Source organism: Streptomyces roseolus, from assembly GCF_014649855.1.
Taxonomy (GTDB): Bacteria; Actinomycetota; Actinomycetes; order Streptomycetales; family Streptomycetaceae; genus Streptomyces; species Streptomyces roseolus.
In genome coordinates, this window is sequence record NZ_BMTV01000001.1 from 225,454 (window position 1) to 282,259 (window position 56,806).

The following is a 56,806-nucleotide window of genomic DNA, read 5'->3' on the forward strand; positions in this document are numbered from 1 at the left end:
CTCCTCGGGCTCCTCGGCGAGCCGGCCGGTGGCGGTGAGGGCGCCGGTGAAGCTGAGTCCGGTGCCTTCGGCCGCCGGGGTGAGGACGACGGTCAGGGAGACCTCCGCGGCGCCCTTGCCGCGGGCCTCGGTGCCCTCGCCCTCGTAGGTGATGGCACCGTCCCGCTCGACGATCCGCAGCCCGCCGCGGTAGGTGATGGTGTGCCCGCCGACCCGGAGCCGGAGCCTCCCGACGATGTCCCGCGCCGCCGGGGAGGCGTCCTCCGGGTCCGCGGAGGCGTCGCGCTGGAGGCCCGGCACACAGCGCGCCACCCGCGCCGGGTCGGTGAGGACGGCCCGCAGGGCCTCGGCCGGGACCGGGACGAACACCTCATGCTCCATGGGGCCCGAGCCTACTCAGCGGGGCGCCCGGCGTCGCCCGTTCCGCGGCGGAACCCGCCCACCGGGTCCTCCGCTCAGTTGCCGTACCGGGGGTGCACCAGCGTCGAGGGGGCGAGGCCGGTGAGCCGGGTGCGCTCGGCGCGGCGGGCGGCGGCGGGCAGGTCGCGGGGGGCGAGGGAGCGCAGCGGGGGCCCGTCGGAGGCGAGCCCGAGGACGGGCGGCCGGTCGCCGCGGACGGCCAGCAGGAAGCCCCAGTCGCCGGGCCCTTCGCGTCCCGTGCCCGCCCGTCCGGCCCGGTCGGGTCCGGCGGCGAAACCGGAGGCGCGGCCCTCGGTGCTGTACGGCCGGGTGGCGTAGCCGGCGGCACGCAGGGTGGCGTCGGCGGTCCAGTAGGTGCGGGGCCGGTCGGTGGCGGCCCCGGCGTGCACGACGAGCCGTCCGCCGTCGGCGAGGACGCCCGCGGCGAGGCCGTAGAACTCCTGGGAGTAGAGCTTGGTGCTGGGGGTGATCCCGGGGTCGGGCAGATCGGAGATCACCACGTCGTACCGTTCCTGCACGTGCCCGGCGGCGCCCCTCAGCCAGTGGAAGGCGTCGGCGTGGACTACCTCGACGCGGGGGTCGCGGAAGGCGTGCCCGTTGAGCGCGGCGAGGGCGGGGTCGGTGCGGGCGAGCCGGACGACACCGGGGTCGAGCTCGACGACGGTGACGGAGCGGACGCCGGGGTGGCGGAGCACCTCGCGGGCCGCGAGGCCGTCGCCGCCGCCGACGATGAGCACGCGCGCGTGCGGCCCGTTCATCGCGGGGTGGACGAGCGCCTCGTGGTAGCGGTACTCGTCCTCGCCGGCGATCCGCAGCCGGCCGTCGAGGTAGAGGTCGAGCGGGCCCTCGGGACCGCCGGTGACCACCACCTCCTGGATCTCGGTGTGGACGGCGACCCGCACCCGCTCCCCGTACACGGCCCGGCGGGCGGCCTGTTCGAAGTCGTCGACGAGGACGGTCGCGGTGGCGAGCACGCCGAGGACGGCGAGGTTGACGCCGATGACGAGGGCCCGGCCGCGGGTCGTGAGGTCGCGGCGGAAGAACCAGAGCACGAGGGCGGCGCCCGCGACCGCGTTGACCGCGCCGGTGACGAGCGCCCCGGTGAGCTGGCCGAGCCAGGGCAGCAGCAGGAAGGGGAAGGCGAGGCCGCCGACGAGCGCGCCCACGTAGTCGGCGGCGAACAGGTCGGCGACCGTGCCGGCCGGGTCGTCGGGGTCGCCGGCCCGGGCGGCGCGCCCCGCCCGGCGCGGCCGGCCGGTGGCGACGGACCGTTCCGGCGCCCGCTGTATGAGGGACATGAGCAGCGGGATCTCGGCGCCGATGAGGATCCCGATGGTGAGCGAGAAGGCCACCAGGACGCCGCGCGAGGCGCCGACCCAGGCGAAGCAGGCGTACAGCACCAGCGCCGAGGTGCCGCCGACGAGCGCGAGGGCGCCCTCGACGAGGCCGAAGCCGACGGCGGCGCGGCAGCGCAGCCGCTTCGCGAGCAGCGAGCCGAGGCCCATCGCGAAGACCATCACGGACAGCACGACGGACGCCTGGGTGACCGAGTCTCCGATCAAGTACGAGGCGAGGGCGACGAGTTCGAGCTCGTAGACGAGGCCACAGGCGGCGCAGACGAAGACGACCGCGAGGACCGGCCACCGCACCGTGGTGCGCGGCCGCGGCGGCGGTCGGCGCACCCTCGTGGGTGGCAGGGTCGCGGTCGGCTCGATCATGCCGTAACGCTACGTCACGACCTCCTCGCCCCTTGTCACCCACACGAGTGCACCTGAGGCGCCGGAGAGGCGCATCAGAGTGTGGCGGGCATACGGGCGCCGATCCTGGTACGGGTGACCACGAGCTGGCCCTCCTGCGGGTAGGCGTGCCAGGTCCGCCAGCGCACCTGACCCTCGTGACGCTGTGCCAGCATCGCGGTGAAGGCGTGCGGCGAGCCGGGGAAGGTGCCGGCCAGGCCGTGCGGATGGTCGGCGACCAGCGCGAGCAACTCCTGCGCCCGGCCCGCGAAGGAGCCCTGCGTGAGCGTCTCGACGCGCGCCGCGAATTCGTACTCCCATTCACCGACGCGCTTGGAGACGCCGAGCGGCAGCGGGGTGCTGCTGCCCGGCATGCAGGCGACGGTCTCGGAGCAGTGGCGGCCCTCCTCTTCGAGCAGGACCTGATGGGAGGCGCCGAGCAGTCTCAACTGCAGTTTCGCGCCGGAGAGTTCGAGATCGAGCACGGCGAGCGCGGGCAGCGGCTCGCGGCCCAGCGCCCAGGCCAGGTCGGCCGCGCGCGTGTCGGTGTAGGAGGTCTTCAAGGTGGTGAGCATGGGTCGGCTCCGCAAACACGGTTTGACGGGTGGGCCGGGGGCGCCCCGGAGAGGGTTCGACGGGAGTGGGGGGAGGCACCGGCTCGGGTCCACACACGGTCCGAGGGCTGTCTCTGACACGAGCGAGAGAACCACGTACTCCGGGCGACTCGCAGCGTTTTTACCCAACTTGCCTTGGTTTCCATCCCCTTCGGGGACCCAACAGTTCAATTGTTCAAACAGAATCGATCGCTGAGCGACCGACAGCGGTGCTCATGACGCCAATCCCGCCCTGCCCCGCACCCGTTGAACTCCTAGGAACCGCCGCCGCAACCGCCTCCCCCGCAACTCGAGCCGCACGAGCTCGACGCGCCGCAGCCGCTCCCGCCCCCGTCCCCGCCGCCGGACCAGCCGCGGCGCCGCTTCCTCCCCCTGCTCCTGCCGTCCGCGGACACCGCGATGCCGACGACCGCCACGATCACGAACGTGATGACCAGGAACGTCATCCTCATCACCCCCCGTACGGCGGCGCCCTGCCGCCTCTGCCCGGGGGTTTCCCACCCCGTCCCGCGCCCAAAGCCCACTTGAGCAAGTCCAGAGCTTCGGCCCAGGATGACCGCCATGACACGACCGCTGCTCAACCGCCGGCTCGCGGAGTTCGGGACCACGATCTTCGCCGAGATGTCCGCGCTCGCCGCCAGGACCGGATCGATCAACCTCGGTCAGGGCTTCCCCGACACCGACGGCCCCGAGGAGATCCGCGAGGCGGCGGTGCGCGCCCTGCGCGACGGCCGCGGCAACCAGTACCCGCCCGGCCCCGGCGTCCCCGAGCTGCGCACCGCGATCGCCGACCACCAGCACGCCCGCTACGGCCTGGAGTACGACCCCGACACCGAGGTCCTCGTCACCGCCGGCGCCACCGAGGCCATCGCGGCGGCCCTCCTCGCCCTGGTCGGCCCCGGCGACGAGGTCGTCGCCCTGGAGCCGTACTACGACTCGTACGCGGCCTGCGTCGCCATGGCGGGCGGCACCCGGGTCCCGGTCACCCTCCGCCCGCGCGAGGGCCGCTACGTCCTCGACCTCGACGAGCTGCGGGCCGCGGTCACCCCGCGCACCCGGCTCCTCCTCCTCAACACCCCTCACAACCCCACCGGCACCGTCCTGACCCGCGCCGAGCTCACCGCCGTCGCCGAGCTCGCCGTCGAGCGGGACCTGCTCGTCGTCACCGACGAGGTCTACGAGCACCTGCTCTTCGACGGCGCCGAGCACGTCCCGATCGCCACCCTCCCCGACATGCGGGAGCGCACGGTGACCATCGGCTCGGCCGGCAAGACGTACTCCTTCACCGGCTGGAAGGTCGGCTGGGGCAAGGCTTGCTGACCTACCTGTTACGGATGCGGGTCGCGTTGGACGTCCAAGCCCCAGCTCCCGCTTCATCAAGAAACCCAAATGGCGTGCACTCCTCCATAGGGGCTTGAATCTTGGACGCGCGCCTAAGAAAATCCCAAACGACGTGCTCGCTGCGGCGTACGGCCTGCCTCTCCTACTGTCCTTCCTGCAGCCAGGGATCACGCGGCTGGCAGACCCATCGACCTCGGGAAGGAACCGAACGTGCAGCTGAAATTGATGTACGTGATGATCGCGCTCCTTGGAGCCCTCGTAGCCGCCCTTGCGGGCAGCCTCGTAGCCGTCATGGAAGGAGGGCGGGGAACCGAGGCCGTCAAGTCGGGCGCCAAGACCTTCGCCGTCGCTCTGCCGCTCCTCATCGTCGTCCTGACCGCCTTGGGTGTGGTGGGCGCATGAGCGACATGACGGCCCGAGGGCGCGCAGCGCGGACCGGGCGCCCCTCCCCATCCGATCAGACGCTTGAGCAGATGTCCCAACAGCTCGCGCAGCTCTCCCGGTTCATGCACTCGGCCGAGGCTGCCCGGCTCGTCCTCGGCCTGCTGTACCTGAGCCGGATTCCGCGGGACGCCACCAGGCCCGGGGTTCCGACATGGGCGTGGTTGGTGAATCGCGCTACGGAAAATCCTTCGGAAGTCCGCAGGGCCGTGATCGAGTGCCTGGCCCACTGGCTCCCTTCCATCGAGGACCCGGACGCGGGAGCGATGCGTCTTGTGCCCGAACTCCCCGCCAGCTCCACCAGGCATCTGCCTGCTCTCATCCATGCCATCGGCTCCACCGAGCAGGTTTCCCCTCTGCTCGACAAGTGTCTGCGAGACCTCTCAGCGGCCCAGGCCGACGGCAGCAACTACTTCACACCCGGCGACCTGGCGCGCCTCATGGTCGGCGCGGCGGTACCGCAGGACGGGAACAGCGTGCTGGACCCGGTCTGCGGCTCAGGTGGTCTGTTGGTCGAGAGCCATCGCTACGTCCACGAGCGTGTCGGACTCAACCCGACCATGTTCCTGCAGGGTAAGGAACAGCACGCCCCTTCTTCTCAGGTGGCCCATATGAACCTCGCGGTTCGGGGCATCAGGGGTCGCATCTTCCCGCCCGGGAACAGCCTCGCGCATCCCGAACCCGAGCGCCACGACATCGTTCTGGCAAACCTCCCCTTCAACCAATCCGCCTGGGCGCCCGAGGGCGACGCCGAACCGGGCGACGGCCGGCCACTGCGCTCCGTCACCGCCGCCGATCCGCGGTGGCCGGAGGAACCTCCGCCCCGGGGCTCCGCCAACGCCGCCTGGATCCAGCACATCGCGCATGCACTGGCGCCGGCGGGACGAGCCGTCTTCCTGATGGCCGACAGCATGGCCACCAGCCGACAGTCCGCACCCCGAAGACTCCGCGAACGTCTACTGCATGCCGACCTCGTCGAGTGCGTGATCGCGCTACCGCCTCGCGTGTTCGGCCCCTCCAAGGCCACAGCCTGTCTGTGGGTGCTCAACAAGGACAAGCGCGCACGACCCGGCTGGGGTTCCTCGGACCGTCGCGGCCAGGTGCTGTTCATCAACGCGCGGCGCGCCTACGAACGGGTCCCGGACTCAAGGTCACGGCGGCTGGGCGAGGAGAACACTGCCCGAATCCTGAGCACTCTCGCAGCCTGGCGGGGCCTCTCCGAGAGCGGTGCCGCAGCGTTGCCGTACAGCGACGTCCCCGGCTGGTCCCAAAGCTGCTCCACCAAGGAGATCACGAGCCACGAGTACAGCCTCATGCCGACTTCGTACGCCGTGGAACCGCCGAGCCCGGAGCGGGACACGCGGAGCCACATCGAGCGGCTCAAGTTCGAGCTGACCGATCACCTGGCCCACATGCACGATCTTGAACTGCGACTGCTGGACGCCTTGGAGGAGATCTGATGGGAGCCGGTACGCCTCAGGCCGACACGGGTACGTCGGCATGGCCGACGGTCTCTCTCCGCGGGCTCGAACGACTCGGCCACAACATCCACACAGCCTGTGGCTTCCTCGACGACAAGACCGCAGAGAGCACCCCAGGAGTGGTCAGCTCGACCTTCGTCCGGGACGGCAAGATCCTCTCTCCCCGGACCAACGAGTGGGTTTCGGGTGTACCTCCACGTACCCGAGCCAGCCTCAGGGAGGGTGACCTGGCGGTCGTGCTCGTCAGACGCGCGGGGGATTCCGCGCTGGTCACCTCCGAGCACGCGGGGTGGCCCGCAGCCCGGTCGATCGGCATCATCCGCGCGGAGCCGCGCCTTGTGCGGTGGCTGCACATCTGGTTGCAGACGCCCACCGCGAAGGCCCGGATCGATGAGGACGTGACGGCCCACGTCGAGCCGACCGTAAGCCTCGACACCCTCCGTCGCATGCTGTTCCCACTGCCGCCGCCCGACGTCATCACTCACTACCACCGGGCCTTCACCCTCATCGAGGAGACGGCCGCCGTCTACCAGCTAACCGCGCGCAAGACAATGGAACTGGCCGACGCACTCCACAACACGGTGGCGGCTTCAGGTCCGCCCTGGGGCTCACGACCGCTGGCAAAGGTCGCCCGTCTGAAGTCGGGTACCGGTTCCGAAAGCTCACTCCCACCGGCACCTGCGGATCCGACCATCGACGTGATCGCACCCAGGGACCTCTACGACCTTCCCGTGCCCCACGTCCACCGGTTCCGCCTGACCGGGCCGGCGCGCGACGGCGCGGTACACCCTCCGGGCACCTTCATGCTCAGCACCCGCTCCGACGGCGCGCACATCGCCGTGTCCAGCCGGGCGGCGACCCCCCTCAGAAGCGTCGTCGCCGTGCGGCCCCTGGACGACGAGGACGCGTGGTGGCTTCTCCACGAGCTCAGAAGCCGGAGCAAGGCGATCGCGGAACTCGCGCAGGGCCAGAACCGCCGCGAGATCTCCGCCCTCCGCCTGAAATCCCTGGCTCTCACTTGGCCGGATCACTTCACGCGCGCCGACTTCCACCGGGTCGTCGAGCCTCTGCATGCTACGGCACGACTCCTCGTCTCCAAGATCGCGACGTTGCACGCACTGCGGGACACTCTCCTGCGCGACATCACGGCGAAGGCCGGTGTGCTCCGAGAGCCGGAGGAACAGGGCCTCAGCCTCCCGGCACCACGTGGGATGGAGAGCCTCGATGAGTCAGGATGGGGCCTGCAAACTCAACGGGTACCCGAGTGAGAACGGTGGAGCGATGAATACCAGGCCACTGCTGAACCGCAGGCTGGACGGGCTCGGGACGACGATCTTCGCGGAGATGTCGGCCCTGGCGACAGCGACGGGCGCGATCAACCTGGGCCAGGGCTTCCCGGACACCGACGGCCCGGAGTCCGTACGTGAGGCCGCCGTACGAGCGCTGCGCGACGGCCGCGGCAACCAGTACCCGCCGGGCCCCGGCGTCCCGGAGCTCCGCCAGGCGATCGCCGACCACCAGCACCGCTTCTACGGCCTGAGCCTCGACCCCGACACGGAAGTACTGGTCACCGCTGGCGCGACGGAGGCGATCGCGGCGACCATGCTCGCGCTGCTGGAGCCCGGTGACGAGGTGATCGCCTTCGAGCCCTTCTACGACTCCTACGCGGCCTGCGTCGCCATGGCCGGCGCGAAGCGCGTCCCGCTCACCCTGCGCGCCCCGTCCTTCCGCCCGGACCTGGACGAACTGCGATCCAAGATCACCCCGCGCACTCGCCTCCTGCTCCTCAACACCCCGCACAACCCGACCGGGATGGTCCTCACCCCCGACGAGCAGAGCACCATCGCCGCGCTCGCCGTCGAGCACGACCTGCTCGTGGCCACCGACGAGGTGTACGAGCACCTGGTCTTCGACGGCGCCGCCCACGTCCCGATCGCGAGCCTCCCCGGCATGCGCGAGCGCACCGTCTCCATCTCCTCCGCCGGCAAGACCTTCTCCTTCACCGGATGGAAGGTTGGCTGGACCACCGCGAGCCCGGAGCTGACCTCGGCGGTCCGCTCGGCGAAGCAGTACCTCACCTACGTCTCCTCCGGCCCCTTCCAGTACGCGGTCGCCGAGGCCCTGCGCCTCCCGGAGGCGTACTACGACGGCCTGCGCGCCGACCTCCAGGCCAAGCGGGACCTGCTGAGCGAGGGCCTCGAGGAGGCCGGCTTCGGGGTCTACCGCCCGCGCGGAACGTACTTCGTCACCACCGACATCCGCCCCCTCGGCGCCGACGACGGCTTCGCCTTCTGCCGCTCGCTGCCGGAGCGGGCCGGTGTCGTCGCCATCCCGAACGCGGTCTTCTACGACCACCGCGAGGCGGGCGCCCCCTTCGTCCGCTTCGCGTTCTGCAAGCGGACCGACGTCCTGGAGGAGGCGGTCTCCCGGCTGAAGCGGCTGGGGTGAGAACGCCGGAAGCCGGGCCCCCGTGCGGGGACCCGGCTTCCGGCGCGCGGGGGACGGGGCTCAGGCCTCGTCGCCCTCGGTCTTCTCCTCCGGGGAGGCCAGACCGAACTGCTCGACGATCCACTTGTCGAACTCGATGGAGGCGCGGACCCAGCTCACCGTGGAGGAGACGAAGTGCTCCAGGGCGACGCCGGTGCCGATCAGCATCTGCGCCTCACCGATGAGGCGGAGGGTGGCGGAGCCGTCCTCCTCCTCGTGCAGGTGGGTGTAGACCTTCGGCCACAGGGTGCGGCGGTTCCAGTCGTCGATCGCGTCGAGGATCTTGACGCGGTCGTCGGCGGAGTGCGGACGGTCGTAGAACGTGCGCACCGAGAACACCTGCTGCTCGTTCTCGCCGCGGAACATGAAGTACGTGCGGAATTCCTCCCACGGCGCCGCGAGGTCGCCCTCGTCGTCGACGACGTACTTGAGCTCCATCTGCTCCAGGAGCTGCTTCACCAGGTCCTGGTCGGGGACGACGGGGCCCGCCGGTCCTGCCTGGGGCTGGGGCTGTCCCCCGAAATTCGGAATCGAGGACGGGTCGATGCTCACCGTGAATTTCCCTTCGTACGGATGTCGCCATCCTCCCCCATCCCGGCCGGTCCGTGGCAAGCCCCGCCGGTGCGGATCCGCTGCGGGCTGACAGGATCCGCACCCACGGCCCTACCCGGCCCGGCCGACGATCAGCCCGTCCTCGAAGCGGTCCACGCGGACGGTGTCGCCGTCGCGGACCTCGCCGGCCAGGATCTCCTTGGCGAGCCGGTCGCCGATGGCCGTCTGGATGAGGCGGCGCAGCGGGCGGGCGCCGTACGCGGGGTCGTTGCCCTCCTCGGCCAGCCACTCCAGGGCCTCCGGGGTGACGTCCAGGGTGAGCCGGCGGTCGGCGAGCCGCCGGGCGAGCCGGTCGATCTGGAGGCGGGCGATGCGGCCCAGCTCGGCGCGGTCGAGCGCCGAGAAGACCACCAGGTCGTCGAGGCGGTTCAGGAATTCCGGCTTGAAGCTGGCCCGGACGACCTCCAGGACCTGCTGCTTCTTCTCCTCGTCGCCGGTCAGGGGGTCGACCAGGTACTGGCTGCCCAGGTTGGAGGTGAGGATCAGGAGGGTGTTGCGGAAGTCGACCGTGCGGCCCTGGCCGTCGGTGAGCCGGCCGTCGTCGAGGACCTGGAGCAGGATGTCGAAGACCTCCGGGTGCGCCTTCTCCACCTCGTCGAGGAGGACGACGCTGTACGGGCGGCGGCGGACGGCCTCGGTGAGCTGGCCGCCCTCCTCGTAGCCGACGTAGCCGGGGGGCGCGCCGACCAGACGGGCGACGGAGTGCTTCTCGGAGTACTCCGACATGTCGATGCGGACCATGGCCCGCTCGTCGTCGAAGAGGAAGTCGGCGAGCGCCTTCGCCAGCTCGGTCTTGCCGACGCCGGTGGGGCCGAGGAAGAGGAAGGAGCCGGTGGGCCGGTCGGGGTCGGCGATCCCGGCGCGGGTGCGGCGCACCGCGTCGGAGACGGCCCGGACGGCCTCGGTCTGGCCGATGAGCCGGCGGCCCAGCTCGTCCTCCATGCGGAGCAGCTTCTGCGTCTCGCCCTCCAGGAGGCGGCCGGCGGGGATGCCGGTCCAGGCGCCGACGACGTCGGCGATGTCGTCGGGGCCGACCTCCTCCTTGACCATGGTGTCCTTCTGGACCTCGCGCTCGGCCTCGGTGGCCTCGGCGAGCTCGCGCTCCAGGGTGGGGATCTCGCCGTAGAGCAGCTTGGAGGCGGTGTCGAAGTCGCCGTCGCGCTGGGCGCGCTCGGCCCGGCCGCGGGTCTCGTCGAGCTTCTCCTTCAGCTCGCCGACGCGGTTGAGGGACTGCTTCTCCTTCTCCCAGCGGGCGGTGAGGCCGCGCAGCTCCTCCTCGCGGTCGGCGAGGTCGCGGCGGAGCTTCTCCAGGCGCTGGACGCTGGCCGGGTCGGTCTCCTTGGCGAGGGCCAGCTCCTCCATGCGGAGCCGGTCGACGGAGCGCTGGAGCTCGTCGATCTCGACCGGGGAGGAGTCGATCTCCATGCGGAGCCGGGAGGCGGCCTCGTCGACGAGGTCGATGGCCTTGTCGGGGAGGAAGCGGGAGGTGATGTACCGGTCGGAGAGGGTCGCGGCGGCCACCAGGGCGGAGTCGTTGATCTGCACCTTGTGGTGGGCCTCGTACCGGCCCTTGAGGCCGCGGAGGATGGCGACGGTGTCCTCGACGGACGGCTCGGCGACCAGGACCTGCTGGAAGCGGCGCTCCAGGGCGGGGTCCTTCTCGATCCGCTCGCGGTACTCGTCCAGGGTGGTGGCGCCGACCATGCGGAGCTCGCCGCGGGCCAGCATCGGCTTCAGCATGTTGCCGGCGTCCATGGCGGAGTCGCCGCCGGCGCCCGCGCCGACGACGGTGTGCAGCTCGTCGATGAAGGTGATGATCTGGCCGTCGCTCTCCTTGATCTCGGAGAGGACGGTCTTGAGCCGTTCCTCGAACTCGCCGCGGTACTTCGCGCCGGCGACCATCGCGCCGAGGTCCAGGGAGACCAGCCGCTTGTTCCGCAGCGACTCGGGGACGTCGCCCTTCACGATCCGCTGGGCGAGGCCCTCCACGACGGCGGTCTTGCCGACGCCGGGCTCGCCGATGAGGACCGGGTTGTTCTTGGTGCGCCGGGAGAGGACCTGGACGACCCGCCGGATCTCGTGGTCGCGGCCGATCACCGGGTCGAGCTTGCCCTCGCGGGCGGCGGCGGTGAAGTCGGTGCCGAACTTCTCCAGGGCCTTGTACGAGCCCTCCGGGTCGGCGGTGGTCACGCGGCGGCCTCCCCGGGCCTTCTCGAAGGCGTCCTGGAGCCGGCGGGCGGTCGCGCCCTGCCGGTCCAGGACCTGGCCGGCCTGCCCGCCCTTGGCGGCGAGGCCGATGAGCAGGTGCTCCGTGGACAGGAACTCGTCACCGAGCTTCTTGGCGCGCTCGGCGGCGTCGGCGATGACGGCGAGCAGCTCGCGGTTCGGTTGCGGTGGCGCGACGGTGGAGCCGGTCACGCTGGGCAGGGCGGCGAGCAGCCGCTCGGCCCCGGTGCGGACGGCGGCCTGGTCGGCCTCGACGGCGGCGAGCAGATCGGTGATGTTCTCGTTGTCCTGACCGGCCAGCAGCGCCAGAAGAAGATGTGCGGGGGTCAGGTCGGCGTGCCCCTGGGACACGGCGCGGCTGCTCGCCGCGTTCAGCGCGTCCCGGCTCCTGTTGGTCAGTTCTGCGTCCACGTGCGGGGTCTCCTCCTGGGTGTGGTCCTCCGGGTCCGGCGGTGGACCCTTCTCGTTCTCTGACTCATACAGCGTACATAAAGTTGAGTCTATTCCGCTCAAGGTGTCGGAGGGGCGAACGTCCGGGGTAGTTTCCGGGCATGGCGACCGACCCGAGGAACCCCACGGACTCGTACCTCAGCTTCTGGCGCGAGTACCACATGTGCACGCTGACCACCCCGCGTCCGGACGGCACCCCGCACGTGGTGGCCGTCGGCGTCACGTACGACCCCGAGCGCGGCCTGGCGCGGGTCATCACCAACAAGAACAGCAGGAAGGTCGCCCACGTCCTGGCGGCGGGCGCGGAGGGCGCGCGGGTCGCGGTCTGCCAGGTCGACAAGGGGCGCTGGGCCACCCTGGAGGGCGTCGCCCGGATCCGCACGGAGGAGGCGGAGGTCGCCGACGCGGTGGCGCGCTACGCCGAGCGCTACGGCCGCACCCCGACGCCCAACCCCGACCGGGTGGTCATCGAGATCGCGCTCACCCGGGCGATGGGCCGCGCCTGACCCTCCCTCCGGGAACGGTCCCGGATCCGCCGGGGACGGCCCCGGAAAAGCACAACGGCGCCATCGCGGTTCAGGTCCGCGATGGCGCCGTTGTGTGGGGGAAGCACCTGAGCGATCTACAACGACGGGGGAATCGCTCAGGCACTGCGGGGGGTGGCGGAGATGGTCTCGGAGGCGAACCGCGCCTCGACCGGCTGGTGGTCGCGCTGGTCCAAGTTGACGAAGATCATGCCGTACCGGATGGCACAGCGGACGGGCTGGGGGGCGCCGCGGGGACGGCGCAGGCACCGGTAGGCACGGATGTCCTCGTCGTCCCCGCGGACGACGACGATCGGCTCACCGAAGAGGGTGACCTTCAACGACTCGCCACGGCGCGGCACCGCGGTGACGAGGTCGATGAAGTGCCACCCCGACCGGTAGGCACTCGCCATCTCGCGTCGGAAACGAGGGTCCTCGGGAACCGTCATGCCCTGACGGACCCCCAACCGGGGTCGGCGACCGGCGCCACGCCCCATCCGGGATCGGCGACCGCCGGCTGCAGCAGACCCCAGCCCGGGTCGGCCCTGACGACCTGCGTCTGGGAACCCCACCCCGGATCCTGGGCCATCGAGACAGCGCCCACAGCTGCAGCAGCCATCAGCGCGGCACCGACTACGGTGCGTATGAGCTTCTTGGACATGACCGAGCAACCTCACTCGAAGGTGTGTAACTACCTGCTCCCCCGCAAGTCACGACGATCGCTCACTCCTCCCGTTTCCACCACTCGCCCAATGCATCATGTTCCTGTAATGCAAGAGCCTGGGGGTGTACGTATGCGGATAGAACCTGACCAAAAGGTGCATTCTCACACGCACGCAGACCTGTGCGAACCGGGCAGTCGGCTCTACTCGGAGGCCCTCAGGGAAGGCCGGATCGCCCGTTCCGAGATCTCGCCCGCACCCTGCCTGATGGACCTGGACCTGCTGCGCCCCGACCCCGACGACGCCGAGTGGCTCCGCCCCGTGGCACCGACGGCCGCCCTCGCCCGCCTCCTCGACCCGCTCGAGAAGGAGATACAGGAGCGCCGGCGCATGACCGTCACCCTCGCCGACGCCTTCGAACCCTTCATGGCCCTCGGCGCCCGCGACCCCTCGATGACCCACGCCATCACCGTCCTCGAAGGACTGGAGCGGATCAACGACAGCCTGGACCGCGCCGTCGCCGCATGCACCTCGGAACTGCTCACCGTACAGCCGGGGAAGGGCCGCAGCGCGCAGACCTTCGGAGAAGCCCTGCGCCGGGTGCGGCCGCTGCTCGGCCGGGGCATCCGGATGCGCACGCTGTACCAGCACACCGCGCGCCACCAGCCCATCACCCTGGCGTACCTGGAACGCATCGGCTCCGAGGTCGAGGTCCGGACGCTGGAGGAGATCATCGACCGCCTCATCATCGTCGACCGCAAGGTCGCCTTCGTCCCGGCCAGCCGTGACCGCACCATCGCCCTCGAACTGCGCCACCAGGGGCTCGTGGAGTACCTCGGCGGCGTCTTCGACCAGTTCTGGCTCCAGGCGACGCCCCTGGACTCCCCGGTCACCTACCAGCCGCAGCTCAGCGGCATCAGCGGCGTCCAGCGCTCCATCGCCCGGCTCCTCGTCGAGGGCCACGTCGACGAGGCCATCGCCCGCCGGCTCGGGATGAACGTCCGCACCTGCCGGGCGCACATAGCCAAGCTCGCGGCCACCCTCGGCAGCGGCAGCCGCGCCCAGCTCGGCTACCTCATCGCCCGCTCCGGCCTCCTCGAACGGGAGATCTGACCGCCGGACGCGCGGAAGGCCCCTCCCGGGCGGGGAGGGGCCTTCCGCGGTCCATGGCGCGTGCGGCTACTCGCCGCGCTTCGGTGCCGGGCGCCACACCACCAGGGCGCCGGTCTGCTGCACGTCGGTGTACGGCACCAGGTCGCGCCGGTACGAGGCGTGCACCTGGGCCTCGCGCTGGCGCATCGCGGCGGCCGCGCCCTCGACGGCCGCCGAGAGCTCGGCGACCCGGGCCTGGAGCGCCGCGACCTGGTTCTCCAGCTCGATGATGCGCTTGATGCCGGCGAGGTTGATGCCCTCGTCCTGCGACAACTGCTGCACCTGGCGGAGCAGTTCGATGTCGCGGGCCGAGTAGCGCCGGCCCCGGCCGGCCGTGCGGTCCGGGGAGACCAGACCCAGGCGGTCGTACTGGCGCAGGGTCTGCGGATGCAGCCCCGACAGCTGGGCCGCCACCGAGATGACGTACACCGGGGTCTCGTCGGTCAGTTCGTACGGGTTGCGTCTGCGTCCGTCCACCGCGTCAGGCTCCCTTCGCCGCCTCGAACAGCTCCGCCCTGGGGTCCGTCGAGGCGGTCGCCTCGCGGTAGGTCTCCAGGGCCTCGCGGGCCTTGTCGTCCAGTTCCCTGGGCACCGCGACCTCCACCGTCACCAGCAGGTCGCCGCGCGTACCGTCCTTGCGGACCGCGCCCTTGCCGCGGGCGCGCATGGTCCGGCCGTTCGGGGTGCCCGCGGGCAGCTTGAGCGTGACCGCGGGCCCGCCGAGGGTCGGGACCTTGACCTCGCCGCCGAGCGCCGCCTCCACGAAGGAGACCGGCACCGTGACGGTGAGGTTGTCGTCCTTGCGCCCGAAGACCGGGTGGGCGTCGACGTGCACCACGACGAACAGGTCGCCGTGGGGCCCGCCGCGCTCGCCCGGGGCGCCCTTGCCGCGCAGCCGGATCTTCTGCCCGTCGGAGACGCCCGCCGGGATCCGGACCTGCATGGTCCGCGAGGACTTGGCCCGGCCGGAGCCCTTGCAGACCTCGCAGGGGTTCTCCGCGATCAGGCCGCGGCCCTTGCAGTCGACGCACGGGTCGGTCAGCGAGAAGCCGCCGCCGCTGCCCCGCGAGACCTGGCCGGTGCCGACGCAGGTCGGGCACACCCGGGGCGTGCCGTTCTTGTCGCCGGTGCCCGAACAGGCCGTGCAGGGCTGCTGGCTGGACATCCGCAGGGGCACGGTCGCGCCCTCGATCGCCTCGGTGAAGCTGAGCGTCACCTCGGACTCGATGTCCTGGCCGCGCCGGGGCTGGGTGCGGGCACCCGCGCCGCCGCCGCGGTTGAACAGACCGCCGAAGACGTCCCCGATGCCACCGCCGCCGCCGAAGCCGCCGGCCCCGCCCTGGGCGCCCCCGAAGAGGTCGCCCAGGTCGAAGTTGAACGAACCGCCCGCACCCGGGCCGCCGGCCCGGAAGCCGCCGTTCCCGAAGAGCGCGCGCGCCTCGTCGTACTCCTTGCGCTTCTTGGGGTCGCCGAGGACGTCGTTCGCCTCGGAGATCTCCTTGAAGCGCTCCTCGGCCTTGGTGTCGCCCTTGTTGGCGTCCGGGTGGTTCTCGCGTGCGAGCTTCCGGTACGCCTTCTTGATCTCGGCCTCGGTGGCGTCCTTGGGGACGCCGAGGACCTTGTAGTAGTCCTTCTCGACGAAGTCCTTCGTGCTCATCGACGTCCCTCCTCCCGCGTGCGGGTGTGGCTGCTTACTCGCTGTCCTTCTCGGAGTCGTCCGACTCCTCGGCCTTCGCCGCACCGCCGGGCTGCGCGCCCGGCTGGGGCTCGGCGACGGCCACCCGGGCGGGCCGGACGGTCCGCTCGCCGATCCGGTACCCCGGCTGCAGGATCGCGACGCAGGTCGTCTCGGTGACGTCCGGCGCGTAACTGTGCATCAGGGCCTCGTGGATCGTCGGGTCGAAGGGCTCGCCCTCCTTGCCGAACTGCTGGAGACCCATCTTGGCGACGACGGTCTCCAGCGACTCGGCGACCGACTTGAAGCCGCCCACGAGCTCGCCGTGGTCCCGGGCCCGGCCGATGTCGTCGAGGACCGGGAGCAGGTCGGACAGGAGGCTCGCGACCGCGATCTCCTTGACCGTGACCCGGTCCCGCTCGACCCGGCGCCGGTAGTTCTGGTACTCCGCCTGGAGCCGCTGGAGGTCCGCCGTCCGCTCGGAGAGCGCCGTGCGGGCCTGGTCCAGCTGCGCCAGGAGAGCCGTGTCCGTCACGTCCCCGGCCGGGGCCGCCGCGTCCTCGGTGGACTCGGCGGCCTCGTCGGCGTCGCCGGAGGGGACGTCGGGCTCCTCCTCGAAGCCCGCGGTCTCCTCGCTCACGCCTGGCCGTCCTTCTTGGGCTCGTCGTCGACGATCTCGGCGTCCACCACGTCGTCGTCGGCCTTGGCCTCGCCGGCCGGGGCGCCGGCCTGGGCGGCCTGGGCGTCGGCGTAGAGGGCCTGGCCGAGCTTCTGGGAGACGGCCGCGACCTTCTCGGTGGCGGTGCGGATCTCGGCGGTGTCCTCGCCCTTGAGCTTCTCCTTCAGCTCGGCGAGGGCGGCCTCGACCTCGGTCTTCACGTCGCCCGGGACCTTGTCCTCGTTGTCCTTGAGGAACTTCTCGGTCTGGTAGACGAGCGCCTCGCCCTGGTTGCGGGACTCGGCGGCCTCGCGGCGGCGGTGGTCCTCGTCCGCGTACTGCTCGGCCTCCTGGCGCATCCGGTCGACCTCGTCCTTCGGCAGCGAGGAGCCGCCGGTGACGGTCATCTTCTGCTCCTTGCCCGTGCCCAGGTCCTTCGCGGTCACGTGCATGATGCCGTTGGCGTCGATGTCGAAGGCGACCTCGATCTGCGGGACGCCGCGCGGGGCCGGCGGGAGGCCGGTCAGCTCGAACATGCCGAGCTTCTTGTTGTACGCCGCGATCTCGCGCTCGCCCTGGTAGACCTGGATCTGCACGGACGGCTGGTTGTCCTCGGCCGTCGTGAAGATCTCGGACCGCTTGGTCGGGATCGTGGTGTTGCGCTCGATGAGCTTGGTCATGATGCCGCCCTTGGTCTCGATGCCGAGGGACAGCGGGGTGACGTCGAGGAGCAGGACGTCCTTGACCTCGCCCTTGAGGACACCGGCCTGGAGGACGGCGCCGATGGCGACGACCTCGTCCGGGTTCACGCCCTTGTTGGCCTCGTTGCCGCCGGTCAGCTCCTTGACGAGCTCGGCGACGGCCGGCATGCGGGTCGAGCCGCCGACCAGGACCACGTGGTCGATCTCGGAGAGGGCGATGCCCGCGTCCTTGATGACGTTGTGGAACGGGACCTTGCAGCGCTCCAGGAGGTCCGAGGTGAGCTGCTGGAACTGGGCGCGGGTGAGCTTCTCGTCCAGGTGCAGCGGGCCCTCGGCGGAGGCCGTGATGTACGGGAGGTTGATGGAGGTCTCGGTCGAGGAGGAGAGCTCGATCTTCGCCTTCTCGGCCGCCTCGCGCAGACGCTGGAGCGCCATCTTGTCGGCGGACAGGTCGACGCCGTGACCGTTCTTGAACTGGGTCACCAGGTAGTCGACGACGCGCTGGTCCCAGTCGTCGCCACCGAGGTGGTTGTCGCCGTTGGTGGCCTTCACCTCGACGACGCCGTCGCCGATCTCCAGGAGGGACACGTCGAAGGTGCCGCCACCGAGGTCGAAGACGAGGATCGTCTGGTCGTCCTTGTCGAGGCCGTAGGCCAGGGCGGCCGCGGTCGGCTCGTTGACGATGCGCAGGACGTTGAGGCCCGCGATCTCACCGGCCTCCTTGGTGGCCTGGCGCTCGGAGTCGTTGAAGTACGCCGGCACGGTGATGACCGCGTCGGTGACCTTCTCGCCCAGGTAGGCCTCGGCGTCGCGCTTCAGCTTCTGGAGGATGAAGGCGGAGATCTGCTGCGGGTTGAAGTTCTTCCCGTCGAGCTCGATCTTCCAGTCGGTGCCCATGTGGCGCTTCACGGACCGGATGGTCCGGTCGACGTTGGTGACGGCCTGGCGCTTGGCCACCTCGCCGACGAGCACCTCGCCGTTCTTGGCGAAGGCGACGACGGACGGCGTGGTCCTGGCGCCCTCCGCGTTCGTGATGACGGTGGGCTCGCCGCCTTCCAGAACGCTGACGACGGAGTTAGTCGTGCCCAGGTCGATGCCGACCGCACGTGCCATTTCGATTCCTCCAGCTGACTGACTTGAGTGGAACTGACTCAAGGATGCATCACGGGACAGCCGACGTCAACAGAGCTGAGTCGAGTCGACTCAACTCTTCGTCGGCCCGACCGCTCAAAGAGACGCGAGAAGCGCGTCGCTCCCTGACGCGCGGCGCGAGAAGTGGGAGAGTCCCGGTGCCCCGCGTCGGGCAAAGCGGGCATATTCCACGAACATCCCATCATCTCAGCCGGAGGGGTCCGGGGCATGACGGCGAACCGTACGCAGCACAGGCACCGCACCTTCGACCTCAAGCGCGCCCTCGACCTGTTCGGCGGTACGACCCTGCTCGTCCTGCTCGCACCCCTACTCGGCGCGGTCGCGCTCTCGCTCTCCCTCACCCGGGAGGGGCCCGTGCTGCGCCGCCACACGAGGGCGGGGCTGCGCGGCCGGCCGTTCACCATGCTGACCCTGCGCACCCGGAGCCCGCTGGCCGCGCTCCCGCTGCTGCTGCACGTCGTACGGGGCGAGATGTCGCTCGTCGGACCCTGCCCGCTCTCCCCCGGCCACCCCGAGTGCGCGGGCGCGGCGCGGCGCCGGCTCTCCGTCCGCCCGGGGCTGACCGGCCCCTGGCAGATCAGCGACCGTTCCGACCTGCCCTGGGAGGAGCGCGAGCTGCTCGACCTCCACTATGTGGACCACCACTGGCTCGGCATGGATCTGGCCGTGCTGGCGCGTACGCTTCCAGCAGTCCGTCGACGTCGCCTCCGGCGCGCCTCCGCCCGTCCGGCAAGGCTTGCCTGAGCGACACAGATCACCGCAGGGGCCGCTACAGCGCGGCGCCGGGAACCGGTAATCTCAGCACGGACTAATTAAGTTACCGCTTAGTAGGCTCAGGGCGAGAGTGAGGGCGAGGCGAGCACAGGCCGCCCCCGCCGCGCCCCAGGCCCGCCCGAGGAGCCCGTCATGCAACTCGCCGCGATCATCGTGTCGCTGACGCTGACCGTGGTCGGCGTTGCCCTGCTCGCTCGCGCCATCGGCCAGTTCGTCCGTTACTTCAAGCTCGGCCAGCCGGTCCCGGCCGGCACCCGCACGGACAACCCCTACCAGCGCAGCGTCACCCTGGTCCGGGAGTTCCTGGGCCACACCCGGATGAACCGCTGGGGCATCGTCGGCTTCGCCCACTGGTTCGTCGCGGTCGGCTTCCTGACCCTACCGCCGACCCTCGCGCAGGCCTTCGGCCAGCTCTTCCAGGCCGACTGGACCCTGCCGGTCATCGGCGGCTTCCTGCCCTTCGAGCTCTACATCGAGTTCATCGGCGTCATGACGATCCTGGGCATCGCCGCCCTGATCGTCATCCGCCTGCTGTCGCTGCCCTCCCGGGCCGGCCGCAAGTCCCGCTTCGCCGGCTCCAAGGCCGGCCAGGCGTACTTCGTCGAGTACGTGATCCTCACCATCGGCCTCGCGATCTACGTGCTGCGCGGCCTGGAGGGCGCGATCCACCACGTCGAGCACTACGAGGCCGCGTACTTCGCCTCGTACCCGCTCGTCCTGGCCTTCAAGGGCCTGTCGCTCTCCACCCTCCAGACGCTCATCTACTTCACCGCCATGGTGAAGATCAGCACCTCGTTCATCTGGATGATCGTGGTCTCGCTGAACACCAACATGGGCGTCGCCTGGCACCGCTTCCTCGGCTTCCCGAACATCTGGTTCAAGCGCAACGCCACCGGCGAGACCGCGCTGGGCGCGCTCCAGCCGATGACGACCGGCGGCAAGCCGATCGACTTCGAGGACCCGGGCGAGGACGACGTCTACGGCGTCTCCCAGGTCGAGCAGTTCTCCTGGAAGGGCCTCCTCGACTTCTCCACCTGCACCGAGTGCGGCCGCTGCCAGTCGCAGTGCCCCGCCTGGAACACCGGCAAGCCGCTCTCCCCCAAGCTCCTCATCATGTCGCTGCGCGACCACGCGCACGCCAAGGCGCCGTACCTGCTCGCGGGCGGCGGCAAGGACATGGAGGGCAACGAGAAGGCCACGGCCGAGCAGCTGAAGGACGTGCCCGCGGCCGCCCTGGCCGAGGCCGAGCGCCCGCTGATCGGCACCGTCGAGGAGAACGGCGTCATCGACCCGGACGTCCTGTGGTCCTGCACCACCTGCGGCGCCTGCGTCGAGCAGTGCCCGGTCGACATCGAGCACATCGACCACATCGTCGACATGCGCCGCTACCAGGTCATGATCGAGTCCGCCTTCCCGTCGGAGGCCGGCACGATGCTGAAGAACCTGGAGAAGAAGGGCAACCCCTGGGGCCTGGCCAAGAAGCAGCGCGTCGAGTGGACCAAGGAGGTCGACTTCGAGGTCCCTATCGTCGGCAAGGACGTCGAGGACCTGTCCGAGGTCGACTACCTCTACTGGGTCGGCTGCGCCGGCGCCCTGGAGGACCGCGCCAAGAAGACCACCAAGGCCTTCGCCGAGCTGCTGCACATCGCGGGCGTCAAGTTCGCGATCATGGGCGGCGAGGAGAAGTGCACGGGTGACTCCCCGCGCCGCCTGGGCAACGAGCCGCTCTTCCAGCAGCTCGGCCAGGAGAACGTCGCGATGCTGAACATGGCGTTCGGCGAGGACGACGACGACCCGGAGACGAAGAAGCCGAAGTCGGCCAAGAAGATCGTCTCGACCTGCCCGCACTGCTTCAACACCATCGCCAACGAGTACCCGCAGCTCGGCGGCGAGTACGAGGTCATCCACCACACCCAGCTGCTCCAGCACCTCATCGACGAGGGCAGGCTGATCCCGGTGACCCCGGTCGACGGCCTCATCACCTACCACGACCCGTGCTACCTGGGCCGCCACAACAAGGTCTACACGCCGCCGCGCGAGATCATGTCGGCCGTCCCCGGCCTGCGCCAGCAGGAGATGCACCGCCACAAGGAGCGCGGCTTCTGCTGCGGCGCCGGCGGCGCGCGGATGTGGATGGAGGAGCGCATCGGCAAGCGCATCAACACCGAGCGCGTCGACGAGGCCCTGTCCCTCGACCCGGACATCGTCTCCACCGCCTGCCCGTTCTGCCTCGTCATGCTCACGGACTCCGTGAACGGCAAGAAGAACGACGGCAAGGCCAAGGAGAGCCTCCAGGTCGTCGACGTGGCCCAGCTGCTGCTCGACTCGGTGAAGACGCCGGTCGACCCCGAGCCGGAGGCCCCGGCGGAGGAGCCGGAGCCGGTCGCGTAACAACGGCGGAAGGGGCCGTCCCGCGGAGAGCGGGACGGCCCCTTCGTCGTCCCCGGGTCACCGCTTCCGGGCGTGGTGCTCCGCGACGCGCTTGCCGTGGGTGAGCGAGACCTGGGCGCGGGGCCCGTCCTCGGTGTGCCGGGCGACGGCGGCGGTGCGCAGGACGCGGGTACGGCGGTGGAGAAGCACGGAGAACTCCAGAGGGGTTCCGCTGCCGACCCCACCGAAGCCACGGACCCCCCATTGAGGTGATACATCCGCTTTGTCACAGCCGTCGCGCGAGGGGCCGACGCCCCCGTGACCCCCGACGCCTCCCCTAGGGGATGTCACAGCTCGGCACGGAAGGAGCGAGCCCGGCGCCGGACCGGGTACGTTCATTGACGTGGCTGGATTCAGGAACGGACGCGGCCGGGACAACCGCCCCCCGCAGCAGCATCGACCGCAGCAGGCGCCGTACGGGTACGACGGGCCCCCGCAGGCGCACCCGCAGCAGCAGTGGCAGCAACAGCCGCAGCAGCAGCCGTACGGGGAGCCGGAGTACTTCGGCGACCCGCACGCGCAGCACCACGCGGCGACGGCGAACAACCCGGGCCACACCCAGATGTTCAGCGTCGACGACCCCTACGGCCAGGCGGGCGCCTACCAGGCGCCCGTCCCCGTCGGCCCCCGCCTGCCCTGGAAGGCCCTCCTGAGCGGCATCGTGCTGCGCCCGGCGGACACCTTCCTCCGGATGCGCGACCACGCGGTCTGGGGCCCGGCGCTGATCGTCACCTTCCTCTACGGCCTGCTGGCGATCTTCGGCTTCGACCAGGCCCGCGAGGAGGTGCTGAACGCCACCCTCTCCAGCACGATCCCGTACGTCCTGATGACGGGCGTCGGCTTCGTCGTCGCCGGCCTGATCCTCGGCGCGGTCACCCACACCCTCGCCCGCCAGCTCGGCGGCGACGGCGCCTGGCAGCCCACGGTCGGCCTCTCCATGCTGATCATGTCCCTGACGGACGCCCCCCGCCTCCTCTTCGCCCTCTTCCTGGGCGGCGAGAACGGCCTGGTGCAGGTCATCGGCTGGGCCACCTGGCTCGCCGCCGGCCTCCTCTTCACCCTCATGGTCAGCCGCTCCCACGACCTGCCCTGGTCCAAGGCCCTCGGCGCCTCCGCCATCCAGCTGGTGGCCCTCCTCAGCCTGATCAAGCTGGGCACGCTGTAGGAAAGCCGCACGGACCCACGGACACGGGAGAGCCCCCGCCGGTCGACCGGCGGGGGCTCTCCCGTGTCCGTGGGCCGGGGGCTCAGGCGTCGAGCACCTGGCCCTCACGCTTGACGACGGGCGGCTCGACGGACCAGGGGAAGTTGATCCACTCGTCGGTCTTCTTCCACACGTACTCGCACTTCACGAGGGAGTGGGACTTCTCGTAGATGACGGCGGAGCGGACCTCGGCGACGTGGTCCTTGCAGAAGTCGTGGACCAGCTTCAGCGTCTTGCCGGTGTCCGCGACGTCGTCGGTGATCAGGACCTTCTTGTCGGAGAAGTCGATCGCGTCCGGGACGGGCGCCAGCATGACCGGCATCTCCAGGGTGGTCCCCACGCCCGTGTAGAACTCCACGTTCACGAGGTGGATGTTCTTGCAGTCCAGCGCGTAGGCGAGGCCGCCGGCGACGAAGACGCCGCCGCGCGCGATGGAGAGGACGATGTCGGGCTCGTACCCGTCGTCGGCGATGGTCTGGGCCAGCTCGCGGACGGCCGTCCCGAAGCCCTCGTACGTCAGGTTCTCGCGCACTTCACTCATGTCCGGCTACCGCCTCACACCTGGGTCCGATGGAAGTTCATGTACGAGCGGGAGGCCGTCGGGCCCCGCTGCCCCTGGTACCGGGAGCCGTACCGCTCGCTGCCGTACGGGAACTCGGCGGGCGAGCTCAGCCGGAACATGCACAGCTGCCCGATCTTCATCCCGGGCCACAGCTTGATGGGGAGGGTCGCGAGGTTCGACAGCTCCAGGGTCACGTGCCCCGAGAACCCCGGGTCGATGAACCCGGCGGTGGAGTGCGTGACGAGCCCGAGCCGCCCGAGGGAGCTCTTCCCCTCCAGGCGCGACGCGATGTCGTCCGGCAGGGTGATGACCTCGTAGGTCGAGGCGAGCACGAACTCGCCCGGGTGCAGGATGAACGCCTCGTCGCCCTCCGGCTCCACCTCGCGCGTCAGGTCGAACTGCTCGATCGCGGGGTCGATGTGCGGGTAGCGGTGGTTCTCGAACACCCGGAAGAAGCGGTCGAGCCGCACGTCGATGCTCGACGGCTGCACCATGGATTCGTCGTACGGGTCGATGCGCACCCGCCCGGCATCGATCTCGGCCCGGATGTCCTTGTCTGAGAGAAGCACGCCCCCACGATACGCAGAGGGCGCGGACCTCCCCAATCGGGACCGGCTCCGCGCCCCACCCGGTTCACCCAGCTCAGCGCTGCTGAACCTCCACCGGCACCGCGTGCCTCAACCGCGCGCACCGCGGACACCGGATGAGCCGCCCGGGCCCGATCCGCCCGGCCCCGAGCTGCTGAAGCGGAAACGATACGGTACTGAACACGTGCCCTTCGGCACAGCGGACGACGGTGCGCTCCACGGAACCCATCAAGTCCCTTCCCCTACACACATGCTGGCTGAGACAGCCACATTAGGGGATCAACAGGACACCCTCCACGCGGCACTCCGACCCACCGGGGAGACGCGGGCGACGCCACCCGTGGCACATGGGGTACAGTGTGCAACGATGCGACCGGCTCATCCGGCCGCAACGCGGATGTAGTTTAATGGTAGAACATGAGCTTCCCAAGCTTATAGCGCGGGTTCGATTCCCGTCATCCGCTCTTGAACGAAGGCCCTGGTCAGAGACCAGGGCCTTCGTCGCTGTCTAGACCTGTCGGGGACTGCCGTGCCCTCCGCGTGCCCCAACTCGGGGATATGCCCTGTAGACAGGTCTGCCCCTGCACCACCTAGGTGGTGCAGGGGCAGACCTGTCTCAGAATGCGAGCGCGACTTCGCTGTGACTCGCGCCACTTCCGACCGGCGGAACGTTCCTCCGCACATACAAAGGCGAGTGTCAGCGCACGACGGAGAGCTGCGGTCTACGGGAGGCAGTCGTACGGGCGCCACCGCGCCCGCCCTCCTGGGCGATGACCACCAAGCCGAAGATCAGGTCACTGAGATCCGCCGGCCTCAGGTCGAGATCGCGTGCGATTTCCGCCAGCGGGGTGCCTTCCGCTCGGAGAGCGGCGAAGACCTTGCCCAGCACCTGGGAAGTTTCCCGCGTGAGCGTGCTCTGGGGCTCCGACTTCCGGAAGCCCATGCGACTGAGATCGACGCAGTGCGTGCGGTACTGCCATTCGGTGGTGAGGTTGAGTTCGTGCAGGCGGTGGGCGAGTGCCATGGCGGCGACTTTCCAGCGTCGCTTCGCCTGCAGGATCCAGGTGGTGCTCGGGTTGCGAGGGGCGTGTGCCAGAACGTCTGCGGCCGGCATGAGCAGGGCCGCAGCGAAGCGGTGTGCTTCGCCTTCGGCCTGAGGCCCGTGGGGTACCTGCTCCTCACCGTGCAGAACCAAGTGCCCCAGCTCGTGTGCGGCGTCGAAGCGTCCGCGCTCGGCGGTCTTCTCTGTGTTTAGCAGTACGAACGGAACGCCGCGGTCCCAGAAGGAGAAGGCGTCCACTTCCGGGCAGTCCCGGGACAGCGAGAACACGCGCACCCCGTGCGCTTCGAGCAGGTGAACCATGTTGGGGATCGGGGCCACTCCCAACCCCCATCGAGTGCGAACCAGTTCAGCTGCGCGCTCGGCGGGACAGTTCTCGGCCCCGGCCTCGCCGGGAAACACCGGTTCGTCGTCGCTGCCGAGACGGCTGAACGAGGTCAAGGACGGAAGATCTGGCGCCGGCAGCTTGAAGCGAGCCCGGATCCAGTCCTGCAAGATCCGGGCGAGGCGACCACTGCTCAGGGCGATGTCTCGTTGTGAGGCCGTCATCTTGCTGAGCGCCCTGAAGCTGACCGACTCGACGGGCAGGTCGACGACCTCTTCGGCAAGGAAGAAGGACTCCGGGAACTCCAGAGCCTCAGCAAGGCTGGCCAGGGAGGCCGGGGGAGGGTAGGCCCGGCCGTTCTCGTAGTCGGACAACCGGCGGGCGGTGAGTCCGACCATCTGGGCGAGACGGGTGACGGTGAGCCCGCGGCGCTTGCGCGCCAGGACGAGCCGGGATGCGGTGGTCATGGGAGTGCCAATGGGTTGTGGGGTGGACGATCAGCCCAGACGCTCGATCGGGATGTCGATGCCGCCTTCGCCGTCGTCGTCGTTCGGGAACGGGTTGAAGCCCTCGAAGTCGATGTAGGGGAAGATGATCCGCTCGTGCCAGCTGTCGATCTTGCCACGGCTTCCCGGGTTGGTCGGCAGCGACAGCTCGTAGTAGAGCCGCGTACCCGTCAGGGTGTTCACGTGCTGGTACAGGAGGAACCAGGTCGGGATCCCCTCGCCGACTCCCTGAGGCTCGGATTCGGCCTCGTAGCCAGGGAACATCAGCTGCCGGTTGGTCTCAACCCGGCGGATGACCGCCGTGCCCTTCGAGTAGCGGGTGGCAGGGGTGAGCGCGGCGTAGCCGGTGGCCTTGTTACCGCTGGAGGCGGTGATGGCGAAGTCCTCTTCCGGCGACAGCAGGAGCGAGACGTTCTGAGGGCTCACGCTGCGCCATCCATCAGGGATGTACGCCTCGCGAAGGAAGCGGATGGTCCTACCCCAGAAGATGTTGCCCGGGAGCGAGACCGGGTCGAGGGGCGTGCAGAAGTTGCGCTCCGCCTCGGCACGCCGCAGCACGTTCTCGATGGTTTCGGCCGAGAGCCCCAGGTCTGTGAGACGGCTCTGGCCGCGTGAGTCCTCAACGTGCATGACTGCCATATTCAGCCCCTGACCACGAAGTGCGATTTCCGGAAATCCTCCCTCATCCGAGGGAGGAAATCAAGAAGCGCTGCTGGTCAGTCGACTGTCGGGCTTCGGGCATCCCCGGTCAGAGCCGATCGTGAATCGCTCTGACCGGGGACGTAACGGATCTCAGTCGGACTCGACGCGAGCCGCACGTCCGCGCAGCTCACGGACCTTGGCGTCGATACCTCCGGCGACCTCCTGCTGGCGGGCGTCGTCGGAGTGCTGGTAGATCATCGCCGCCTTTTCCGAGGACTGGCCGGCGCGGACCATCGTGTCCTTCAAGGTGGCGCCGGACTGGGTGGAGAGGGTGTGGCCCGTGTGCCGGAGGTCGTAGAAACGGAAGTCCTTCGGCAGGCCCACCGCCGCACGGGCCTTCGCCCACTTCCGGCCGAAGGTGGTCCGCCGGAAGGGTGCTCCCTTCTCCCCGACGAAGAGCAGCCCGTCGGGCTCCTTCTGCGCGAACCAGTCCAGGTGCCGCTTGACCTCGATATAGAGGAACGTGGGCAGGTGGATGGTTCGGACACCGGCCGCGGACTTGGTGTCGCCCTCGACGCGACGTCCGGTGTTCAGTTCCGGAGCGGCCTCCGTGACCCGTACAGCGAGCGGGTCGAGAGTGATCGAGTTCCGGCGCAGAGCCGCCAGTTCCTCCGGGCGCATCGGACCGTAGGCGCCGAGGTACACCATCAGCCGCCAGCGGATCCCGATGGCCTCGGCGAGGGCGTCGACCTGCTCGACGGTGGCCGTCGTGCGCTCCTTGGCCTTCTCGCTGCCGGCGCCCCTGATGCGGCACGGGTTGCGGCGGATCAGCTCGTCGTCCGCAGCCGTCTCCATGATCGCCTTGAGCAGGCGGTAGGACTTGGCGACGGTCGTGGCCCCCGTGGCGGCCAGACGCTCGGCCCGCCACGTCCGCACCGTCGGCGGGGTGATTTCGTCGAGGTCCACCTCACCGAAGAACGGCAGAAGGTGCAGCCGCAGGAGGCGGCGGTACAGCTCGTCCGTCGTGGCGGACAGGCCTCGTTCCACCACCCACTTCAGGGCGTACTCCTCGAAGTTGACCGCCCCGACCTCGGGGTCTACCCAGACATTGCGCTGGATGTCCGCCTTGGTGAGGGTCAGCCAGTCCTGGGCCTCGGTCCTCGTCTCGAAGGTCTCCGGCGCGGTACGCCGAGACCCGTCCGGCGCCCAGTAACGGGCCTGCCAGCGCCCCGAGGGCAGCTGGCGCACCGTGCCGAACTCGCGCCGCCGCTGCGGCTTGCGGCCCGCCATCAGGCCGCCTTCCCGAAGCGGGAGCGCGCGTCGCGAAGCGTGGGGACCGTGCGCTCCTCGACGTACGCGGTCAGCACGCTGTCGGCGATCCGGACGTGCTTGCCGAGCTTCACGTAGCGGATCCGGCGTTCCTGGATGAGCCGGCGGATGAAGCGGACTCCGGTGCCGAGGCGTTCAGCGGCCTCGTCGACCGTGAGCAGACGGTCGTTGTTGTTCACCTCCTTCGCCGTGCGGGGCTGGGCGGAGGTGTGGGGTATTGCCGTGTGGCGCAAGCGGGGTCCTCTCCTGGCCTCGGCTGATGGGGCGGCAACCCCGGCCGGGCCGTGTCGTTCAGGGATGGGATGGGGTGGGCGTGTGATGCGGCCGGGGTCCCTGGGGTTTGCGGGCCAGGGCGGCCAAAGGAGCGGGCTACGGCTGGGGCGGCAGGCCGAACTCCTCCTGGTTGATCTTCATGGTGCTCTCGGCGATGGCGTTGCTGACCACCGCGTTGGCCTCCTCGCGGATGTCCGGGTGCTCGTCGAGGTAGGCGATGAGTTCGGCGTTGACCCGCCGGTACGCGTGCTGGGCTCTCTGGGCGGCCGCGTTGGCGGCCACGACGGTGTCGATCAGTTCCATGGCGCGGCCGGCGGCGGCCAGGGCCGGCGGGCCGACGAGGTTGGACAGCGACACCCCGAAGACCTCAGCGAAGCCGATGGCCTCGTCGAGGTTGATGCGGCGCTTGCCGTTCTCGATCCGCCATACCGCCGACGGGTTCATCTCGTAGCCGGCCTCGTTGAGGCGGTCGGAGAGCGTGGTGGTGCTCCAGCCACGGTTCTCGCGCTCGGCCTTGATCCGCTTGGCGGCGTTGTCCTCGCCCTTGAGCAGGACACCCTCGGATGCGTCCTCGCTGTTATCGTCGGGCATCGACCCCTCCTTCCTCTCGCAGCATGTCCCTGCAATTCGCAGCAGCCTAAACAGTACACCACGTTCTGCTGCTTGCATAGCTGCTCTGCATGTGGCATGGTTGTTGTGCTGGACCGCTGCTGTCCGCAGGAGACCGCCAGCACCTAGCCAGACATGCAAAAAGCCCCCCGGTGCTTGCGACACCGAGGGGCTCAAAGCGCAAACCTCACGCCGCCCATCCCTGAACGACTACCTGCAGTGCCGGGATTGCCGTCCCATATGGCCGCAGATTGAGGAGCTCGATGTCCAGTATGGACGAAGCCACCCCGAACACGCCATCGCTTCCCGTCGAGTGGCCGCCGACCGCCGTCCCCGGCCAGCCGACCGCCCCGCCGCCCGACGCGCACTCCGAGGGCGTAGATGTCCTGGACCTGCTCCGGGACGCGATCCGGCGCTACGTCGTGATGCCGAGCGACGAGGCCCTGACCGCGACCACGCTGTGGGCGGCGGCGACCCATCTGCAGACGGTGTGGCAGCACGCGCCGCGCCTGGCGGTGGTCGGACCGGCCAAGCGCTGCGGGAAGTCGAGGCTCCTCGAAGTCCTGATCGAGGCGGTCCACGAGCCGCTGATCACGGTCAACGCCTCCGCTGCAGCGATCTTCCGGTCGATCGGCGAGGGCAACCCGCCCACGCTCCTCGTGGACGAGGTCGACACCATCTTCGGCAGCCCGAAGGTCGCGGAGAAGAACGAGGAGATGCGCGGCCTGCTCAATGCCGGCCACCAGCGCAACCGGCCCACCCTCCGGGTCTCCGGCCCCAACCACGAGGTGGTCAAGTTCGACACCTTCGCCATGGCCGCCCTCGCCGGAATCGGCGACCTCCCCGACACGATCATGGACCGGTCGGTCGTCATCCGCATGCGGCGGCGAGCCGAGACCGAGACGGTCAGCTTCTGGCGCTACGGCCGCGACGACCTGGCCGTACGCGAGCTCCGGACCCGGCTGGCGGCCTGGCTGGCCTCCGTACGCGAGAAGGCGCTCGCCCTGGAGCCGAAGATGCCGGTCGAGGACCGCGCCGCCGACACCTGGGCGCCGCTGATCAGCGTCGCCGACCTCGCGGGCGGACACTGGCCCGTCCTGGCCCGCACCGCGTGCACCGCCATGACCGACTACGAGGCCGGGCGGGACGAGGACGGCGGGCTCAAGATCCGCATCCTCGCCGACATCCGCCGCGCCTTCGCCTCCGAAGGGGACCAGGCGGCGATCCGCACCGGCCGCCTCCTGGAGATCCTCAACGCCGACCCCGAGGCGCCCTGGGCCGAGCACAGCCCCAACGGGCTCACCCCGCGCGGCCTGCAGATTCTGCTCCAGGACTACGGCATCAAGTCGGCCAACCGCCGCTTCCCCGGCGGCAACCAGGCCAAGGGCTTCACCCGCGCCCAGTTCGCCGACGCCTGGGCCCGCTACTGCCCGCCCGAGGCAGCCCCCGCCCTCCCCGTCGAGCCCGGCGCCTGACCCTCCCCGACTCGTCCCACCCGTCCCCGCGCAGGTCAGCGCGGGGACGAGTCCCCGACCCGCAACGAGTCGACTCGACATCAACGCCCCACCCGTACCTGCCCTGACCAGCGGCGGGACGGGTGGGACGAGTCCCCACCGCCCACGGCCGCCCACGCCGGGATGACCGCACCCAGCCCTGCGCAAGCTCCCTTTCCCCACCCTGGAGACCGCCCTCTTGCACTTCCCTGCCCCAAGCGCCCCAGCAGCCATCCGCGCCGGCATCGCGCGTCTCACCTCCGGTGCCACGAACGACGACCTCAGGCAGCGCGATGACTCTGGCGACGCTCGCCGAGCACCCGCATCCGCTGGGGGCCGGCGTGTGAACCGCACGGGACGCATCGCCCTCGTCATCGGCCTGGTGGCCGTCGTCCTCATGGCCTTCCGGGTCTCGTGGAACGCGCTGTCCGACGTGGCCCGCGCTATCGGCGCTGACTCCACCGCCGCCTTCCTCTACCCGATCGTCGTCGACGGCCTGATGGCCCTCGCCCTGATCGCCACGCTCGTGCTAACCGACGCCGACCGGAAGTTCGCGCTGCGGGTTTTGGCGACCTACACGATCGCCAGCCTCCTGCTGAACTACGTGCACGGCCTCGTACCGGCCCTCCACACCGACTCGATCCAGTGGGGCCGACTGACCGACCTGGACTACGCGAACTGGGCCCTCGTCCTGCTGGCGACCTCACTCCCGGTCGGGTCGATCTACTTCGGATCCGACCTCGTGGCCAAGGTGCTGCACCACCACCCTGAGTCGGCCGACTCCCCCGAAGCGGCCTCTGCCCGGTCGGTCGGCGACCAGGCCCTACGGTCGACGCCTGACCGGCCCGAATCGGCCTCGGAGCAGCTGCCCGAGTCGGCCCCCGTGGAGGTCACCAAGGCACCTGCCACGGGGCCGACCGAAGGAACCGAAGCGGCTCCCGACACCCGACCGCCTCGGTCGGCCACGGTGGCGCAGTCGACCGGAGCCACACCGCGCCGAGCGACCGGTCGGGTCCCCGACGCCGCCAAGTCGACCGCCGACCGCACCCGCACCGACGCCGACCTCCTCGACAAAGCCCGACTCCTGACCGCCGACTGGACCGACGACCAGCTGACCGCCGAGGGTCTGCGCCGCGAACTACGGATCGGCCTGCCCCGGGCCCGCACCCTGCGCGACCGACTGCAGGCCGAGCGGACCGGCCAGGCCCAGCACGCCACGGACGACGGCTTCGAGGCCGGACCACTCGGCGGACTGAACGAAGCCGCCTCCCCCGTCGGCACCGGCTGACCCTCACAGCGCCCTGACCCGCCCTCCAACGCATCCCGTGTCCCCATGCAGCCGAGCACGGGGCCGCGGGGCCGCACACACCCAAGCACCCACGGAGAACCGGCCCATGCACGACCCGAACCACGAACTCCCCACCACCCAGCAGGAGACGACTGCCGGCCTCAACCGCGCAGCAAGGTATGGCGTTGGACCGTCCAGTGGCCGGTCCATCGCGGAAGCCTCCGCCCCGGGGGTGGCGGAGGCGGCGGGTCCCCGGCGCGAGGGCGCACCGGGAACAGGGGGTGTGCGCGCGGCGGACGAGGCCGCGCTGCACCGTGTCGCCCGCCGTCGCGCCCGCCAGGACGTGCAGCGCAAGGAGCGTGTCGACGTCCGCTACAGCGTCGACGAGAAGCAGGCGATCTGCGCGGAAGCCAGCCGCCGCGGTCTGGCCGGCTCGCACTTCGTCGGCGCCGTCGTCATGGCCCACATCAACGGCGACCTCACCCTTCCCGCCGAACGGACCGCCATCGACGACCTGATCGACGAGTACGCGGCCCTGCGCGAGCAGGTCGCCAGGATCGGCACCAACGCGAACCAGATCGCCAAGCGCCTCAACTCCGGCGGCGACACACACCCTGTGGACGCCGCCGTCCTCGCCGAAGCCGCACGGCTCGTTGCCCTCGTCCAGGACACGGTCAAGGCGGTCGACACCGCCGCCGATGTGGCGGCCACAACCCGCCTGGCGGCATGATGATCGCGAAGATCGGCAAGCCCGGCCGCAAGACCAGGGGCGTCCTGAACTACCTGTTCGGGCCCGGCCGGGCCAACGAGCACGCCGACCCCCACCTCGTCGCCTCCTGGGACGGCTTCGCCCCCGACCCCGGTCGCGACCCCGACGCCACCCTCGCCCAGCTCGCCACCGCCCTCGACCTGCGGGTCAAGCAGGCCGGCCACAAGGCGCCGAAGGGCCACGTGTGGCACTGCTCGATCCGCGCCGCCCCCGAGGACCGCCACCTGACCGACGACGAGTGGGCCACCATCGCCCGCCGCGTCCTGAACGCCACCGGCGTCGCCCCCGCCGGCGACCCCGACGCCTGCCGCTGGGTCGCCGTCCGCCACGCCGACGACCACATCCACATCGTCGCCACCAAGGTCCGAGGCGACCTCCGCCCGCCACGGAACTGGAACGACTTCGTACGCGCCGACAAGGAACTCGTCGCCATCGAGAAGGAGTACGGCCTCCGCCAGATCCCGCGCGGAGACCGCGCCGCCGCCAAACGCCCCACCCGCGCCGAACAGGAGAAGGCCCGCCGCACAGGGACCGCCCGAACGTCTCGGGAACGCCTGCGCACCATCGTCCGCACCGCCGTCTCGGCCGCCACCACCATCGAGGAACTCTTCCGAATCATCGAAGGGACCGGGGCCCTCGTCGACGTCCAGTACTTCCCCTCTGGCGACATCCGCGGCTACAAGGTTGCCCTCGCCGGCGACACCAACGCCCAGGGCGAACCGGTGTGGTTCTCCGGCTCAACCCTCGCCCCCGACCTCTCCTACCCCAAGATCGCCGAACGCCTCACGACCACAGCCACAACCCCGGCGGAGCCGACGGAAGCCACCACCTGGCGACGGCTCGCCATCGCCGTCGACAAGATGCCCGACCACCTCGCCCAGAGCGAGGACGAGAACGGTCAGGCCTACATCGCCGTACTCCTCGAAGCCCTCGACGCGCTGCCCGTGCTCGCTCCCGCCGATCTCCGGCCCCAGCTCCTCCAGGCCGCCACCGCCTTCGAGCACGCCGGCAGGTCCCGTATCGCCGCCCACCACCAGCAGGCCCAGGCCATCCGGCAGGCGGTGAAAGCGATCCTGCGACAGCCCGCCCCCAAGGACGGCACGCTCCTCGTGCTCGCCCTCGACGCCCTCGTGCTCGCGGTCATCGCCGCTCAGCACTGGCACCGAACCCGATCCCACCACCAGCAGGCCGAGGCCGCACAGCAAGCAGTCGTCCACCTCCGCGCGGCCCACCGAACCGCAGCCGCCGAGTCCTTGACCACGCTCCGCCACCGGGGTGAGCTTCTCCCGCAGTGGCAGCTGAACCGGCAGGTCGCCGCAGTACGCCACGCTCTGCCCGACCTGGCCGAGCGGATCCTCGCCGAGCCCGACTGGCCCGCCCTGGCTGCCACCCTCAACGAGGCCACAGCAGCCGGCCACTCCCCCGCCCGACTCCTCGCCCAAGCCGCCGGCCAACGCGAGCTCGACACCGCCCACAACCTCAGCGAAGTCCTGGCCTGGCGCCTTAACCGCTTGCGGGACCCCATGACCGAAAGGCCCTCGGCCCGCATAGCTGCGACCCCGATTCATCCCGGCTCCACCACCCCACCGCATGCCCCACCCACGGCCTCCCGGCCAAGGAGCAGGTGACACGGCGCTCACCGCACGTGACGCATCGGCGTGTCCATTCAGTGGACAGCCGGACCGTTCTCTCGGTGAACCGTCCCCGTGTCCACCCGGTGAACGCCCCCTTGTTCACTGCGTGAACAAGGGGGCGTTGCTCCATCAGCGCGTTCCGAATCGGAACACTCTCTCTGTTCCGAACCGGAACAGGTGGCCGCCGTACGATCAGCCGCTGTGGTTGAGGACGTTGCCGCTGGTGCAGTGGTTGACGGTGTCGCCGACCCACGCCCCACCCACCGGGACGACCGCAAGCTCCTGGAAACAGACTGCAGCGGCGCTGAAGTTCCAGTTGTTCGCGGCGTTCACCCCCGGCCCGAAGTTGCTGTCGTGGCCGTCGGCGTGGGCAGGGGCGGCCAGGGCCAGGCTCGTGAGGGCCAGGGCGGCAACGGAGATGATCTTCTTCATGGTCCGCCAACCGCCGACCACCCTCCACGGTTACGGCGGCCTGGCAACAATCCGCCGGACGCCCCCTCCGGCCGCCGTCCCTCTGGGTACCGTGCTGGTGACGAACTCCGCACGGACAGACCGGAGCACCCGCACGGCCGTCCGGCGGTTGGGGAGGTGTCCTGATGCTGGAGGAAGCCGAGGAGATCGGCCGGCGCGTCCGCAGGGCGCGGCTGCGGCTGGGGATGCCGCAGGCGGATCTGGCCACGGCCCTGGGGAAATCGCAGGGCTGGGTGTCGAAGATGGAGCGGGGCCTGATCGAGCTGGACCGGGTCGGGCTGCTCAACCAGGTGGCCGCCGAGCTGCACGTTCACCCGAACGACCTGATCGGCCGCCCGTACAGCAGCTCCCCGGACGACAACCAGTGGCAGATCGCCGCCTCGTCGATCCTGCGCGAGCTGCGCCGCTACGACCTCGCCCCCGTCTTCGACGGGACGCCGAGGCCGGCGCCGCAGCTGTGGCGGGAGGTGACGCGGCTCCACCGGCTCCGGGACACCGCCGCCAACGTGGCGATCCTCCGCGTCCTGCCCGACCTGTTCCGCGAGGCTCGCGCCCTGGCGGAAGTCTCGGCGGAGGGGCACGATCGGGAGGAGGCGTACGCGATCTACGCGGTCTGCTGCAAGTTCGCCCACACCGCCGCCCACTCCCTCGGCCACCCCGAGCTCGTCGCAATGGCCTGCGAGCGGGCCGCCTGGTCGGCCCGCCTCTCCGGGGACCCGGTGCTGCCCGCCGTCGCGGACTGGATGCGGGTCTGGGACATGTGGGCGACGGCCGACTGGGAGGACGCGCTGACGCTCTCGGACAAGGCGATCGGGTCGGTGCAGCAGACGTATGAGCACGGCGACCCGCTGGCCGTACGGGCCTGGGGGACCCTCCAGCTCCGCGCTGCGATCTCGGCCGCCCGCGCCGGACGCCCGTCCGAGGCGGAGGACCGGATCGGGTACGCGAAGGACGCCGCCGAGCGGATGGACGCGTACGTCGGTGCGCCGGTGTACGACCGGCACTCGCTGACGTTCTCCGCCGGGAACGTGCAGATCCACGCGATCAGCGTGGCCCTGGAGATGGGCGAGCAGGGCAAGGCCCTGGAGATCAACCGCCGCACCAGCCCCGAACTCGTCGGCGCGCTCCCCAACTCCCGTCAGGGACACCACCACATGGACATCGCGCGGGCCTGGCTGTGGGACGGCAACCGCGACAAGGCCCTCGTCGAGCTGGAGACCGCCGAGCGGATCGCGCCCCAGCTCGTACGGAACCACCCAATCGCCCGCTCCACCCTCCGAAGCATCGTGTACGCCGAACGGGCATCCACGCGCGAGAAGTTGCGGCGCATGTCCGACCGCTTTCACCTGGACGGATAGGGGTCGTATTCCTCCGGCTCATATTCGGGGTCGCGGCCGTCCCTAACTTCGGGGCATGACCGGACGACGCACACCTCATCTCCCTTCCGAGGGACCGGAGTTACGCCTGGCGGTTCCCTTCGCGCCCCGACTCGGCGACCTCGCCGCCGACACCGCCCACAGTGGTCATGTCGGCGTCGTGGTCGCCCTCCCCGGCGAGGACTCCGCCACCACCTACCACCTGCGCCCGCCCGGCGGCGGCCCCACCTGGTCCGCGCCGGCCGACGGCTCCACGCTGCTCCCGGTGCCCGCGCAGATCACGCACGCAACCCTGCTTACCAGCGGGGACGCGGTCTACGACCCGCGTACCAACCAGGGCTCGCTGCCCATCGTGTTCCACTTCGCCGACGGATCGACCAGCGAGGGCGCCCTCGTCCTCGCCCCGGCGGAGCTGGAACGGCTGCACGCCCAGACCGGGCGCCTCCTCGCCAGCCACGACAAGGCCAGTGGCCTCGTATGAGCAGGTCCCGCCACCGCCGGCGCCCGGCCCCCGTACGCGCAAGGGCTGATCGCAGCGGCCGGTACGCCCTCACGTTCCTGGCCCTCGTCGGTCTGGCCGGGCCCGCCTGGGCCCTGCGGTCCCAGACCGACCACCTCCTCGGCTCCCCGGGCCACAGGGCTGCCGTGGCCGTGCCGGACGCGCCTCCGTTCCCCCATGCCATCACCGACCGCTGAACGGCCCTCCGCCGAGGAGACCCGGAGCCGGCCTCCCCGTACCGCTCCCGCACCACTCGGCGGAGGGCGACCAGCCACGTCCTCCCTCAGACTCGCGAAAGGTGAATCGAATCCGATGGACACCTTGACCGCCCTTGCCGGGCAGATCGCCCAGCTCGACACCGTCGACCCTGCTCAGCTGGAGCGGATGCGCCACGAGGCCCTGACGGCCCAAGCGCCCTGGAAGGCCGAGTACAGCGCCTACCAGTCCGGGGGCTGGTGGACGACGTCGCTGATGAACGCGTCCGGCGACCCCGCCGACGTCACGATCGGCGACTGCGCGGCCCAGCCGACCGACCTGCTGAAGCGGATGCCGGCCACCGCCGCCCTGCTGAACGAACTCGGCCTGAACTATATGTGGGTGCGGCTCGCCCGCCTCGAACCCAACGCCTTCCTCTGGGAACACCGCGACTACGACGAACTCGACCAGGTCGAGCGCCACCGCCTGCACATTCCGCTCCACACCAACACGTCGGCGTTCCTCGTCACCGGCGGCACCAAGGTGCACATGACCGGCGGGCGGATCTGGCGGCTGACGCCGACGTACGCGCACGGGGTGTGCAACCTGCTCGGGCCGGACCGGATCCACCTGATCGCCGACGTGTACGCCGACGACACCTACCGGCGCCTCGCCCGCCGGCCCACGCTCCACCCCGGTTCCGCCGAGCCGCTGCCCGTGGCCGGTCCGGCGGTGATCGCCGAGCGGCTCCAGGCCGCCCGCGCGATGGCCGACCTCGGCTACGCGGACGCGGCCGAGCGCATGCTGCTGCGGCTCTTCTACACGTACGCGCTGCCCGAGGGCGCGGTCTACGACCTGATCGCGGAGCTACACACCTCGCTCGGCGACGAGGAGGCCGTCACGCGCTGGACGACCGCCAAGCGCCGCCTCCTCGCTCTCACGGCCTGACCACCCGCTCGAACCTGCATGCCGGAATCCGATCGGAGGACGCACGTGCCCACCCTGCACCTGGCGGAACTCACCTTCGCCAACCGCCCCGCCCAGCTCCCGCTGCTGTCCCGGCTCGCCGACATCCTCGCCGCCTCCCCGGCCGTCACGCACCTGCTGGTGCGCGGCTCGCTGGCGCACGGCACGGCCGACCGGCTCTCGGACGTCGACTTCGTCGTCGGCGTCCAGGACGCCAACCTGCCCGCGTTCGTCGGCAGCCTGGACGACCTGATGTCCGTCGAGGCCGGCGCCCTGCTGCCCGGCTGGCGCGACACGATCGTCGCCGACCTCGGCGGCGTCGGCATGGTCTTCCTCGTCCCGGACGAGGGGCACCTGCACCAGATCGACCTCTACGTGGCTCCCGCGTCGCGCGTCCCGCGCCTGCGTGCCACGGTTGCCACGGCCGTACTCCTCGACCGCGAGCCGGCGCTCGCCCCGGCCGGGGGGACGGCGGTCGCCGAACGGTTCGCGGCCGAGTTCCTTGCCCGGCCGCGTACGTGCGGCGAGCTGCTCATGGAGCACCTGGTGCTGGCCGTCCTGCTGCACAAGCGCATCAAGCGGGGCCAGCGGTTCGTGGCGTACTCGGAGTGGCACCGCCTCCACACCGCCACGAAGGACCTGATCAAAACCGCGCTGGCCCCGACCTCGCGGTTCTGGGGCTGGTACCAGCTGCGCGAGGAGATCGCACTCACCCCGATCGGCCGGGCCTGCCTCGGCGACCTGGAGGCGGCGATCGGCGGACCGGCCGTCCCCTCCGCCGCCGATGTCGACGCGGCCGTCGAGCGGACGCTCGCCCTGGTCGAGCGGGCCTGCCCCGAGGCGCTGAGCGGCCTGGAGGGTGCCATCGCGGCGTACCGCACGTACCTGGAGCAGATGTGAACGGGCTCCACCGAGCGAACCGGACCGCCGGCTTCTTCGGCGGGGTCCGCCCCGCCTCCGCTGAGGAGGAGAAGCTGGCCGAGGAGATCGGCCAGGCTCTGGCCGAGGCGGGATACCGGCTCCTGCACGGCGGCTACAACGGCCTGATGGAAGCCGCCGCGCGCGGGGCTTCCTCCGCGGGAGCCCCGGTCACCGCGGTGACCCTCGTCGACAAGCACGACGAGTGGGGTGCCTTCAACCGGTATGCCACCGCGTCCGTCCACCTGCCCGACCTCGGCGCCCGGCTCAACCACTACCTGGACCACACCGACCTCGTCATCGCCATGGGCGGAGGCATCGGGACCCTCCACGAGCTGACCGCCGCCGTCTATTACGCGACCACCATCCGGCCCGTGCCGGTCGTCCTCGCGGGGGCCACGGCGCTGCGCCTGCTCGCCTTCCTGCGCGAGGAGAAGTGGCTGTACGAGACGCCGACCAGGCCCCTCGGCTTCCTCCGCACCGCCGAGACCACCCACGTCTTCCGCGCCCACATCGCCGCGCTCCACACCACGCCGATCGGAGGAGCATGACCACCAACACCCGGCTGCCCGGCGGCCTCATTGCCCGGCTCGCCGAGACCGCCCTCGTGGCCGCTCCCTTCCGCCTCGCCGACGGCGCCAGGCTCGAAAGCTACTTCGACGAGTACCGCCTGGCCGCCGACCCCGAGCTCCTGCGCGACACCGCCACCGCCCTGGCCACCCTCGTCCCCGGCGACGCCCAGCTCCTCGCCGGCATCGAGCTCGGCGGCGTCCCCCTCGTCGTCGCCCTGTCCGCCGCCACCGGTCTGCCCGCCGTCTTCCTACGCCGCCAACCGAAGGGGTACGGCTCCCGCCGGCAGATCGAAGGCGCGCCTTTCACCGGCCGCCGGACCGTCCTCGTCGACGACGTGGTCCGCTCTGGCGCGCAGCTGCTCGCCATGGCCCGCATCCTGCGGATGGCCGGCGCGCCAGTCAGTGACGCCCTGTGCGTGCTTGAGCGCCCGCTCGGCGGCCGGGCCCTGCTGGCCGAGCACCGCGTGACGCTCCACTCCCTGCTCACCGAAACCGATCTGCCCACCGGGAAGCAGGAAGCCGAATGAAGCGCGCTGTACTGTTCGACCTCGACGGCGTGCTGGTCGACAGCCACCACGCCCACCTCGCCGCCCTCGCGGGCTACGCGACCTCCGCCCTCGGACACCGCATCACCATCGCCGACCTACCGTCCGAGGCCGCGACCACCCCGCGGGATCACGTACTCGCCGAACTCGGGCACACCGGAACCGTCAACCTGGACGGCTGGGACGCGGCGACGGCCACCGCCACCCTCACCGCCGGCGTCTTCCCATTCGTGGCCGAGGCGCTCGCCGCGCTCCGCGCCGCCGGCATCGGAACCGGCCTGGTGACCCTGCGCAGCCGCCAGCGGGTCGACTGGCTCCTGCCACCCGGCATCCTCGACCTCCTCGATGTCGTCGTCTGCTACGAGGACGCGGTGCCGAAGCCCGCACCGGACGGTCTCCTGCTCGCCCTCGACAAGCTCGGCGTGGCGCCCGCCAGCGCCGTGTTCGTCGGGGACATGGAGTCCGACATGCACGCGGCACGGGCGGCGGGCGTGACCCCGATCGGCGCCGGATGGGGCTTCTCCAACCCGGCGGCGCTCACCCGGGCCAGCGCCACCGTCGTCCTGCCCCGAGCCGACGACCTCGTCGACACGCTCCTGTCCCTGACCTCGTTGGAGTGACAGAGCGGAAAACCCCGGCGATCTTGACTGCCGGACCGCTAGCGTGGGTGGCGCAGTCGCAGCGGACCGTTGCGTCCAGTGACGGCTGCGCCACCTCAGACAACGGATCTGGAGTCATGGTCTACACCGTGGGGGCGCGAGCTATCTGCGTCGAGCTGGAGAACTGAGAACCCTCAGTCCCTGTTCTCGGCCCGGCTCGGCGTGTGATCGACCCCCATCTCTCCACGACTCTTCCGTGAGGGCCACACCACCATGCGCTCGACGCAGATCCGTTCCACCTTCCTGGACTTCTTCACCTCGCGCGGTCACCGCCAGGTCCCGTCCAGCCCCCTGATCCCGTCCGATCCGACGCTGCTACTCGCCAACGCCGGCATGAACCAGTTCAAGCCGTACTTCCTGGGCGAGGTCACCCCGGACTTCCCGCGCGCCACCACCATCCAGAAGTGCGCCCGCACCTCCGACATCGACAACGTCGGCCGGACCAACCGGCACGCCACGTTCTTCGAGATGATGGGCAACTTCTCCTTCGGCGACTACTTCAAGGCCGACGCCATCGCCTACGCCTGGGAACTCCTCACCCAGGGCTACCACCTGGAGAAGGACCGCCTCTGGATCACCGTCTACCAGGACGACGACGAGGCCGAGCAGCTCTGGCGGAAGATCGGCGTCCCCGCCGAGCGCATCCAGCGCCTGGGCATGGAGGACAATTTCTGGTCCATGGGCGTCCCCGGACCCTGCGGCCCCTGCTCGGAGGTCAACTACGACCGGGGCCCGGCCTTCGGCCGCGAAGGCGGGCCGGCCGTCGACGGCGAGCGGTACGTGGAGATCTGGAACCTCGTCTTCATGCAGTACCAGCGCGGCGAGGGCAACGGAAAGGGCGACTTCCCGATCCTCGGCGACCTCGCCCGGCAGAGCATCGACACCGGCCTCGGCCTCGACCGGCTCGCCGCGATCCTCCAGGACGTCGAGAACGTCTGCGGCACCGACCTCCTGCGCCCCACCCTCGCCACCGTCCAGGAACTCGCCGGCCGCGACTACCCCGGCAGCGGCGAGGAGAAGGTCTCGTTCCAGGTCGTCGCCGAGCACGCCCGCTCGATCGCGTACCTGATCGCCGACGGCGTCCTGCCCGCCAAGGACGGCCGCGGGTACGTCCTGCGCCGCCTGATGCGGCGCGCGATCCGCCACGCCCGCCTCCTCGGCATCGACGAAGCCGTCCTCGCCCCGACCACGGCCAGCGTCATCACCAACCTCGGCGACGTCTGGCCCGAGCTGCCCGCCCAGGCCGCCCTCATCGAGCAGGTCGTCACCGCCGAAGAGGAGTCCTTCACCCGCACCCTCACCCAGGGCACCCGGCTCCTCAACGCCGCCATCACCCGCAGCCGCGACAACCAGTTCACGACCCTGACCGGAGAGACCGCCTTCGAGCTGCACGACACCTTCGGCTTCCCCGTCGAGCTGACCATCGAAGCCGCCCGCGATGCCGACCTCACCGTCGACGAGGACCGCTTCGCCGACCTGCTCGCCGAGCAGCAGCGCCGCGCCAAGGCCGGCGGCAAGGCCAAGACCGCCGAGGCGCTCCGCCGCCAGGACGCCTACCGCGAGCTGTCCGCCCGCCACGGCCGTACGGACTTCGTCGGCTACGACCGCCTCGACGCCGAGGCCACCGTTCTCGGCCTCATCTCCGACGGCACGGTCGTGCCGGGCGCCGAGCAGGGAAGCACCGTCGAGCTGGTCCTGGATCGCAGCCCGTTCTACGCCGAGTCCGGCGGCCAGGTCGGCGACACCGGCACCATCCGCACCGCCGACGGCACCCTCCTGGAAGTCCTGGACACCAAGCCCGGCCTGGAGGGCTTCCACGTCCACACGGTCCGCGTCGCCGAAGGCGAGATCCGCACCGGGCAGCAGGCCGAGGCCCTCGTGAACGGCGCCCGCCGCGAGGCCGTCGCCCGCTCCCACTCCGCCACCCACGTCCTGCACGCCATGCTGCGCCGCACCCTCGGCGACCACGCCCGCCAGCACGGCTCCCTCGTCGACGCCGGCCGCCTCCGCTTCGACTTCGCCCACTTCTCCGCCGTCGACCGCACCCAGCTCGCCGCCATCGAGACCCTCGTCAACGACAGCCTGCTGGCCGACCCCGAGGTCCGCGTCTGGCACGCCTCACGCGCCGAGGCCGAGGCCGCCGGGGCGACCGCCCTGTTCGGCGAGAAGTACGGCGACCACGTCCGCATCGTCGACATCGGTGACTTCTCCCGCGAGCTCTGCGGCGGCACTCACATCGGCCACGGCTCCAACGCGGGCCCGGTCCGCATCGTCGGCGAAGCGTCCATCGGCTCCAACCTCCGCCGCATCGAAGCCCTCACCGGCCGAGACGCCCTCGACTACTACGACACCGAGCGCCGCCTCCTCGAAGAACTCTCCACCCTCCTCGGCACCCGCCCCCAGGACGCCCCCGACGTCCTCCGCAAGCGCCTCGACTCCCTCGCCTCCGCCGAACGGGAACTCGGCCGCCTCCGCGAGGCCGAGCTGCGAGACCGCGCCCAGCAGCTCGCCGCCTCCGCCCGCGCGGTTGCCGGTGGTCGGGTCGTCGCCGAGAAGGTAAGCGGACTCGGTCCGGAGGAACTCCGCACGCTGGCCCATCACACCGCCAGCCTGCTCGACGCCGGCCGCGCCGTCGTCGTGCTGGGCACCGAGCACGACGGCAAGGCCCTGCTGGCCGCCGCGGTCACCCGCAGCCTCCATGACACCGGCACCGAAGCCAGCCGCATCCTCATCCCGGCCGCGCGCACTGTCGGCGGCGGAGCCGGGGGCAAGGGACCCGTCGCCAGCGCCGGCGGGCGCCGCGTCGAAGCCCTCAACGAGGCGCTCACCCTCGCCGCCCAGGACGCCGCCCGCGCCCTCACCCCGTAGCCCCCGAAGGGCCGGTGCCCCCGCAAGGAGCACCGGCCCTCCACGTCAATGCCCGCGTCCGTCAGACGTCAGCTCCTTCAGGAGAACCACACTTTCGTAGTTCGTCACGCCCCACCGCCAAGACCCGACCGGCACGTAGCCACGCCTGCGATACCAGCCGACCAGGTCAACCGCCTGGGCCGACGTGTCGATCACCACCTGCGTCGATCCGAGCTCGGCGATACGTCCCTCTGCCAAGGCCAGCAGCCGCTGCCCGAGCCCCGTCCCGTGATACCCCGGATCGACCGCCAGCTGCCAGAACGACCCAGAACCCGCCGGGGCCGGATACGCTTCAGGCGCCGCGTACGGAGCCACCACGGTCACCGACCCCACCAGCTCACCTCCCCGGAAGGCGAGCCAGCACTCGCCCTGCCCTGCACGGTGTGCGGTGTCCTCCACCGACTGGTACGAGGCGAAGAACAGCCGACCAGCCGCGGCATGACCGGCGTATGAGCGATGAAGCAGGGATGTCAGCCGCTTCACCGAGTCACCGCCGACGAGCCGTCTCACCATGACGCCCCTGATCAGCTCGCTTGCCGACTCCTCCATCGCTCACCGCCTGCCGTGCCCGGCCATGCCTCAGCGTCCGTAATTCCGCTGACACCCCCATATTGCGCCAAGGTGGAACAAAGCGCTTCCACGAAGCCTCAAACGCGCCTTCGCCGCCCACGCTGGCCTCGTATCAGCAGTCACCCGATCGGCTGAGCCCCATCGCGAGCCGCCCCTCAAGCACACCGCCCTCGTTAAGGAGGCACACTCAGCGGCTTCGACGGTAGGAAATCATGACTGCGCAGGCAGATGGCCGGCCCGTCCCGGACGGCATCAAGACCCTCGTGCAGAGCGAGCTCAACGCTCTCTCCGCTCGGCTCTTCGACGTACTCTCCTCCTCCGTCAAGAGTGTCGGTGACTTGGAGAAATGGCTCGGCAACCAGTTGTGCGCGGTCGACCAACTGCGGTTCCAGTTGGAATCCGTGCAGGGAATTCTTGCCACCTGCGCGCTCGCTGAAGGAATCGACCGATCCCGAGTGGCGAACTGGCTAGATGCCTCGCAGGACGAGCTCGACTGGTTCACGACGGGTCCTTGGACGGAAGCGCAGGTTGCTGCGGCCCGAGGCGACAAGTGCCCGGGAGCCAACTACGAGACGCGTGAGGCATACCGCGTGACCAGGGCGGATCTAAACCGCTCCGAGTACTACGCGGAAAGGACCACGCTCATCGCCAACATGCTGGCTGTCGCCCACGTCGGCCGCAGCGACCTCGAAGAGCAGCATGGCTGGCTCGCCGACCGTACCCGCAAGGCGATCAAGTACGGCTGGACGCTCCAGCCCAAGCGGGCTCCTGTAGTCAAGCCCGCCCAGGAAGCCGATCAAGTCGAAGCCTCGTCGCCCACCGATGCCACTGCTGCAGCTTGATACGCCCTCCTGCGCCAGCAGGAGACGGTGAACGGCGCAGTACGCCGGCGGCTCGAGCGGTCGCTCGGTTGGCCGAGCGACCGCGAATCGCTCCCTTCGTTGTTTGGTCAACACCACCAGCAAGGAGGGCTGTCGATGGGCCGAGCTAAACCCAACAAGCCACGCCGCCCCCGACTCCCGAGACAGGAGCGAATCGTGGCCCTGCCGACCGCCGGAATGTCCTTCAGAAGGCCCACCGGCTACGTCATGCCGATGATTCGAGCAAGCATGGTCGAGACGCCGCGCGAAGGCCGGCCCCGCGGGCAAGCCCCCGAGATCGCCGTGCTCAGCGACTGCCATCAGCAGTTCCAGCATGAGGGCCTGCAGCGCCTGGTCATGGATCTCGCCTGCACGGCTGGCGAAGCCACCGTCATGTTCTCCGAGCACAGCTCGCTGAGCCCCATGGAACTCCTCCAGCAGTTCTCTGCGCATCACGCCGTCAGCATGGCCACCGATCAGACCGCGAAGGGCGGAGACGTCGTCTGGGGCTACATCCCCGCCATAGTGCGCCCGATCTTCGAACCGGGCGCCAGACCCGGCATGGATGAGGTGCTGTTCGAGATCGACGAGAAGTACGGGTTCCACACCTCGATGGACTTCATCGTCGCCCTCGCCATCTACTCTGGGGCGGTGGTGCGCCGCCTGGCCAAGGCGACCGATCGCGATCCCGAAGAGATCATGCAGGAACTTGAGCAGCGCGCCGAGCCGATCTGGAGGGATCTCGACGCCTTCGACACCCGCGCATACATGACCACATAGGCAATCGCCTGATTGCAGGCGCGAAGCTCGCCAGGCCCACAGCCACTGGCCAGCCAGAAGCTACGGCCTACGAGCCCGACAGCGTCTCGTGGTCACCCGCTGCCGAGCGCGTGCCCCATCCGTGCCCTTCAGGGCGGTAAACAGCGGTCAATACTGGCACACACGGAGCCTCGCGATACGTCAGGCCGAGGATCGTATCCGCAGGTCAGACACCTTGTTTTCTGTCCGAGTGGCGGTGATTCCCAAGCTTATAGCGCGGGTTCGATTCCCGTCATCCGCTCGTGAACGAAGGCCCAGGTCGGCGACCTGGGCCTTCGTCGTTGCCTCGCCCTGTCGTGCCCTCCGCGTGCCCCTTCCCGCGAGAATGTCCGGCGCCGGGGCACGCGGCGCACCACCTCGGCCGGCACCCGAGGCCGGCGGCGGCACGCACGGCCCATGGTCCGAGCCACTTGCCCACTTCCCCGCGCGCCTACGGGGACCGGGCCGCCCCGCACGTTCCCGCGCTCGCCGAAGGGTGATCCCGCCAGGCGGCGCGACCAGCCGTGCTCAGGCCCGTGCGACGGTGAACAGCACTGGGGTGCGGATGCCGAGGTGCGCGGCGGAGTCTGCCACGGTCGCGGCGAGCCAGCCGACCGCGTCACAGGACCACTCCGCCAACTCGCCGGAGAGCGTCATTCCATGCCGGGGCGGACCGTTCCAGAAACGGTCGTCGAACGGCGGCGGCGGAAAGCCCCCTGGGGGAACGGCCTCGTCGAGCCCACCCGTGAACACGTTCTGGTCCGGAGGGACGATCCGGTGGGCGAACCGCGTCGCCACCGGCGGAATCGACGGGTCGAGGCCGCCGTCGATGCGGACCTTCACCGACACCCGCGCCCGCGGGTCGCACTCGCCGAACCAGTCTGGTGTCCGCATGGAGGGCGCCGGCGCGTAGGGCGGGCGGGCCGAGGCGTCGATTCCCTGCACCGGCAGAAGGACCTGGACCGCGGTGAGGCGCACGGCGCCGATCCGCTCTGTCGTGTCCTGTGCGCAGCGCAGGAACGGCCGCACAGGAAGCGACCGGCCGTCGGCCAACGCGCTCGCCTCAACCTGGAACCACGAGATCAGGTTCGGCCCCGAAGCGGCAAGGGGGTGGCCGCGACCCGCGTCGTTCATGGCCCACAGACCGGGCGCGACGTGCGTGCGCCCACCGGAGGCGTTCCCTTCCCCAGCGCCCGCCCTGTCGTCGAGCCAGCCCATCGCGAGCGATCGCTGGTGAAACAACTGGTATGCGTCGTGCTCCGAAGCGGGATCGCGCCACTCGTGCGGAGCCAGCTCTCCGTAGAGTGCGGCGAACATGGTTCCCGCGGTGGGACGAGCGGTGGGCGCAATGCCCGGCTGCGCGGTGGCGTCCTGCTCCGACATGCCGCTCTCCCTGCAGATCGGCTCGACGGCCTGCTCCTGGAGTTGGCCGACAGCGCCTCTCAGTAGACTCGGCAGTTCACTTCAGCCTGGTTCATCGGCTTCTCTCCGGTGTCGACCTCGCCGATCACATCGACGTCCACGTGGTTGCGCCACGACGTGCGTCGGGCGTCGCGGCAGTCACGACGGGCCACTGTGCGTTGAACGCTCCCGCCACCGGGCTTGAGCGTCCTGGTCTCCGAACATGCCTGCTGCCGACAGGTGTTGTCCGTGTACCACTCGTACAGGCAGTTGAACACCTTGGCGCGGTCGTTGTTGCAGTTCCCCTTGTCCCACCACCTGACCGGCACCGTCCGGGTAGACCGCGGACGCGTCGGAGCCAGGTGGCGCGACACCCGGCACAGCGGTGTCCGCCGACGCGTCACCGTCCCGGACAGATGCAGCTGTCGTCGCGGCCGAAGCGCCCCCGATCATCAGAGAGACGGATGCGGCGACGGCCATGAGACGAAGCCTGCCGGTGAGCATGAAGATCCCTTCGCGTGCCTGCGGGACATCCCTGGTTCGGTCATGGGATCGGCCGCATCTCGGGTCAGTTTCGAGCCATTGACCCTGTCTTGACCAGGAAAGGGCGGAAATTTACTCCTATGGGTTGAACCAAGGCGCCGCTCGGAGGCCACCTGGGGACTCCGCTGTATCGCCGGCCCGATCCCGCTGGCGTTCGTCGCCGGAGTGCTGGTAGTTCGTCGTGGCCTTCTCCGAGGACTGGCCGGGGCGGATCGCCGCGCCCTGCTTCGGCTCCGGCGCCGCCTCGGGCAGCCGGTCGACGCCCAGCGGGACCGTCAGGAACAGCCGGGCCGGGTCCCAGCCGGTGGCCCGGTGCACCATCTCGGGGATGCCGGCGCCCGACAGGCGGTTGTGGGTCTCCAGGAGGCGCGGGCCGGGCGGGGTGAGGACGAACTCGCTGTGCGAGGGACCGTCGGTGAGACCGACGGCGTCCAGCACGCCGGCGGTGAGCTCGTGGAGCTCCGCCAGGCCCGGCCGCGCCGCGTCGCTGGGGACGCTGCACTCCCACTCGACGAAGTGCTCGTTCACCCGGTACTCGCTGACGCCCAGCACCACGTGGCGGCCCTGGTGGGAGAACGCCTCGACGCTGACGACCGGGCCCTCCAGATACTCCTCGGCCAGGACGCCGCCGTACCCGAACTCCTCGATCTCCCGGAAGGCGCGGGCGGCGTCCGCCGGGTCCGCGACCACGTTGATGTGCAGGCTGCCGGCGCCCTGACCGGGCTTCAGCACGACCCGGTCGCCGACCTCCGCCAGGAACGCGGCGGCCTCGTCGGCGGTGTGGACGCGGCGGTGGCGCACCGGGCTCAGCCCGTGCCGGTCCAGGGCCTGCCGGGTGAGGGCCTTGTCCTGGATGATCCGGGACACCTCCGGCGGCGTACCGGGCAGGCCGAGCTTCTCGTTGACCTCGCCGACCGGCACCGCGGACAGTTCGGTGGTGGTGAGGATCCGGTCGAACGGCTCGGCCTCGTGGAGCGGCCCGAGCAGCTCCAGGAGCGCGCCGGTGTCGGTGATGTCGCAGGTCAGGATGCGGGCGCAGTGCGGTTCGGCCTCGGCCCGGTCGAACTGTCCCTCGGTGTGGACCAGCGTGACGTCGATGCCGAGTTCCCTGGCTCCGTGGACGGGGACGGGACGGCCTCCGACGACGGCGATGCGGGGCCGTGTGTTCATCGCGGTGCTCTTTCCGGTGGCGGGGGTTTCGGTGGCCGGCGTTCCGGTGGTGCCGGGGACGCCGCTCAGGGGTGTGCTCGGGTGGACCTCGCGCTCGACGCGCGGCAGGATCTCGGGGAGGTAGATCTCCTGGATGGCCGCTCCCTCGCCGTGCGCCTCCCAGTGGGCGCGGCTCGCCCAGCGCTCGACGAGGACGAAGCGGGCCGGGTCCGCGTCCGACCGGTACGCCTCCCAGCCGACGCAGCCGTCCTCGGCGAGGCACAGCGGGCGCATCCGGCGGAGCGCGTCGGCCACGGGCTCGGCGTCGGCCGGGTCGGGTACGCGGACGATGACGATCAGGTCGAACATGAGGCGGTCTGCTCCGGGGGTCGGGGCGGGCATCAGGCGGTCTCGTCGGCGGCGGCGATCCGGACGATCTCCGGGAGCCACCGGCTGACCGGGGCGAGGTCGACGCCGAGCGCGAGCGCCCGTCCCGCGTCCATGCCGAAGTCGGCCGGGCAGGAGTACGGCGAGAGCGCCGGGTCGCCGGCCGGGTCGTCCTTCTCCACGACGGTGGTCGCCTTCCCGGTGGCCTGCTCCACGGCGGCGCACACGTCGTAGACGTCCGCCGTGTCGGGGGAGGCCACGTTGACGACACCGTCGACGCCGGGGAGGCCGGTGGTCGCGGCGCGGGCGAGGAACGCGGCGACGTCCGGGGCGTGCACCAGGGACGTGCGGCCCGGGCGGGCGTGGGCCGTGACGGGCTCCCCGGCACGGGCGCGGTCGAGGTGGAACCGCAGCCGCCCGGTGAAGTCGTCGGTGGCGGCCAGGACATGGGCGACCCGGGCGACGGTGACGGGCACCGCCGCGTTCCGCACCAGGGCCGCTTCGGCCTGCCGCTTGCCCTCGCCGTAGTTGCGGCCCACGAAGTCGAGGTCGTGCCAGGGGAGTTCGGTGTCGTACGCGTACTCCTCCGGCCGGAGTTCGTCCTCGCGGGCGAAGGCGCTCATGGGCGGCGCCGGGATCCGGTGGCGGAAGGTGTCGGCGTTGTACACCTCCATGCTGCTGGTGAGCACGAACCGGCCCGCGCGCTCGCCGAAGGCCGTACAGGCGTCCAGCGCGGCGGCCGGGGTGTAGCACGCCTGGTGGACCACGGCGTCGAACCGCTCGCCGGCCACCGCGGCGGCCAGCTCGCCCGGCCGGCCGACGTCGGCGGTCAGGCGCCGCACGGCCGGGCCGAACGGGTCGGCGGTCCGGCCCCGGGTGACCAGGGTGACCCGGTGGCCCTCGTCGAGCAGCCGCCGCACCAGGAGCTTCCCGAAGAAGCGGGTGCCTCCGATGACGCAGATCTCAGCCATCCGTCTCGCCTTTCTCTTCCGTCCGGAGGGGGGTCACGCCGTGACCGGCTCGGCCGACGAGGACTCCGCGTCCTCGGTGTCCGTGCCGGAGCGGTCCTCGTCGCGGCCGGCGAAGCAGATCACGGCGCAGAGCGCGGCCATCGCCGCGGCGACGTACCAGTTCGCGCCCGGCAGGTCGGCGGAGACCGACACGTCGAACATGACGCCCGCGAGGAGCGCGCCGACCATGTTCCCGGCGCTCCGGAAGAAGTGCATGGCGCCCATGGCGCGGGCGAGCTGCTGCTCGGGCACCTTGCGGGAGACCCACATGTCGAAGGACGGCACGAAGAGGATCTCGCCGAAGACGACGACGAAGCAGCCGGCGGCGACGGCCCACAGCGCGGCGGGGCCGGAGCCGAAGAGGGTGAAGGCGAGGGCCATGGCGGTCAGGCCGATGCCCATGACCACGCCCGGGCGCAGGTGCTTGATCGCCAGCTTGAAGACCGGGTACTGGAGGACGAGCAGGCTGAGGCCGGTGATCCAGAACGGGGCGGAGGGCGCCCACTGCGGCACGTACTTCCCCATGTGCAGCGGGATGCCGACGACGAAGCACAGGGAGAGGAACCAGAACGCCGCCGACAGCAGGAAGTAGCGGGTGGCGCCGCCGACCTCGACGGACTTGAGCCCGGCCAGGCTGAACAGCGGCGCGCGCCCGGCCCCGGTGTCCTTGCGCGGGGCGGCGGTCCCGTCGGCCTGGAAGCCGTCGCGGGGGATGAAGAGGGAGGCCGACAGGCAGAAGCCGAGGAAGAGCACGAAGACCGCGGTGAACACGACCCGCAGGTCCATGCCGAGGAGCAGGCCGCCGGCGAGCGCGCCGCCGAACAGGCCGACCTGCGCCGACATCTGGAAGGTCGAGAACGCCTTGGCGCGCTCGTCCTCCGGGTAGGACACGAGGATGTTCTTCAGGCCGGGGAAGGCCGTGCCGGAGCCGAAGCCGATGAACAGCGCCAGCAGGCTGTAGACGGCGACGCCGCTGGTGAAGCCCATCAGGCCCAGCGAGACCGCCTCCAGGCCGGTGCCGACGAACACCGCGCCGCGGATGCCGAGCCGGTCCGAGAAGCCCTCGTAGGAGAAGGTCGCGGCCAGACGCCCGACGTACGTCATACACATGACCACGCCGGCCCAGAAGCCGCTGTCGCTGTCGCCGAGCGAGGCCACCAGGATGGGGAACCAGACGAAGTTCCCGATGTGGGCGAGGAAGATCCCCGCGTTGAGCCCGAAGAGGGCGCTTCTGCGCTCGCTGGTCACAGGCTTGCCTTTCCTTTCGAAGCGGTCGAGCGGAGCTCGGAGATGGTGCGGGCGAGGGCGGCCCGGTCGATCGGCACGCCGTTCACCACGGTGGCCAGGGGCAGCGCCGACAGCGGGCCGCCGGCGGTGTGGAGGTTGAACGTGGCGGCGGCGCCGGCCCGCAGCGGCGGCTCCGCGGCGCGGACGCCGCTCAGCTCGTCGAAGTGGCGGCGGCCCGTGACGGTGGCCTGCCGGCGCAGTTCCCCGGTGAGCCCCTCGTCGTCCCCGGCGAGCAGGGCGAGTTCGCCGAGGAACGAGTAGCCGTGGTAGGCGCCGAGGTTGCCGGAGTCGGTGCCGATGAGGAGCTCGCCCCGCCGCAGCGCCGCCAGGGCGTTGCGGCGCATGTCGGCGAGGGCCGCGGTACGGGTCTCCTGGCAGCCGTACTCGATGCCGAAGGGCTGCTCGACGGTGTGGACGAACTCCAGGTTGCGGGGGTCCTGGGTGTCGAGGAAGCCCTCCCGGCCGTACTCGGCGAGGAACTCCTCCCGCGTCATGATCATCGACCGGAGTCCGGCGAGCGTGGAGACGAACCGGGCGCCGTCCAGTTCCTTCCAGTCGGCGTCGTCGAGGGTGCGGTCGCGCACGGTGTGGGCGAAGAGCCGGAAGCCGCACTCGTACGCGAAGCGCGTCTCCTCGAGGGTGTTGCAGTCGACGACCGCGGTCACCCCGCGCTCGGCGGCGATCCGGGCGGTGAACCGCAGCACCCGCTCGGAGAACCGGGAGAAGCGGACCGGGCTGCCCGGCTGCTCGGTGCCGTCGGTGAACATGACCTTCAGGAAGGTGCCGCCGCGCTCGGCGTTGGACCGGAGCGCGTGCTCCAGGTCGGCCTCCACGGCGAGCATGTGGACCGGCGCGGGGAACTCCACGCCGTGTCCGTTGCGCCCGGCCGCGTCGGTCATCGCCGTCACCGCGTACCCGCAGTGGACGACCTCGGGGTACGGCCACGGGGACGCCTCCCGGCCGGCCCGCCAGGCGTCGTCCACCAGCGGGAAGCCGAACATGTCCACGACGTGGGTGACCCCGTGGTAGAGGTACTGGAGGGCGACGATCCGCGGGTCGTCGACCGAGTCGTCCCAGTTGGCGGGGAGCGAGACGTGGGCGTGGGTCTCGGTGTAGCCGGGCCACAGCTCGGGCTCCGAGCCGGTGCGGCGGCCGGCCGGGACGAAGGCGGTGAACACGCCGTCCTCGGCCGTCACGTCGAACAGCGCCTCCTCGTCGAGGAGGGGGATCGCGACCCCCCGGACGGTGAGGGTCCCCGCCTCCTGCCGGATCGGAGCCGGGCTCACCGGGCGACCTCGACGCCCATGCGCAGCTCGATCCGGCCCAGGGCCTCCTCGCAGCGCTCGTTGACCTGCTCGCGGCCCTCGCCCGTGAAGATCAGGTGGCCGATCCAGTCGAAGTTGCTCTTGGCGAGCCGGTCGACCGCGGTGCCGGGCTTCTTGTACGCCTGGGCGCTGTGGAAGCCGGGGAGGTCGGCCAGGGCGTCGAAGCCGATGGACTCGACGGTGCCGGCGATCGGGGCGCCGAACCAGTGGCCGCCGGCCGTGGTGCCGCCGGGGAAGGGGAGCTCGGGGCGCTCGCCGAGGGCCTGCCGGATGACCTCCAGGTAGGCGTCCACGCCGGAGGAGATCTTCATCAGGGTCGGCACGATGCCGCCGATCAGCCGCCCGTTGACCTCGCAGAGCACCGGGCCGTCCGCGCCGAGGAGGAATTCGGTGTGGATGAAGCCGAAGTCCACTCCCAGCTCGTTGAGGACCTGGGTGGTCATGGCGAACAGCTCGTCCTGGAGCGGGTGGCCCTCGAAGTAGGTGGCGCCCATCTCGATGAAGTGCGGGAAGCCGCTCAGCGGGCGGTCCGTGAGGCCCAGGTTGAAAACCTCGCCGCCGGCCAGCACGCAGGACTCGACGGAGATCAGCTCGCCCTCGACGAACTCCTCGATGAGGATGTCGGGGATGCGGACGACGCCGCGCCCGTAGTCGGTGACCCGCTCCAGCTCGGCGAGGTAGTCGCGCAGGTCCTGCTCGTCCCTGAGGTGGAGGACGTGGAGGCTGGCGGTGCCGTCGGACGGCTTGACCACGCAGGGGAAGCCGACCTCGCGGACGGCGGCCTCGACCTTCGCCGGGTCGTCGACGTGCGCGAAGCGCGGCTGGCGGACGCCGGTGCCGTCCAGGGTGAGGCGGGTGCGGTGCTTGTGCCGGGCGTTGAGGGCCCCGTCGACGCTCATGCCGGGCAGGCCGAGGGAGCGGGCGACGGTCGCCGTGTGCACCGTGTGGTACTCGCTGTAGGTGGTGACGCCGTGCACCGGGTTGGCCGCGTGGATCTCCTTGGCGAGCCGCTCCAGCTCGTCGATGGAGAACGCCTGGGCGCTCTTGACGACCTGGCAGCGGGGGTGGGCGAAGGCGTCCTTCGCGAGCGGAGAGGCGGCCAGGTAGAAGTCGGGGTCGGCGGAGACGAGGGTGACGTCGTGGCCCAGTTCCAGGGCGTTGGCGATGCCCTGGATGCCGTTCGGGTTGCACTCGATCATCAGGACGTGCATGGCGGAACTCCTTGTGGAGGCGGGGTGGTCGGCGGCGGCGTGCGGGGGGGGTTCAGGCGGTGGCGGCGGCGAGGACGGCGTCGGTGGTGAGGCCGAGCCGGGCGAGGACCTCGTGGTGGTCGCCGCCCTCGTAGGGCCAGTCGTGGCCCGCGTTGACGCCGACGACCTCGCTGCCGGGCAGCAGCAGGGCCAGCGCCTCGGCGGCGCCGCCCTCGGCGCGGTGCTCCTCGACGACCACGAACCGGCGGTGGCGACCCGCCAGTTCGGCGGCGGAGCGGGCGAGCCGCGCGTGGTCGAGGTACACCAGGTGGGCGTGGGCGAGCTCGGGGCGCCGCTCCCGTGCGGCCAGGGCCAGGCGGGCGCCCTCCTCGCCGACGGAGACCAGGCAGGGCGTGCCGGCGTCGCCCCGGGCGTCCCACGCGACGGGCGGGATGCCGCCGTCCGTGTCGCCTCCCGGGAGGGAGGCGTAGGCGGCGTTGCGGCCCGTCCGGATGTAGGTGGGCGTGCCGGTGAGGGCCGCCTCGCGGACCACCGCGCGGGTCTCGTCCTCGCCGTACGGGGCGGCGACGGCGACGCCGGGGACGCTGCGCAGGACCGCGAGGTCCTCCAGGCAGTGGTGGGTGGTGCCGAACCAGGCGCCGGACACCCCCGCGTACGGGGCGACGACGGTGACGCCGGCCTTCAGGTACCCCAGCGTCAGCTTGAGGCTCTCGGCGGCGCGCAGCGCGGCGAAGGGCGCGAAGGTGGAGACGAAGGGACGGTAGCCGGCGGCGGCGAGCCCGGTCGCCATGTCGATCATGGCGCCCTCGGCGATGCCGAGGTTGAAGAAGCGGTCCGGGTGGGCCGATTGGAACGGGTGCTTCTTGCCGCCGAGGTCCGCTTCGAGGCAGACGATACGGGGGTCGAGGGCGGCGAGCTCGGTGAGCTCGGCGCGGTAGGCGTCCCGTCCGCTCAAGCCGGGGGCGGCCGGGGGCGTGAGGGTCGTCGGGGTCATCGGATGGCTCGCTTCCACTGCGCGGCGCGGGCCGCGTCGATCGTCACGTAGTGCGAGGCCGCCTTGCCCTCGACCGCGCGGACGCCCTTGCCCTTGACGGTGTCGGCGAGCACGGCGAGCGGCCGGTCGGCGCCGGCGCGGTCGCCGGCGAACACCTCGGTCAGGGCGGCGAGGTCGTGCCCGTCGACCGTGACCGTGTCGAAGCCGAAGGCGTCGAAGCGCTCGGCCAGCCGGGGCAGCGGGGAGATGTCCGCGACGAGTCCGTCGTTCTGGCCGCCGTTGCGGTCCACGACGAGGACGAAGTTGCCGAGCCGCTGGGCGGCGGCGACCTGGACGGTCTCCCAGACCAGGCCCTCCTGGAGCTCTCCGTCGCCGGCGACCGCGATCCCGAGGCCGCCCTGGAGGCCGAGCCGGCGGGCCATGGCCCAGCCGGCCGCGTACGGCACCCCGTGGCCGAGGCTGCCGGTGGGGAAGCGGACGCCGGGGACCTTCGGTCCCGGGTGCCCGGTGTACGGGTGCCCGGCGAGGCCGTAGAGCGGGGCCGGGTTCTCCGGGAGGACGCCGCTGACGTGCAGCGCGGCGTACAGTCCGGCGGCGGCGTGGCCCTTGCTGAGCACCACCTCGGTGCCGTCGCCGCGCTCGGCGCGGTGCAGGGCGGCGATCAGGATGTCCAGGACGGACAGGCTGCCGCCGAGGTGGCAGCCACGGGGGCCGGCGGCCATGTCGACGACGAGCCGCCGGGCCTCCCTGGCCCGCTCGGCGAGCAGGGCGACCGGGGCGTCGTCGGCGTGCGTGCCCGCGGGGACCGGGGCGTCGTGCACGGCGGTCATCGGACGCCCCCTTCGCCGAGGGCGAACCAGCGGTTCACGGCGTCCGCGAGGACCGAGCGGGCGGTCCGGTACTCCATGCTGCCGATCCGCTCCTCGTCGGTGTGGTCGAGGGCCGAGTCGCCCGGGCCGTACGCCACCATGGGGACGTCCTTCCAGGTCGTGGCCAGGGTGTTCATGTCGGAGGTGCCCTTCTTCACCACGAACCGCGGACGGATGCCGGCCTGTGCGAAGGCGCGGGTGAACACCTTGACGAGCGCGCCGGACCGGCCGCCCGCGTGACCGGGGGTGGCCCGCAGGATCTCCACCTCCACGCCGTCCCGGCCGGCGGCGGCGCCGAGCGCGGCGGCGCGCAGCAGCTCCAGGTCGGCCGAGGGCGGGACGCGGAAGTTGAGGACGCCGACGGCCCGGTGCCGGGCGCGTCCGGTCTCGCAGTGGATGTCGATGACGGCGCTGAGCGCGTCGGCCGCCTCCTTGAGGACCGCCGTGCGGATGGTGTCGAGGACGTCCGTCAGCAGGTCGGGCGCGGAGACGGCGTCCATGCCGGCCGAGTGGCCGCTGGCCACCGACGCGGTGACGCGGAGCTTGAACAGGCCGAAGTAGCCGAGCGTCAGGGTCTCCGCGCCACTGGGCTCGCCGATGACGACGGCGTCGGCGGGGTAGTGGTCGCGGGCGTGGAAGGCGCCCTTGGAGGAGGACACCTCCTCCTCGACCGCGCCGACGACGCGCAGCTGGCCGTCCTCGGGGATGTCGGCGTGGGCGAGGACCTCCAAGAAGTTGGCGAGGCTGCCCTTGGCGTCCACGCTGCCCCGGCCCCACAGCTCCTCGCCGCGCCATTCGGCGGGCCAGCGGTGCGGCACCGTGTCGAGGTGGCCGAGGAGCAGCATCCTGCGGGGGCCGGTGCCGCGGGTCGCCACGAGGTTGCCGGCGGCGTCGACCTCCGCGTCGATGCCCCGTTCGCGGCACCAGTCGGTCAGGTAGACGGCGAGTTCGGCCTCGTCGCCGGAGACCGAGGGCACCGAGACGACCTTGGTGAGCAGCCCGAGGTCGGCGCCGGGCTCGCGGGTGCGCCAGAAGCGGGTCCACTTCTCCGGTTCGGCCATGGTGTGCGGGCCGGTGATGGCGACGTCGGCGCTGCCGGCGAGGGCCATCTCGGCGGCCCGTACCTTCTGCCGCATCCTGCCGCCCGCGTACCGCGCGCCGTCGCCCGGGTAGGCGTTGGACAGGGTGGAGGCGGGGTCCTCGGGGTCGGTGAGGAGTCCGGCGCTTCCGGTGACCAGTCGCAGGTGGTCGGCGTCGAGGGCGTTGCTGAGCGCGGCGGCGAGCACGTCGGCGTCGACGTTCAGCGGGGCGCCGCCGGCCTCGTCGTGCACCGGCGGGGAGACGCAGACGACGTCGTACGCGTCGAGCAGCGCGGTCAGCCGGACGGTGTCGACGTCCGAGGGGACGCCGGCCCGGTGGTCGCGGACGATCACCGGGCGGCCGTCGTCGTTGACCGCCTTCAGCGGCCGGTTGGCGC

Annotated in this window: 52 protein-coding genes, 1 tRNA gene and 1 pseudogene (2 of these 54 running past the window's edge); 25 read left to right on the top strand and 29 right to left on the bottom strand. The window is 70.9% G+C overall.

Annotated features, from left to right (window positions below):
- The 3 genes from IE245_RS01025 to IE245_RS01035 all read right to left on the bottom strand — a co-directional run.
- Positions 1-381: the beginning of an SRPBCC family protein gene (locus IE245_RS01025; protein WP_189944633.1), read on the bottom strand. It extends 537 nt beyond the left edge of the window; the window shows 381 of its 918 coding nt (coding positions 1-381); the start codon lies at positions 379-381; its stop codon lies off the left edge, out of view.
- A 74-nt stretch (positions 382-455) separates the two neighbouring features.
- The gene (locus tag IE245_RS01030; RefSeq protein WP_189944634.1) at positions 456-2,138 is read right to left on the bottom strand and encodes a polyamine aminopropyltransferase; all 1,683 of its coding nucleotides are present in this window, start codon (positions 2,136-2,138) and stop codon (positions 456-458) included.
- A 74-nt stretch (positions 2,139-2,212) separates the two neighbouring features.
- The gene (locus tag IE245_RS01035; RefSeq protein WP_189944635.1) at positions 2,213-2,731 is read right to left on the bottom strand and encodes a DUF2617 family protein; all 519 of its coding nucleotides are present in this window, start codon (positions 2,729-2,731) and stop codon (positions 2,213-2,215) included.
- Positions 2,732-3,322: 591 nt separating this feature from the next.
- On the opposite strand from IE245_RS01035, the pseudogene IE245_RS01040 reads away from it, so the two are divergent.
- The 5 genes and pseudogenes from IE245_RS01040 to IE245_RS01060 form a co-directional block, all read left to right on the top strand.
- A pseudogene (locus tag IE245_RS01040) lies at positions 3,323-4,075 on the top strand (aminotransferase class I/II-fold pyridoxal phosphate-dependent enzyme); the annotation flags it as partial.
- Between the two features lie 246 nt (positions 4,076-4,321).
- Positions 4,322-4,513, top strand: coding sequence for a hypothetical protein (locus tag IE245_RS01045; protein WP_189944636.1), 192 nt, complete (start codon positions 4,322-4,324; stop codon positions 4,511-4,513).
- A gap of 71 nt (positions 4,514-4,584) precedes the next feature.
- Positions 4,585-6,012, top strand: a complete 1,428-nt coding sequence (locus tag IE245_RS01050; RefSeq protein WP_229851022.1) for an N-6 DNA methylase — start codon at positions 4,585-4,587, stop codon at positions 6,010-6,012.
- Positions 6,012-7,301, top strand: a complete 1,290-nt coding sequence (locus IE245_RS01055; protein ID WP_189944638.1) for a restriction endonuclease subunit S domain-containing protein — start codon at positions 6,012-6,014, stop codon at positions 7,299-7,301. Before IE245_RS01050 ends, IE245_RS01055 begins: the two co-directional genes overlap by 1 nt.
- A gap of 13 nt (positions 7,302-7,314) precedes the next feature.
- Positions 7,315-8,481: a pyridoxal phosphate-dependent aminotransferase gene (locus IE245_RS01060; protein ID WP_189944639.1), complete on the top strand. Its 1,167-nt coding sequence runs from the start codon at positions 7,315-7,317 to the stop codon at positions 8,479-8,481.
- Positions 8,482-8,541: 60 nt separating this feature from the next.
- On the opposite strand, the gene IE245_RS01065 is transcribed toward IE245_RS01060, so the two are convergent.
- Complete coding sequence (locus tag IE245_RS01065; RefSeq protein WP_189944640.1) at positions 8,542-9,072, bottom strand: type III secretion system chaperone family protein; 531 nt, start codon at positions 9,070-9,072, stop codon at positions 8,542-8,544.
- 111 nt (positions 9,073-9,183) lie between these two features.
- Complete coding sequence (gene clpB, locus IE245_RS01070; RefSeq protein WP_189944641.1) at positions 9,184-11,769, bottom strand: ATP-dependent chaperone ClpB; 2,586 nt, start codon at positions 11,767-11,769, stop codon at positions 9,184-9,186.
- A 140-nt stretch (positions 11,770-11,909) separates the two neighbouring features.
- On the opposite strand from clpB, the gene IE245_RS01075 reads away from it, so the two are divergent.
- Entirely contained in the window at positions 11,910-12,314 is a 405-nt protein-coding gene (locus tag IE245_RS01075) for a pyridoxamine 5'-phosphate oxidase family protein (protein WP_189944642.1), read from the top strand.
- 137 nt (positions 12,315-12,451) lie between these two features.
- Here the strand turns inward: IE245_RS01075 and IE245_RS01080 are convergent, their stop codons facing one another.
- Positions 12,452-12,781: a Rieske (2Fe-2S) protein gene (locus IE245_RS01080; protein ID WP_189944643.1), complete on the bottom strand. Its 330-nt coding sequence runs from the start codon at positions 12,779-12,781 to the stop codon at positions 12,452-12,454.
- 345 nt (positions 12,782-13,126) lie between these two features.
- On the opposite strand from IE245_RS01080, the gene IE245_RS01085 reads away from it, so the two are divergent.
- Positions 13,127-14,107, top strand: coding sequence for a helix-turn-helix domain-containing protein (locus tag IE245_RS01085; RefSeq protein ID WP_189944644.1), 981 nt, complete (start codon positions 13,127-13,129; stop codon positions 14,105-14,107).
- 66 nt (positions 14,108-14,173) lie between these two features.
- Here the strand turns inward: IE245_RS01085 and IE245_RS01090 are convergent, their stop codons facing one another.
- The 4 genes from IE245_RS01090 to dnaK are packed head-to-tail and all read right to left on the bottom strand — an operon-like array spanning position 14,174 to position 18,293.
- A complete protein-coding gene (locus IE245_RS01090; protein ID WP_189944645.1) occupies positions 14,174-14,623 on the bottom strand; it encodes a heat shock protein transcriptional repressor HspR in 450 nt (149 codons plus the stop codon).
- Between the two features lie 4 nt (positions 14,624-14,627).
- Complete coding sequence (gene dnaJ, locus IE245_RS01095) at positions 14,628-15,803, bottom strand: molecular chaperone DnaJ (RefSeq protein WP_189944646.1); 1,176 nt, start codon at positions 15,801-15,803, stop codon at positions 14,628-14,630.
- 34 nt (positions 15,804-15,837) lie between these two features.
- Positions 15,838-16,461: a nucleotide exchange factor GrpE gene (grpE, locus tag IE245_RS01100; protein WP_189944647.1), complete on the bottom strand. Its 624-nt coding sequence runs from the start codon at positions 16,459-16,461 to the stop codon at positions 15,838-15,840.
- Positions 16,458-18,293 (bottom strand): molecular chaperone DnaK, encoded by a 1,836-nt coding sequence (gene dnaK, locus IE245_RS01105; RefSeq protein ID WP_189944648.1) that lies wholly within the window; start codon positions 18,291-18,293, stop codon positions 16,458-16,460. The genes grpE and dnaK overlap by 4 nt, the downstream gene beginning before the upstream one ends.
- Positions 18,294-18,539: 246 nt before the next feature.
- On the opposite strand from dnaK, the gene IE245_RS01110 reads away from it, so the two are divergent.
- Complete coding sequence (locus IE245_RS01110) at positions 18,540-19,076, top strand: sugar transferase (RefSeq protein ID WP_189944649.1); 537 nt, start codon at positions 18,540-18,542, stop codon at positions 19,074-19,076.
- A gap of 162 nt (positions 19,077-19,238) precedes the next feature.
- Positions 19,239-21,497 (top strand): (Fe-S)-binding protein, encoded by a 2,259-nt coding sequence (locus tag IE245_RS01115; protein ID WP_189944650.1) that lies wholly within the window; start codon positions 19,239-19,241, stop codon positions 21,495-21,497.
- A gap of 57 nt (positions 21,498-21,554) precedes the next feature.
- On the opposite strand, the gene IE245_RS37630 is transcribed toward IE245_RS01115, so the two are convergent.
- Positions 21,555-21,686, bottom strand: coding sequence for a hypothetical protein (locus IE245_RS37630; protein WP_268256505.1), 132 nt, complete (start codon positions 21,684-21,686; stop codon positions 21,555-21,557).
- Positions 21,687-21,879: 193 nt separating this feature from the next.
- On the opposite strand from IE245_RS37630, the gene IE245_RS01120 reads away from it, so the two are divergent.
- On the top strand, positions 21,880-22,701 hold the full coding sequence (locus IE245_RS01120; protein WP_189944651.1) for a Yip1 family protein: 822 nt from the start codon (positions 21,880-21,882) through the stop codon (positions 22,699-22,701).
- Positions 22,702-22,783: 82 nt separating this feature from the next.
- Here IE245_RS01120 and IE245_RS01125 read toward each other — a convergent pair whose 3' ends face one another.
- Together IE245_RS01125 and dcd are read right to left on the bottom strand one after the other, a co-directional pair.
- Positions 22,784-23,281 carry a phosphoribosyltransferase gene (locus tag IE245_RS01125; protein ID WP_150229323.1) on the bottom strand — a complete coding sequence of 166 codons (498 nt, stop codon included), beginning with the start codon at positions 23,279-23,281 and terminating at the stop codon, positions 22,784-22,786.
- 14 nt (positions 23,282-23,295) lie between these two features.
- Positions 23,296-23,871, bottom strand: coding sequence for a dCTP deaminase (gene dcd, locus IE245_RS01130; RefSeq protein WP_189944652.1), 576 nt, complete (start codon positions 23,869-23,871; stop codon positions 23,296-23,298).
- A 411-nt stretch (positions 23,872-24,282) separates the two neighbouring features.
- Between dcd and IE245_RS01135 the strand changes: the two genes are divergently transcribed.
- Positions 24,283-24,353, top strand: a tRNA-Gly gene (locus IE245_RS01135).
- 233 nt (positions 24,354-24,586) lie between these two features.
- Here IE245_RS01135 and IE245_RS01140 read toward each other — a convergent pair.
- The 5 genes from IE245_RS01140 to IE245_RS01160 all read right to left on the bottom strand — a co-directional run bounded on the left by IE245_RS01140 (position 24,587) and on the right by IE245_RS01160 (position 28,615).
- On the bottom strand, positions 24,587-25,741 hold the full coding sequence (locus IE245_RS01140; RefSeq protein ID WP_189944653.1) for a helix-turn-helix domain-containing protein: 1,155 nt from the start codon (positions 25,739-25,741) through the stop codon (positions 24,587-24,589).
- 30 nt (positions 25,742-25,771) lie between these two features.
- On the bottom strand, positions 25,772-26,419 hold the full coding sequence (locus IE245_RS01145; protein WP_189944654.1) for a hypothetical protein: 648 nt from the start codon (positions 26,417-26,419) through the stop codon (positions 25,772-25,774).
- Positions 26,420-26,572: 153 nt separating this feature from the next.
- Complete coding sequence (locus tag IE245_RS01150; protein WP_189944655.1) at positions 26,573-27,712, bottom strand: tyrosine-type recombinase/integrase; 1,140 nt, start codon at positions 27,710-27,712, stop codon at positions 26,573-26,575.
- Positions 27,712-27,930 (bottom strand): excisionase family DNA-binding protein, encoded by a 219-nt coding sequence (locus IE245_RS01155; RefSeq protein ID WP_189944833.1) that lies wholly within the window; start codon positions 27,928-27,930, stop codon positions 27,712-27,714. The genes IE245_RS01150 and IE245_RS01155 overlap by 1 nt, the downstream gene beginning before the upstream one ends.
- 190 nt (positions 27,931-28,120) lie before the next feature.
- Positions 28,121-28,615: a helix-turn-helix domain-containing protein gene (locus IE245_RS01160; RefSeq protein WP_189944656.1), complete on the bottom strand. Its 495-nt coding sequence runs from the start codon at positions 28,613-28,615 to the stop codon at positions 28,121-28,123.
- A 290-nt stretch (positions 28,616-28,905) separates the two neighbouring features.
- On the opposite strand from IE245_RS01160, the gene IE245_RS01165 reads away from it, so the two are divergent.
- The 4 genes from IE245_RS01165 to IE245_RS01180 all read left to right on the top strand — a co-directional run bounded on the left by IE245_RS01165 (position 28,906) and on the right by IE245_RS01180 (position 33,811).
- Entirely contained in the window at positions 28,906-30,108 is a 1,203-nt protein-coding gene (locus IE245_RS01165; RefSeq protein WP_189944835.1) for a DUF3631 domain-containing protein, read from the top strand.
- A 361-nt stretch (positions 30,109-30,469) separates the two neighbouring features.
- Positions 30,470-31,414 carry a DUF2637 domain-containing protein gene (locus IE245_RS01170; protein WP_189944657.1) on the top strand — a complete coding sequence of 315 codons (945 nt, stop codon included), beginning with the start codon at positions 30,470-30,472 and terminating at the stop codon, positions 31,412-31,414.
- A gap of 283 nt (positions 31,415-31,697) precedes the next feature.
- On the top strand, positions 31,698-32,144 hold the full coding sequence (gene mobC, locus IE245_RS01175) for a plasmid mobilization relaxosome protein MobC (protein ID WP_308436592.1): 447 nt from the start codon (positions 31,698-31,700) through the stop codon (positions 32,142-32,144).
- On the top strand, positions 32,141-33,811 hold the full coding sequence (locus IE245_RS01180; protein ID WP_229851023.1) for a relaxase/mobilization nuclease domain-containing protein: 1,671 nt from the start codon (positions 32,141-32,143) through the stop codon (positions 33,809-33,811). Before mobC ends, IE245_RS01180 begins: the two co-directional genes overlap by 4 nt.
- Positions 33,812-34,009: 198 nt before the next feature.
- On the opposite strand, the gene IE245_RS01185 is transcribed toward IE245_RS01180, so the two are convergent.
- Positions 34,010-34,249, bottom strand: a complete 240-nt coding sequence (locus tag IE245_RS01185) for a hypothetical protein (RefSeq protein ID WP_189944659.1) — start codon at positions 34,247-34,249, stop codon at positions 34,010-34,012.
- Positions 34,250-34,413: 164 nt separating this feature from the next.
- Here IE245_RS01185 and IE245_RS01190 point away from each other — a divergent pair, with 164 nt between their 5' ends.
- The 8 genes from IE245_RS01190 to alaS all read left to right on the top strand — a co-directional run bounded on the left by IE245_RS01190 (position 34,414) and on the right by alaS (position 42,886).
- The gene (locus IE245_RS01190; protein ID WP_189944660.1) at positions 34,414-35,646 is read left to right on the top strand and encodes a helix-turn-helix domain-containing protein; all 1,233 of its coding nucleotides are present in this window, start codon (positions 34,414-34,416) and stop codon (positions 35,644-35,646) included.
- 55 nt (positions 35,647-35,701) lie between these two features.
- On the top strand, positions 35,702-36,145 hold the full coding sequence (locus tag IE245_RS36660; protein ID WP_229851024.1) for a hypothetical protein: 444 nt from the start codon (positions 35,702-35,704) through the stop codon (positions 36,143-36,145).
- A gap of 330 nt (positions 36,146-36,475) precedes the next feature.
- Positions 36,476-37,306 (top strand): aspartyl/asparaginyl beta-hydroxylase domain-containing protein, encoded by an 831-nt coding sequence (locus IE245_RS01200; protein WP_189944661.1) that lies wholly within the window; start codon positions 36,476-36,478, stop codon positions 37,304-37,306.
- A 45-nt stretch (positions 37,307-37,351) separates the two neighbouring features.
- Complete coding sequence (locus IE245_RS01205; protein WP_189944662.1) at positions 37,352-38,224, top strand: hypothetical protein; 873 nt, start codon at positions 37,352-37,354, stop codon at positions 38,222-38,224.
- Complete coding sequence (locus IE245_RS01210) at positions 38,221-38,793, top strand: SLOG cluster 4 domain-containing protein (protein WP_189944663.1); 573 nt, start codon at positions 38,221-38,223, stop codon at positions 38,791-38,793. Before IE245_RS01205 ends, IE245_RS01210 begins: the two co-directional genes overlap by 4 nt.
- A complete protein-coding gene (locus tag IE245_RS01215; RefSeq protein ID WP_189944664.1) occupies positions 38,790-39,341 on the top strand; it encodes an orotate phosphoribosyltransferase in 552 nt (183 codons plus the stop codon). The genes IE245_RS01210 and IE245_RS01215 overlap by 4 nt, the downstream gene beginning before the upstream one ends.
- Complete coding sequence (locus IE245_RS01220; RefSeq protein ID WP_189944665.1) at positions 39,338-39,979, top strand: HAD family hydrolase; 642 nt, start codon at positions 39,338-39,340, stop codon at positions 39,977-39,979. The genes IE245_RS01215 and IE245_RS01220 overlap by 4 nt, the downstream gene beginning before the upstream one ends.
- Positions 39,980-40,231: 252 nt before the next feature.
- Entirely contained in the window at positions 40,232-42,886 is a 2,655-nt protein-coding gene (gene alaS, locus IE245_RS01225; RefSeq protein ID WP_189944666.1) for an alanine--tRNA ligase, read from the top strand.
- A 45-nt stretch (positions 42,887-42,931) separates the two neighbouring features.
- On the opposite strand, the gene IE245_RS01230 is transcribed toward alaS, so the two are convergent.
- The gene (locus IE245_RS01230; protein WP_189944667.1) at positions 42,932-43,474 is read right to left on the bottom strand and encodes a GNAT family N-acetyltransferase; all 543 of its coding nucleotides are present in this window, start codon (positions 43,472-43,474) and stop codon (positions 42,932-42,934) included.
- Between the two features lie 233 nt (positions 43,475-43,707).
- Between IE245_RS01230 and IE245_RS01235 the strand changes: the two genes are divergently transcribed.
- Complete coding sequence (locus IE245_RS01235; protein ID WP_189944668.1) at positions 43,708-44,337, top strand: hypothetical protein; 630 nt, start codon at positions 43,708-43,710, stop codon at positions 44,335-44,337.
- A gap of 195 nt (positions 44,338-44,532) precedes the next feature.
- Positions 44,533-45,135: a hypothetical protein gene (locus tag IE245_RS01240; protein ID WP_189944669.1), complete on the top strand. Its 603-nt coding sequence runs from the start codon at positions 44,533-44,535 to the stop codon at positions 45,133-45,135.
- A gap of 546 nt (positions 45,136-45,681) precedes the next feature.
- Here the strand turns inward: IE245_RS01240 and IE245_RS01245 are convergent.
- The 9 genes from IE245_RS01245 to IE245_RS01290 all read right to left on the bottom strand — a co-directional run.
- Positions 45,682-46,536: a hypothetical protein gene (locus tag IE245_RS01245; RefSeq protein WP_189944670.1), complete on the bottom strand. Its 855-nt coding sequence runs from the start codon at positions 46,534-46,536 to the stop codon at positions 45,682-45,684.
- 639 nt (positions 46,537-47,175) lie between these two features.
- The gene (locus IE245_RS01250; RefSeq protein ID WP_229851025.1) at positions 47,176-48,648 is read right to left on the bottom strand and encodes an antibiotic biosynthesis monooxygenase; all 1,473 of its coding nucleotides are present in this window, start codon (positions 48,646-48,648) and stop codon (positions 47,176-47,178) included.
- Positions 48,648-49,604 (bottom strand): NAD-dependent epimerase/dehydratase family protein, encoded by a 957-nt coding sequence (locus IE245_RS01260; protein ID WP_189944671.1) that lies wholly within the window; start codon positions 49,602-49,604, stop codon positions 48,648-48,650. Before IE245_RS01260 ends, IE245_RS01250 begins: the two co-directional genes overlap by 1 nt.
- A gap of 33 nt (positions 49,605-49,637) precedes the next feature.
- The gene (locus IE245_RS01265; protein WP_189944672.1) at positions 49,638-50,891 is read right to left on the bottom strand and encodes an MFS transporter; all 1,254 of its coding nucleotides are present in this window, start codon (positions 50,889-50,891) and stop codon (positions 49,638-49,640) included.
- Complete coding sequence (locus IE245_RS01270; protein WP_229851026.1) at positions 50,888-52,216, bottom strand: amidohydrolase family protein; 1,329 nt, start codon at positions 52,214-52,216, stop codon at positions 50,888-50,890. The genes IE245_RS01265 and IE245_RS01270 overlap by 4 nt, the downstream gene beginning before the upstream one ends.
- Entirely contained in the window at positions 52,213-53,466 is a 1,254-nt protein-coding gene (locus IE245_RS01275; RefSeq protein WP_189944673.1) for an ATP-grasp domain-containing protein, read from the bottom strand. The genes IE245_RS01270 and IE245_RS01275 overlap by 4 nt, the downstream gene beginning before the upstream one ends.
- A 52-nt stretch (positions 53,467-53,518) precedes the next feature.
- Positions 53,519-54,460 carry a transketolase family protein gene (locus IE245_RS01280; protein ID WP_189944674.1) on the bottom strand — a complete coding sequence of 314 codons (942 nt, stop codon included), beginning with the start codon at positions 54,458-54,460 and terminating at the stop codon, positions 53,519-53,521.
- Positions 54,457-55,290: a thiamine pyrophosphate-binding protein gene (locus IE245_RS01285; protein WP_189944675.1), complete on the bottom strand. Its 834-nt coding sequence runs from the start codon at positions 55,288-55,290 to the stop codon at positions 54,457-54,459. The genes IE245_RS01280 and IE245_RS01285 overlap by 4 nt, the downstream gene beginning before the upstream one ends.
- A protein-coding gene (locus IE245_RS01290) for a M20/M25/M40 family metallo-hydrolase (protein ID WP_189944676.1) crosses the window boundary here: on the bottom strand, positions 55,287-56,806 show its 3' portion. 340 nt of this gene lie beyond the right edge of the window; 1,520 of the gene's 1,860 nt are visible here — the last part of the coding sequence; the start codon falls outside the window, past its right edge — the gene reads right to left on this strand; the stop codon is at positions 55,287-55,289. The genes IE245_RS01285 and IE245_RS01290 overlap by 4 nt, the downstream gene beginning before the upstream one ends.

Coding starts and splice junctions, on each gene's coding strand:
- IE245_RS01030 (WP_189944634.1), bottom strand. CDS start 2,138: ATGATCGAGCCGACCGCGACCCTGCCACCCACGAGGGTGCGCCGACCG.
- IE245_RS01035 (WP_189944635.1), bottom strand. CDS start 2,731: ATGCTCACCACCTTGAAGACCTCCTACACCGACACGCGCGCGGCCGAC.
- IE245_RS01050 (WP_229851022.1), top strand. CDS start 4,585: ATGTCCCAACAGCTCGCGCAGCTCTCCCGGTTCATGCACTCGGCCGAG.
- IE245_RS01055 (WP_189944638.1), top strand. CDS start 6,012: ATGGGAGCCGGTACGCCTCAGGCCGACACGGGTACGTCGGCATGGCCG.
- IE245_RS01060 (WP_189944639.1), top strand. CDS start 7,315: ATGAATACCAGGCCACTGCTGAACCGCAGGCTGGACGGGCTCGGGACG.
- IE245_RS01075 (WP_189944642.1), top strand. CDS start 11,910: ATGGCGACCGACCCGAGGAACCCCACGGACTCGTACCTCAGCTTCTGG.
- IE245_RS01080 (WP_189944643.1), bottom strand. CDS start 12,781: ATGACGGTTCCCGAGGACCCTCGTTTCCGACGCGAGATGGCGAGTGCC.
- IE245_RS01085 (WP_189944644.1), top strand. CDS start 13,127: ATGCGGATAGAACCTGACCAAAAGGTGCATTCTCACACGCACGCAGAC.
- dnaJ (WP_189944646.1), bottom strand. CDS start 15,803: ATGAGCACGAAGGACTTCGTCGAGAAGGACTACTACAAGGTCCTCGGC.
- dnaK (WP_189944648.1), bottom strand. CDS start 18,293: ATGGCACGTGCGGTCGGCATCGACCTGGGCACGACTAACTCCGTCGTC.
- IE245_RS01110 (WP_189944649.1), top strand. CDS start 18,540: ATGACGGCGAACCGTACGCAGCACAGGCACCGCACCTTCGACCTCAAG.
- IE245_RS01115 (WP_189944650.1), top strand. CDS start 19,239: ATGCAACTCGCCGCGATCATCGTGTCGCTGACGCTGACCGTGGTCGGC.
- IE245_RS01125 (WP_150229323.1), bottom strand. CDS start 23,281: ATGAGTGAAGTGCGCGAGAACCTGACGTACGAGGGCTTCGGGACGGCC.
- IE245_RS01140 (WP_189944653.1), bottom strand. CDS start 25,741: ATGACCACCGCATCCCGGCTCGTCCTGGCGCGCAAGCGCCGCGGGCTC.
- IE245_RS01145 (WP_189944654.1), bottom strand. CDS start 26,419: ATGGCAGTCATGCACGTTGAGGACTCACGCGGCCAGAGCCGTCTCACA.
- IE245_RS01150 (WP_189944655.1), bottom strand. CDS start 27,712: ATGGCGGGCCGCAAGCCGCAGCGGCGGCGCGAGTTCGGCACGGTGCGC.
- IE245_RS01160 (WP_189944656.1), bottom strand. CDS start 28,615: ATGCCCGACGATAACAGCGAGGACGCATCCGAGGGTGTCCTGCTCAAG.
- IE245_RS01165 (WP_189944835.1), top strand. CDS start 28,906: ATGGACGAAGCCACCCCGAACACGCCATCGCTTCCCGTCGAGTGGCCG.
- IE245_RS01180 (WP_229851023.1), top strand. CDS start 32,141: ATGATGATCGCGAAGATCGGCAAGCCCGGCCGCAAGACCAGGGGCGTC.
- IE245_RS01185 (WP_189944659.1), bottom strand. CDS start 34,249: ATGAAGAAGATCATCTCCGTTGCCGCCCTGGCCCTCACGAGCCTGGCC.
- IE245_RS01190 (WP_189944660.1), top strand. CDS start 34,414: ATGCTGGAGGAAGCCGAGGAGATCGGCCGGCGCGTCCGCAGGGCGCGG.
- IE245_RS36660 (WP_229851024.1), top strand. CDS start 35,702: ATGACCGGACGACGCACACCTCATCTCCCTTCCGAGGGACCGGAGTTA.
- IE245_RS01200 (WP_189944661.1), top strand. CDS start 36,476: ATGGACACCTTGACCGCCCTTGCCGGGCAGATCGCCCAGCTCGACACC.
- IE245_RS01215 (WP_189944664.1), top strand. CDS start 38,790: ATGACCACCAACACCCGGCTGCCCGGCGGCCTCATTGCCCGGCTCGCC.
- IE245_RS01220 (WP_189944665.1), top strand. CDS start 39,338: ATGAAGCGCGCTGTACTGTTCGACCTCGACGGCGTGCTGGTCGACAGC.
- alaS (WP_189944666.1), top strand. CDS start 40,232: ATGCGCTCGACGCAGATCCGTTCCACCTTCCTGGACTTCTTCACCTCG.
- IE245_RS01230 (WP_189944667.1), bottom strand. CDS start 43,474: ATGGAGGAGTCGGCAAGCGAGCTGATCAGGGGCGTCATGGTGAGACGG.
- IE245_RS01235 (WP_189944668.1), top strand. CDS start 43,708: ATGACTGCGCAGGCAGATGGCCGGCCCGTCCCGGACGGCATCAAGACC.
- IE245_RS01245 (WP_189944670.1), bottom strand. CDS start 46,536: ATGTCGGAGCAGGACGCCACCGCGCAGCCGGGCATTGCGCCCACCGCT.
- IE245_RS01250 (WP_229851025.1), bottom strand. CDS start 48,648: ATGCCCGCCCCGACCCCCGGAGCAGACCGCCTCATGTTCGACCTGATC.
- IE245_RS01260 (WP_189944671.1), bottom strand. CDS start 49,604: ATGGCTGAGATCTGCGTCATCGGAGGCACCCGCTTCTTCGGGAAGCTC.
- IE245_RS01275 (WP_189944673.1), bottom strand. CDS start 53,466: ATGCACGTCCTGATGATCGAGTGCAACCCGAACGGCATCCAGGGCATC.
- IE245_RS01280 (WP_189944674.1), bottom strand. CDS start 54,460: ATGACCCCGACGACCCTCACGCCCCCGGCCGCCCCCGGCTTGAGCGGA.
- IE245_RS01285 (WP_189944675.1), bottom strand. CDS start 55,290: ATGACCGCCGTGCACGACGCCCCGGTCCCCGCGGGCACGCACGCCGAC.